The following is a 57,671-nucleotide window of genomic DNA, read 5'->3' as shown; positions in this document are numbered from 1 at the left end:
GAATATGCCACGGTATTTTACTTTTGGCGAATCCTGAATATACCTGCCTTGTTTTACGTAAAGAGCTGCTGCCTTTTTTATCGGAACATCGGCCCAGAAATACCATGGAGACACACCTATTTTTTCTGAAATATCATATATCCCGTAAATAGTCCCCCGCTTATCGCTGCCCGCAACCACCAGCTGTCCGTCTATTGTCTGGATTAAAAAGGATTCCCATTGTCCTTTAATAGATGAAACATCCAATTTTTTAGATGCAATTAATCGATCAAGTATGCGGCTTCTACCTATGGTCCCTATAACAATACTATTCTTTGCCAGCGTAGTATTTTCAAAAACACGGGAAGCTGTTCCCGTTACTTTTCCAATATCGTCAGCAAGATCTTTAGCTGCGCGATTCACTCCTTTCCAATCATACGGGTCTATGTAAATTGAAGCTGAAACGCCATTTGAAGCTATTGTAAAAGCCTTGGGCTGGACTTCGTTTACAACATAGGCTGGTGATATCTTCCACTCTTTTTTTTGATTGGACTGCCCCTTTGTATTTATAGCCATTACTAAAAACAATACTGCTACTTTATAATATTTCAAGTGGAATTGCATCATGAATTAAATATTTTTTACATTAATTTTGATCGTGTTTTTGATTTATAACCTCTATTTGAATCTCAAAAACTATAAGAATAATGCTTATAAATCAACATTAAACCTGAATCAGAAGTAAAAATAAGCCTTAGAACTATAAGTGTGTTTATTACAAATATAAAGAAATAACAATTTTTCCGCAATCGGTTGCTTAATAATTTTTAGTGAATTTCAATTATGGCTATATCAGGCATGCTGATGCACCAATTGAAAATAGAGGGATACCTTTTCTGCCACAAATAGTAAAGGTTGTTTTTAAAGATTTCCCCAGTCCAAGTCTTGTGGCAGGATCGGGACACATTTTAACACATCCATACACAAGATAAGAGGCCGCTTCAAGATAAAAACAGACTGTTTACCGATTATAACGGACTGCGTCTCGACAATTATTTAGCTCTCGTTGTAAATATATCTGAGAGTTTTTATCAGCATGATCACTCTGATGCAAGCACATTGCTTTCAACGTAAGTCTGTTAAAAAACTAAATAATCTCTTGAGATTTTTTTCAGGCAGTTCTCCGAATACTCTCTAAATTTAAAGAGCTTTTTTTCACTGCCTGACGTTCCGCGACAGTTCAGAGATTCCTGCACTGCATTTTGACGACAGAAAAACCTAGTTGCATCCGTCATATTAACCGTTCAAGAATTGCTGACGATTTTTTTTGGAAACCATGGTACAGACTGTAATGTTCATGAACCGGCTTATAAAAGTCCTATTGTAGCTGCACAGCATAAAATAAACACTATTTTTTTTGCTTTTATACACTATTGAAAGTGCAGGTCCCCGCGGTGACGTAATGTTCGCCTGACCGATTGAAAACTTTTAAAACCTAATCCGTTTGTATGCGGCACTTGATAAAACGATGATCCTGTTCAACTATATTCTTGAGATATTTGCACTATCGTATTCTAATCTTTTATTAATGAACTCTTTCATACTTTGCTCGCTGCAATAGTTAGAAGCGCTTTTATCATGTTTATAACTTTTGCTGGCCTGCAGTTATGGCCTGATCCACAATCACTCCCCCTAATCTTCATTATTGCTTCAACTTCATAGTAACAAATTGTAAATCTTAATTTAAAAAACTGCCCAAAGAATAATAGATTTTGGACAACAATGACTTAGTATTCATTTTTATTTAGTTTTGAAAGACCAAAGATGAAAGTATTCCAAATGCAACAGAACCGACTACTTCAAGCTCAGCAGTGAATCAATTAAAAATTATTTTTGAAAAAATAAAATGTAAATAAACATTTTTATAGTCCTGGGATTGTATCAACTCATATCGTTTATTTTGTAAAAGAATTGTTTAATGATTAAAGATTTATATTCATTTGTACGAAGTGAGCTTCCTCGTGTTGCAATCTTTCCAAATTTTTTCGCATACAATCTGTTGAAAATTTTCGAAAACTACCTGGAGCTGATTGTGCTTTTAAACCATACTCAAATTAAGCTAAAAAGACTAAAGGCGAGAACATGTAACACAAAAATAAATCAACAATCGGTTCTTTGTTCGTTTTTAATCTATAAAATATAAAACCTGAGGTTTATATAAATATTTACGGCATTCTATATTGTACGAAAGTTCAGGAAAACCCATAATGAATCATGTCCTTATGATATCAAATATAATTCTGACTGTAGTACCTTTAGCTTCTTTACTTTCAATCTTGATCCTGCAGTTATTTTTTGCTGCCAAGTTAAAAACAAGCTGAAGTCCCACTCCTATCCCTTTTTCATTTTCAGTCCCTCTGCTCGATACATAATCCTGATCGAGTATTTTCTCCAGCCTTGATGCCTGCATGCCAATGCCATTATCACTGATGATAAGTTCCTGTTCTTTGGATGAAATGGAAATCAAACCATTCTTTGGCGTAAACTTAATTGCATTGGCAATAATATTTCTTACAATAACAGTAAAGTCTCTAAATCATTCTGGACACCGCAGAGTTTTTCCAATTCTGTTGTGATGGTTATGTTTTTATTTTCATAAGAAGACCTGCAGCTCTTTAATACTCCCATTAGCAAGGCATTAAAATCAATCTCTACAGGCTTTTGAGCAATAGTATTAAAATTCTGCCTTGCCCAGTTAAAAGTAGTGTCAAGCAGCTCCAAGACTTCAAATGACTCTTCACGGATCATCCTTATCATTGACACATACTCCTGTTTTGATATATCGGTATTTTCCGCCATCGAGGAAACAGCTATTAAGTTGGCAACAGGACTGCGAAGATCATGCCCTACGATCGAAAGCATCATGTCATTTTGAAAGTTTGTTTTTTTTAATTTTTCCTGCAGCATCACATCGCTGTTAATATCAACATACGCTACGATATACAGATCATTTACTATCGAGGCTTTAATTTCAAACCATCTCTTCTCTCCTGATTTGCAGCAGAGATGTACCTTCATTTTTATTGATCCGTTGCCTTTTTTCCTAATCTTTTCTTCCTGGTTTCTCCACTTCAGAAGAATCTCATTTCGATAATTTTCATCAGGGTAAAGCAGTATAAGGAGATCCATTCTGGTACTGCAATTCTTTAAAGTATATCCAATCTGGTTTACAAACCTGTTATTAAAAAAAAGATTCAGATCCGTACCTTGTTTCATTTCCCAGATTACAAGGGGATACGGTAAAAAATTAACCAGTTTCTTTAGCCCTATCTTTGATATTTCAAAGTCTTTACTTCTAAACATATTGTGCGTTTTAAGCGGGATAAACTTAGGCAAAATTTATGGAGATATGTGGAATTTAGAATTATTATTTCATTAAAATACAGCGGTAAATTAAATACTATAAGATCTTTTTTTTGACATTTACTCCTTGTTTAAATTTTGCTTTAGTATTTACCAGCATTAAATTTTGCCTAGGTTGTTTCTTCATTTTCATATCTCTATTGGTATAAGATACAGGTCAGACACATACTGAGTATCAAAGAAGTTTCTAAGAAAGGCCTTAAAGAAGTAAAAGAAGTATATTCTATGTATGACTCTTAATGACAAGGACTGCACGACAGTGAAAATACGTCCTTTACTTAGATGTATGATGGTACAGCAGATGGCTGTTGTTTTTTACAAACATTAAATTAACATACAAACTCTCTGGAAAGTCAGCATATTTTCAGATGAAAATAACGTTCCCAAATAAATGAATGGAGAAATCTTTGAATGACTTAAACCAGCCTGATGTTTATACTAATCTATTTGCAGCTAAAAACGATACCTATATACAGATAAGTTTTAAGGCAAGTATTGTCCAAAGATGTATAATTATGATGGGATTGCACCTTAATTAAAACAATTCTTTAAGCTTCACCGACTAGGGCGTTTTAGTAGCTAAATTAGTAGTGCAATGCCAAACTGTGCAATAAATATATTAAAAATAAAAAGAAACAAAATCAAGAATTTTGACCTCAATAAAGTTATTTAGCACCTTAAAGATTTTTTTAGTTTTGTCGAAGAATCATAGCACACTGAAGTTTAAAAGAAATAGAAATCAATTATTATATAAGCTTGACAAGTTTAGGTTCGAAACTTAATGAGAAATAGCTGCACGCAAGCAATCGTTTTTTTGTCTTTCTTGATAGAGCTTAAACTCTCCAAATAATTTCATATTTAAGACCCTGTAAAATGTTCTAATCCTCATTAAGACTTTATTAGGACTTAAATTTGAATATTAAAACTTTAAATTTAAGTAGCTGAAAGCAATTACATAAAAAAGAAAATAATTTACTAATCCTTACCTTCGATAATGATTGTTTAACTTCTTCAAAAAGAAACTTTGAGGATGTTGCTTAATAGCACCTATTGATTTCTAATGCCAATTCCTATAGCCAAACTTGATTTAAATAACTATTTTTACCAACTTCTATTGGATTTGTGTCGATCCTTTGCTGTCAAAATCAAAGTTGTCAACTTTCTCCGAATTTATATATATCGGCATCTAAATAATGCGAAAAATACGTTAACAATGAAGACATTTCAATTCTTAAAAAATAAATACAATGTTGAGCTCCTAATTGATATAGGAAGTTATAAAGACATTCCATATTATTTTTTTGAAAGTGAGCTTCATCATACAGATTTTTATGAACTTATATTTTTTTCTAAAGGAAACGGCTATTTAGAACTTGATCAGCAAAGAATAGAAATTTCAGATAATACAGTTGTTTTTATTTCTCCATTTCAAAAAAGAAGATGGTTTTTGGACAAGACTGAAGTTGAATGTTATTTCCTGTTTTTCCAGGATAGCTTTCTGTCTAATTTCTTCTCGGATAAACTCTTCTCTTTCAGGCTGCAGTTTTTCTACAACAAAACCAAACCGCTCTATTTAAAGGTTAATGATGATTTCTTTTCACAGTTAGCCAATATAATTCAGGAACTGCTCAATGAGATAAAAACATTTAGATCAGATAGCGAACATATAATAAGAGCACTGTTGTACTTTATATTAATCAAACTCAATCGAGCCTATGCAGAGCATTATCTTTTGTCTTCAGAAACAGAAAATAACAGCATTGCATTTATGTTTAAAGAGATTTTACAAAATGAAGTCCGTAAAATAAGAAACATTGACTATTACGCGCAACAGTTGGGTATTAGCAGAGTAACACTAAATAAATGCATCAAAAAGCAGTTCGGGGTTACCGTTTCTGAAATGGTAAATGAATTTATTCTCTTTGAAATAAAATCTCTGCTATCTTATACGAAGCTGAATATAAATGAAATTTCATATCTATTGCAATTCTCCCATGCAAATCATTTAACACGTTTCTTCAGGGCGCAGACAGGAATCTCACCAAAAGAATTTAGAAATGCTTATCAAAATGGTAGTTCTGTTATCTAACTGGTAATTTATTTTCTTTACATGCAGGGTATATTTGTAGCTGAGAATATTTTTATTAGAAGACAATCATGCTTATCGAAATCACTAGTCAATATGGTCTATTCTCAGCAGGAATCATTTAAACTATTAGATAATTTAAAATAGCCGTTCCATGAAAAAGCAAACCAAATTTAGATATCTCTTTATTTTGATCTTGCTACCCTTCTCCCTATTGGGGCAGAGACAACAAACCATTGAACTGGCTACTTTGTATAAAAAAGGAAAACTGAAATCTGTAAATAGAGAGATCAAAATCGTCTCGAGTGATAGTGGAGCTTATCTAAAAATATTGGAAAGTAAAAAGGAAGGTATTCTATGGCTGCCTGCTCGGGACTTTAAAAATGGCACAATTGAAATTGAAATGCGCGGAAAGGACGTTTTCCAACGAAGTTTTATTGGAATTGCCTTTCATGGTGTAGATGATCTTCATTATGATGCTGTTTATTGTCGCCCTTTCAATTTTTTTGCCAAGGACTTTGTTCGCAGAATTCATGCTGTGCAATATATTTCTCATCCCGATTTTACTTGGGAAAAATTAAGAAAAGAAAAAAATGCGGTTTTTGAAAAAGAAATCATCGATCCACCAGACCCGAATGACTGGTTTACAATGAAATTAGTAATTGAAAAGACAAATGTTAAAACGTACATTAACAATGCACCCCTGCCTTCGCTAATAGTGGAAAAGCTCAACGATCCAAACCCAGGAAAAATAGGTTTATTTACAGCAGATAGCAGCGGAGGAGATTTTAAAATCATTAAGATAAATTACAAAAAATAAAACCATTACTAAATCCTTACCCATAGAATTTCCCACTCTTGTAAAAAATCGGGATTTCTTTTGGCGGATCCATCTGCCAACTTTGTATTCTAATCTATAAATAAAATTTACAGTTATGAGAAAATCAATCATGAACAACGTTTTATTGCTGAGGTCAGCAACTGCTCTAAAAAGTTTAAAAATCTTTCATACTATTCTATTGCCGGCACTGATTGTTTTGAGTTTTTCCGCCTGTTCCAATGACCAAGGGGGTGGCAATACATCTGAGTATTATTTTAAGGCCACCATTGATGGGCGTGAGATCAATTACTACTCCGCAAAATTTCAAGGCGATGGCGGTACTGATAATATATGGGAGCATGTCGTAGTTGGCGCTGATGAAACTTCATATTCGGGCAGTGGACCATTGCCTGCTTCTCTTGATTTTGAGATATGGTATAACGGCGGGAATATTGCACCGGGATCTTATATTAGTCCCACAGATAAGCGTTTGATAGTGCGCTATGCTATACAGACTTCAGAGGGGACCAATGTGTATAATACATCCTGGCATGACTCACCATTTAAAGTAACTATCGAAGCGATCAGCAAGGAAGGTATTAAAGGAACAATGGCCGGAACACTTCAAAACCAGCAAGGAGAAACCAGGACAATCACTAATGGTTCATTTAATCTTCCTTATGATCAGTTGGTAACCCCATAAAAATGCCATACAGGGCAGTCTAATTATTCACAGAAAAAAATGCTAATACCATCTCGATGGAATTGAAGAATTCTTGAAGTAAGGAATTTAACGAGATTTGTTAAGGTAGAATTACACTAATATTAATAATTGTTTAGCTCACAATGTATTTACTAACATCAAACCTATAATTATGCTAAAACATAAATTGATTATAAAACTGCTTATTGTAATTGTTTTATTGACCGGAAGTTCTGCCAGTGCTCAGCTCGATGGCCTGCTGCAAAAAGCAAAGGATAAGGCCGGGGAAGTAATCGAAAAAGAAGCAAATAACAAAAGATCTACAGCAAGTCTTAAAAATCCCGCACGGACTATCTCTGCTCCTTCTAATTTTCACCAAGGAGATACACTGATCTTTGATGAGAATTTCTCCAAATACAACACCGGTGCAACCGCCGGGAGTTTTAAGACAAACGGCGCCGCTATTGTGGCCAGTGTAGAGCAACAGAAAGGGAAATGGATGGTCTTGCAGGACAAGGCAACCTTCAAGTTTTCCAAGGCGCTCAAGTATCCCAAGCGTTTTACAGTAGAATTTGACATACTGGCATTAGGAGATAAGATTACCGATATTTCGCCCCTGTCCTTTGGATTTGCAACAGATAATAGTGCCAGTGAGTATACCAGCAATGCGGGCTCATATGTAGAACTGCATTATTATGACGCCAATATGGTCAATATCGGCAGCAGCAATCCACAGAAATTTGTCAATACCACCTATGATCTTGCTCAGGACCTTAACCAGCCTTTGCATGTTGCATTATTTATTGATAAGGACACCATGACTGTATATCTGAACAACACAAAATTGGCCGATACCGTTTTATTTAGTCCTGGAGCAGCTAAAAACTTCTTTATAACCGCTCCATGGCAATATAAAAATGAGGCTAAGGTCTTGGTTTCTAATTTTAAAATCTCAGCATTCAGAAATTGAGAAAGTAGAATATTACAGTGGCAGAAGCAAGTGAGATCTAGTTTTAGAAGCATTTTTTTGTAAATGTAGTATGCGGCAGAAATGATGGTGCAATAAAATTAAATACTATGTTTTAGTCAAATATATCTGCAAAACATACCTCAAAGTGTAACTAAAATGAAATATAAATGTCTTTGGTAATAAAAACTATGAAAAATTTTATAAAATACTCAAAACGAATAGGCTTAGGCTTAATTACATTGATGGTACTATTACTTTTTGTTGGATTTGTGTTTGAAAGGATATCCCGAAATGATGCTGAAAAAATTAATCCCGATGGCAGCTTTGCAGAAGTTGAAGATCATCACCTCCATTATTTTAAAAAAGGAAATGGGGGCCCAACGGTTGTATTTGAAACTGCATTTGATCCTGCCGGACACCTGCAATGGTACCATATTCAACAAGAATTACCAACCTCTTACACAAGTCTTTCATATGACAGGGCAGGAATTCTATGGAGCGAAAGGGGACGTAACCCAAAATCAGGTGAAGAGATTGCTAAAGAGTTACATCTTTTGCTGGAAAAAACCAACGTTCCAAAACCCTATATTCTTGTGGGGCATTCATTTGGAGGTACACTTGTCCGATTTTTCGTCAACAAATATCCTGAAGATGTAGCTGGTGTAATATTAGTGGATAGTCAATGTCCTAATGACGAAAAATATTTATCTCCCGAACTATTTGAAATGGTCAATCAAGGGCTGCCAGGAGGATTTTTGAAGTTCGCCAATAATTTTGGACTGGCCAGATTAATGTTCAAAAACATGTTTCCAAAAGTTAAACAATACCAACATCAAAATGCAATCATGCCTGCTTTACTTTACAAGAGCGCTGATGGTGTGTTGGAAGAGCAAGATCAGATGCGTTCAATCAAGAAGGAAGCATCAAAAATAAATTCTTTTGGTGATATACCTTTGTACGTATTGACCGCCGCAGATGAAAAACGCTATGATTCCTTTATTAAATACGGTAAATTAAAATATGAAATGATAAATGCTTGGTCTTTGATGCAAAAGGATTTTTTACTCCTTTCCACAAACAGTAAACAAATCCTGATTCCCAAAAGTGGACATTATGTAAACCAGGAACAGCCAAAAGTTATTGAAAACGCCATCAATGATATGATTAAAGCAATAATAGTTCCACAATAATTAAGACCCCTAACAAGGACTGCATCAAGGGATGCGATGCTACAAATTGAAACTTACAAAACTATAAAGTAAAAAGTGTTCGATTCAAATATTTTTATCTTTTTTCCTTAAGATCCAACATTGATCATTTTGAAACTCACAACTTTTTATATTTATGGGATCGCAAAACCAATAATAAAATCGAATTAAAATTTATTGATGATTGGTTTACAATAAAATTATTGATTGCAGCACAAATGTTAAAGCATACATAAACAATGCAACCCATCCTGCACTGATAGCCGAAAAACTCAACAATCGAACACCTGGCAAAATAAGTGCTATTTTACAACGGTTAGCAGTAGGAAAGACTTTTAAATCATTAAGATAATTATAAAAAATAAACCATTACTTAATCTCTAACCATAGAGTTTCGCTCTCTTATAAAAACTCTTTATTAACTGTTTTAATCCCTATGATATTATGATAAAAAGAATACTTTTAATTATCTTTCTTTCTATGCCTCTTTTTGCTGCTCAACCACTGAAGGAAACTTTTACCATCTGGGGAAGGATTGTAGATAGTGGATTTAGCCCTATTGAATCATTTTCGATTAAGGTTTTCGAACTTAATACTTTTACAAATCAAAAAAAAATAATCCAAGATTTTAAAGTCAGAGATGATAATGGAGAATTTTTAATAAAAAACCTTAACTCAGAAACTTATCTTATTGAAATCACAGTTGAAAATTATACGAGGTACAGCATCATAAAAAAAATTGGAAATAAAAACGAATCAGTTGGAGAAATCGTTTTACAAAATACTTGGTAAATATTATGAAAAATAGATTCTCTAAGGGCGATGTAATGATTCGAAATTTAAATATAAAAAGAAGAACCATCAGTATGAGCTTCATGCTTTTCTTATTAATATTTTTTTATGTGCATGTAGTGAGAATTAGGATTGTAATTTGTTTTTTTATTAAGGTTTAGACAGATACAAGTCGGGCAATACGCCATTCATGATTGATTATCCAGATATCCATTACGGAATTCGAACTATATTTTCAACAATCCATACTCTCAGTAAATGCAGTTTGAGAAAGATATTGCCAAAATTATTATTCTGATTATAAACAGAATATTGTATTCCATAAATCGATCCGCTGTACAAGGCGCTGAAGTTTTATATACTAAGGATTACCACATGTATCACATTTCACTTATAAACAATTTCCGATTTTCCCATAAATTCCAGAACCCTCAATTAAAAAAAACTTTATTCCTTTAAAAAACGTAGTAAAATCAACATTCCAAAAGTTTTTATATTCATTTACAATAATCAAATATACAAATTTCTAATACCTGGTAAACTTTTCAAATACAAGACTAAACCTAGGTCCGAATGAGCTATATTCCATTTTATTGATTCTTTAAAGCATTTAAAACCCTAAAAAAGGGATGAGTACAACACTCATCCCTTTAAAGAAAATTTCACTTAATAAATAATGATTATCAATGTGTTTAAATTTTAAAAAATCGCATGATTGATACATTATTCTAATAAATCGCGGCTAACATATCTAAGTAACCGATGACTAATATGATACCAAAGTAGTTACACTGGAAGCCTCTAGGTTAATTCCAAAGCTTCCGCCTGAAACGGTAAAACTGCTCGACCCCAGATTTGTAGAACTAGTCGTAAAATACCTATTAAAGCCACTAACAGTTATGCCGGTATAGCCAAAAGTTTGATAAGTTACTGAGGTATTTTGGTTTATAATAACCAGGACTAATTTATTTCCACTTTTGTATGCGGTCACATATACTCCTGCTGCTGGATTAGCGGTACAGGATATTTTAGTATATCCTGGACGAACATATCGGGCGTATTGTGCCATAACATATCCTACCTTTTGGATATTTCCACTTTCACTAATGGGACCGTAGCTCCTCCTTATGTACCACCATACATATGCGCTCCATCCAGCATTCATACAATCATGAATTTCCTTTGCTGCAATCATTGCATTTGCCCAGTTATCACCACTTATAGTGGAATTGGTGTAATGCTCGGTCATCCAAACAGGTTTGCCGATATTCCCAAGATTATAGGGAGTCCGGCCATAAATATGGCCGCAAACAAAGCTGGTCTTTGATTTTGCAGTTGCATTACTCAGGTAAGTATTAATATATGCCTGATTCATCTGGAAGGGCTCTGGCGCCATAATAGGGGCTCCGCAATTGCTGCCTTGCGCTGCGACGAACTCAGCTACTTCTGATGCCGTTAGCTCCATAGACTCATATGGTACCTGATAATCTGGCTCGTTAGTAGGACTAATGGCTGCAAGTCCTCCAACCGCACTATTAAACGCACTTAAATGAGCTGCATATGCCGAATATGATGCAGTACTAATTTTACCTCCGACTATACTTCCATTAGTTTTCATGGAAGCAGGTGCAGACCATGACGTTGCGATTGCGGAGCCCCCGTAAGATTTACAGGCATCAATAGTAGGTTTTTCAGCTGCAAATTCAGAACTAGAATTAGGTACACGAACGCGGACAATGCTCATTCCTATACCATTTGTAGGAGAAAATGCTGTGTTCCGTTGAGAACTTGTCAGATCTCCTGTCCAGGCAACGATATTGGCTCCGCCGTAACCTTTAATGGTTTGCTGTAACGTCGAAGCATCAATTGTGGCGGTTCCTTGTACCGCTAAAACGGACTTTTGGCTGTTAGTTTTAGTCAACTCCTGGTCAACATTGTCAAGCTCGCTTGTTGAACATCCTGCAGTCAGCATTCCTACAGCGAAAAGACGAAATAGATTTTTTTTCATGGGGCAATTATTTATATTTAGTTATTAATATTTATTAACTAAGCTGCCATAAATTTCTATCATCATAGCTATATTATGATATGAAAAGATGAATAATTTGTAAACTCATTTAAAGCGGCAGTAGAATTGGTTTCTTCTTTATAAGGTGCCAGTAATTTATATCTCTATAGAAAACAACCTCACAATGTTAATTCACACATTTTTAAAAAGACCATTTATCCGCCAACATTCTCCATGGTGATTCATTAGTGCACAGTTTCCTGAATAAATACTTCCACCAAAAACAAGTACTATCACGAGTTTGGTGATGTATTTTTAACATGCCTGTTCTTATTTTGTGCTTGTTAATTATTGCCTAAACAAATATAACAGAACTTTTTATACAATCGGTTGCGTGATTTCATTTTCATTTACGATTTACGAATTGTAAGCTAAATACCCGTATTATTTATTTATCAGATAATTAATAATAAAAAATGTTTTTTTTTATTATTAAACATAAACTTACAGTTGATAAAAGCGTATGTTTTATTACTTACAGGCTAAATCTTATAGGGCCTACAGCAACAATAATTATTGATAAATAATATCTCAAAGAGATTTACAGTTAACCTTCTTAAATTTACACAGACAGCAGTGGAGGAGACTTTAAAATTATTGATAAATAAAACTAAATCGTCACCGATAAAGTTTCTTACTTTTGTGAATTATTCTTATTACTTACCTTAGTGTATGCTTTCTACATTATAATAGAAGTTACTCAACAATTAAAAAGAGCTGCCCGAAAGGCAGCTCTTTAGGGTTCTCTGCAGCTACAAGTAATATTTCTTTTTTACTAATTCAAAAAATTTAAAACAATGAAAACCCAAAAAATTATATCTTTTTTTAGTTGATATTTTCCTCTTCAATGGAAGCTATCTGGAGTAAAATATCATTATAATGATATCTGGTCGCCTGATCTTTAATCTTTGGTAATATTGCTTTTATTCTATTTTTCAATGAAAACATATGTTCTCTGATAACTCCGCTGAGTGTTATAGTAGCTACTGAAGGTTGTGATAGGTTTTTTAATAAAATCGACACATACTGTTGCTGTAGACCGATATGAAAATTACTTACAATTGTACCAGACGACAATTCGTTCCATACACCTTTGTCCAAATCGGTAAACAAATCCTCGACAGAATAGGTTTTCTCACCATATACCAAAGCCGCTTTTTCTAGGTTCATCAATTTTTGAATTGCTAATACATTATTCAACATTTCATCAGCAACAAACTTTTTTAACTGCCCATTTATCGGTATCCAAACCTGATCCATAATTGCAGTTGGCTCAATCCATTCGGCTTCTGGAGAAAAGACCTGTTTGTTTAAGTAAAGTACAGCTTCATGCTGCTTGCTTTTCGGAACAAGACTAAATACTTTTGTCGTATCATTTACAGATACATATGTTGAATATCCCTTGCCAATTGTGTTAACAACATGCATGTGATAGATAGACAGCTGATTTAGAAAAGCAGAATAATTTCTTCTTAGACCGTTACCAGATCTGTCACCAAATTGATCTGTAGGCATTTCTGACCATTTTGGCAGATTATCCAATATCCTCTTAAGGTTTTTTATGCCGTAAGTATTGGCCACCATTACATTATCACTTAAATCTTCACTTTGACGGCGAGGATCTGTCAGGCCTAAGAATAATTCTTGTGCCCCAAAATATAATCTCGGATTTGATTTTAATGTTGCTGTAATTTTATTAAAAAGCAATTTTTCCTCTTCTTCTCTATTTTCAATTTCTGGATAAAGGCGATAACCATATTCTATTGCCCATTTATCATAATCTCCTATTCTAGGAAAAATTCCAGCTTCGGAGATATTATCTTCGGGCTGTGCCACATAATTAAATCGTGCATAGTCCATGATAGAAGGAGTATGACCGTTTTCTTCTACCCATTTTTTATCACGAAGTTTTTCTACCGGAACTGTTGATGAAGAACCAAAATTATGTGATAGACCTAATGTATGTCCAATTTCATGCGAGGATACAAATCGGATTAATTGTCCCATTAATTCTGTGCTAAACTCTTGATGTTGTGCCTTTTCATCAATGGCACCAGCCTGCATAAGATACCAATCGTGCAAAAGGGTCATTACATTATGATACCAGCTTACATGGGATGCTAATATTTCTCCGCTTCTCTTATCAAAAGTAGAGGGTCCCGCAGCATTAGCCATAAGAGATGGTTTGTAAACAATAACACTGTAACGGGCATCATTCATATCCCAGGTAGTGTCATTTTCTGGCACTTCAACCGCTTTGATTGCATTTTTAAAGCCTGCTTGTTCAAAAGCTACCTGCCAGTCATTTACTCCAGCAATTAAAAAGGGAACCCATTGTTTTGGTGTAGCGGGATCAATATAAAATATAATGGGCTTGATTGGTTCTACCAGTTCACCTCGTTTGTATTTTTCTATATCCTCTGGTTTAGGTTCCATTCTCCAACGTGAAATCTTAAGCTGCATGGATGCAAAGGCAGAATTTTTATCATAATCAAAATTAAAAGGGGTAAAATATCCCACTCTTGGATCAAAATTACGTTCTCTCATAACCTGTTTTGGAAGTAGTAAAAATGACGTATTTAAAATAACCGACATGGTACTGTCTTTTGTTCCCACACCATAGGTTTTATATGCTTGTATTTCCGTATTAAGGGGAAAAGACTGAATTTTAGCAACATATGATTTATCAGCCTGAAAAGGCTTTTCGCTAAAGCTAAATCCCGAAATCAAACGGCTGTTCCCTGATATAAAATCGGTAACATCAATAATTGCTGATTTATTTTCAGCTCCGTAAGCCTTCACATCAAAAGACAATAAAATAGCTGGCGTATTATTTTGATCCAGTTGTCTTTTTAATCCATTTTTTGTTGAATCGATGGATCGGTCATTGCCTCTATATTCTGTTAGATAAATCTTTTTTCCATGTCCTTTTTTAAAAATGATTGTATTGTCCCCAAGTTCCTCACCACCATAACCTTCTTTAATTTTATCTATGGCAGCAGATGATTTTACAATACGATTTATCATCATTACGGGACGTTCCAAAATGGAATCTTTAATTTCGAAATAATAACGATCCTTGAGCGTATAAATATTTATCATCCCTGGAATACTTTTTGCCTCAGCAGTAATCAGTTTATCAAAAGGGACAGGCTCAGCCACAATATTATTAGGCAAATTGGAAGCTGGAGGCGGAATTAACTGTGCCTTTGATAAAAATGGCAACAGTAATAAAAGCGCATATAAAATATTTTTGTGCAGCATAATGTTTTTTTTTCAAAATTTACTTAATATTCAAAAGACTTACCACTCCAGCAGTCTAAACCTAACTGGATGTTCTTTTTGTCATTTGGATTAGCTGGTATAAGCGGTAGAGGAATAGCTCTTTTAGGATTTAACATTGTATTAATTTGAGATAAAATATCCAAATAATGGCTTTTTGATTTTTTATCTGTGGCAAGCTTTAAAGAATGCATTACTTTTTGCTTTAAATCGATAATATGCCCTCGTGCAATACCAATAACAACCGTGTTTGAAATATCACGAGGAGTATCAATAATTGTATTTACAGTTGTCAAATACATTTTTTGCAGCACCATGTGATAACTGCTTACTTTTTGAGCCGTATTAAGTTCTGTCCAGATTCCTGAATCAAGATCATTAAAATAAGAAACTAAACTATAGGTGTTTTCTGCTCCAAAACGCTCTGCAATAGCATTTATTCTCTTTAATTTTTTTATTTCCAGCATATTTTGAGCCAATACATTTGTCCCAATTGTATACACATCATTAGTGTAAGGCATGTCTGTAGCTAAATTAGTTACCGCTTTTGGAGCAAGCCATTTTGGCTCATTGCTAAATAACTCTTCTTTTAAAAATGCCATCGCTTTCTTTTGCAATGCTAATGACACACAGCTATACACTCTTTGAGTTGATTCTGCATCATGAGGATTATAATAGTAGGTTCCAAGAATATTAGATGCATTTTCTAGATAAACATTATATTGACTGAAAATATAACCAAGATTAACATTAATCTGACCGCTGTTAGGTAAGTATAATTCGTTCTCTTTTAAGGTCCATTTTGGCAGATTAGGAAGTATGATTTTCAAGTTTTTAATACCTAATTTGCTTGACTCAACAACATCATCTCCTAAGCTGTTTGGCAGGTTTCGGGGATCTGTTGGGGTTTCCTCTGGTTTAAGTTGAATACCGTAGTACAATTGAGGATTTGACTTCAAACTGTCAGTAATCATCCTGCGAAGGTAGGTTCGTTCTTGAATTAAATCATTTATTTCGGGATGTATTTTATATCCCCAGGCAATAGCAAATTTATCGTAGGCACCAATTCGTGAAAACAGTCCCTTTTGTGAAATATTATCTTCTGGTTGAGCTACATAATTAAATAATGTATTTTGCATAATCGAAGGGCTAATTCCATATTTTTCAGTCCATTGTTTATCCCTAAGTTTTGCTGTGGGAATTGTTGATGCAGCACCTGCATTTTTCAAAAGACCTAGACAGTTTCCTACATGCGAAGTAAGCTCAATGCGCAAAAGTTCTCCCATCAAATCATCACTGTATTCGCTTTTCTGGGCTCTTTTATCAACGGATGCTGCCATTACAAAATAGGTATTATACAAAGCATATAACACATTGTGGTTGATTTGAATGTTTGCCTGCAAAATCTCACCACTTCGTGGATCTGATACTAAACTATGTAGTATGTCGTTTGACATGTTAGCAGCATAATTGATGGTATTTAAACCTCCATTTTTGGCATTCCAGAGGCTGTCGGCAATGGTTGTTTCTTTTGCATAAATTGCATTTTTAAAACCTGCTTTTTCAAATGCAGGCTGCCAATCGTTTACAGCTCTTATAATATAAGGAACCCATTTTTTTGGTGTTGTAGGGTTAATGTAAAAAACAATAGGTTTTTGGGGTTCTACAAGTTCGCCTTTTGCATATCGCTCTCTATCCTCAGGTTTTGGTTCTAAACGCCATCTGTTAATTATTTCTACTTTTTTAATCCTTTGAGGATCCTGATCTAAATCTGTTCTCAAAAAGGCAGTGTACCCCACTCTTTCATCAGAATAGCGAAAGCGCATGGTTTCCTTAGGAAGTATTAAAAAGGAAGTATTTACCTCTGTAGTTAAATTTAACTTGCCTTGACCTTCATAGGTTTTTATACTGTGTACTTCTACACTTGCTGGAAGTGCCTCTATAGTAGTTACATAAGAATTATCTGCGATAAATGATGTCGCCTGAAAAATTTCTTTTAGGTTTCCTGTAAAAATGGCTAAATCACTATTAATATAATCGGTTACATCAATAACTATTGAGTTTTTGCCGTAAGCTTTGATATTAAAAGCAGACATAACGGGCTGCAGGTTATTTAATGTCAGGGCTTTATAAAGTCCGTTATCTGTACTGTCTGTCGCTATTTCATCATAAACAAAACGTTTTACAAAAATTTTATCATTGGGAGCTTTTGTAAATCGAATCTGTGTACTTTCTAACAGTCGTCCGGAATTTCCTGCAGCTGTTTTCATAAATATGGCAGGTCCTTTTCCAATGCGGCTGGTTACCTGAAAATCACGGTCTAAAATTTCATTTGGAATTTCAAAAAAGTACTTATCTTTAACTTTAGCCACAACAAATACACCTTTAAAAAACTTGGCATCTGATGTTATAACCTTACCATAAGGCTGTGGTTTATTAAAATCTTGTATTGAATCAGACTTTATTTCATTTTTTCCTTTTTTGTTTTTTTTACTTTTCTCTACATCATTTTGCGAAAAAGAAATATTAATTCCTACAAAACACAGCAGTATCACCAGAAATGTCTGGTAAATTTTATTTTTTTTCATATTAATTTATTTTGAGCAGTTAAGTCATAAGATAACAATACCAGAATATTGGTTTTATTTGAAGTTAGTAAACTGCCTGCAGGGATATTTTTGATAACCATTATATAGAACTAATGAAAATGCTATATAATGGTTTAAAACTTATTAAGTCTATTGTTTTTTAAAATAAATTCGGGATTGAACTTTTAATTATAACCATCATTCTGCGTAAGTTGAGGTGCTTTTTTAATTTCCTCAATAGGAATTGGATACAACTCATCTGTAGACTGCCATGAGCCTGGTTTCAAAGCCCCCAAAACCGCATCTGCGTGTCCTGTTCTTTTTAGATCAAACCATCTGTTGCCAAATTCCAGAAATAATTCAACACGTCTTTCCTGCATAATCGCATCTAGGGCTTCTGACTGTGAATCAAACTCAATATCAGTTAGCTCTGCTCTTTCTCGGATTTTATTTACATCATTTACTGCAGCTGCAAAATTACTTTGCATAGCTCTAGCTTCTGCTCTGATAAGGTAAATTTCGGATAATCTTAATAATACGGCATTTTCGGGAGATGAATCATTTCCATTAACCCCTTTATACTTTGCGCTAAATAAATAGTCAGTACCGTCATAATTAAAAGAAGCTGTCCAAGCTGCTTTTCTTGCATCTCCTGGTTCAAAAGAATTGGCAAGAGAAAAAGTAAGTACATACACCGGACCTGAATCACTATACTGAGTTCCATACAGATAATAATAATCTTCAAAAGTTAGATAATGTCCTGTTTGTGTTTCGGTATTGAGTCCAAAAATACTTTCTCTGCTGTCTTTTAAAAATACGCTGCCTATTTGCCCTTTCGGAAGCAATTCGTATAAAGCCGAGTTACTAATTACTTCCGAGGCTTTATTTTCTGCATTCGCATAATCTTTTGTATACAGGTACACTTTTGCTAGTAATGCAGTGGCAGCACTTTTAACGGGCCTGTCTCTTTTTCCTCCATAGCTGCTGTAATCTGAAGGCAGATTTGTTTCAGCATCTTTCAAATCAGACACAATTTGTAAGTAAACATCTGCAACTGCTGCTCTAGGTAGGTTTTTATTAATACTTACACTGGAACTTACTGCCAGTGGTACAGCACCAAACTGATTGACAAGATAAAAATAATAAAGTGCTCTGGTAAACTTTGCTTCCGCTATAATATTTGTTTTCCCTTCAGCAGTCATACCAGTAGATTTAGTACTGTTATCAATAATACTATTAGCTTGGTATATTATTTTATAAAAACCGGTCCAGTAAGTTAAAGCTCCATAATCAGCGGAAGTTAAATTATTACTTCCAAAGCTGCTATAGCGATAATCAAAAATATTAGTGGCATCAGCCTCATCTGCAGAAAGACTGCTTCCAAAACCAACATTTAAAATATTATTATCGGTAATCATACTACTGTACATACCCATCAATGCGGAAGAGGCATTTGCATCAGATTTAAATACATCCGTATCCAACACCTCTGTCTTCGGGGGATCTATTTCTACCAAATCATCACATGCTGTATATAAAAGAGCCGTTATCAGAAGCACTAAGATAGTCCCTGTTTTTTTATATGAAGTGAAATTATAATTTCTCATACTACGATTAATTTATTAATTAAAATGAAAACTGTAATCCTGCAACAATTCCTATCATTGGAGGGACTGAACGTATACCCGTTTCTGGATCTATACCTGTATAGGTTTTACCAGAAAGATTTATAAGTAACAGATTTTGTCCTTGCGCATAAGCGCGTACTCCTGAAAGTTTCATACGTTTTGCTAATTCTTCAGGAAAATTATAAGAAAAGGCTACATTGGTTAATCTGGCATAAGAGTTACGCTGCAGTAATGCATCAGAATCTTTCAACAGATCAAAATCTGATGAAAATGATTGGGTGGTAAACATTTTTTCTAAACCTAAATTTCTCATTTCCTCAACCACTGCCTTTGGGGCATTGGCAAGGTTACCAATTGGTCCGCTTAGTTCCGATAATATTCCTCTAGTCTTTGCTCCAATTGTAAATGAGAAAGAAAAATCCAATTGGAAATTAGCATATTTTAACCCATTAACAAGCCCTCCGTAAAAATCAGGAGTTGATTTTCCTCTATAGGAAAGATCACCCTTACCATTAACTAATGGCAGGGTTCTGGTAATTTCCCCGTCATTATCCGCATCTTCAAATGTAGGTCTTCCGTTGGCGTCAGGTCCTGTATAATGAAGAAGTGCTAAAGAACTCGTTGGTCTTCCAATCATATAACTGTAAGCATAAGGAGAGGACGCCAATCCATCAAACGCAATCAATTTATTTTTGACAAAACTAATATTAGCTGAAGTAGTCCATTTGAATTTATCGGTTTGTATATTTGTACTAGTTAGCACAAATTCATAACCTGAATTTTCGACCGTGGCATCAAGGTTGGCCGTATAATTTTGAAAACCTGTTTGGATTGGAAGCGCATAATTTAATAATTGATTACTTGTTCTATTATTATAATAAGAAACGTTTAACAATAATCTGTCTTTAAAAAAGCCAAAATCTGCTGCTAATTCAAACTTTTTGGACAACTCCCATTTATAATCAGGATTTGCCAGTCTTGCTGGAACTAAACCTTTATTTCCAGAGTAGTATATATCAGATGAGTTATTAACATAGGTAGAAAGGAATGAATAATTCTCAACATTATCACTACCAACTATACCATAACTGCTTCTCAGTTTACCAAAGCTAAACCATTCGGGTTTGTTGTCTAAAAACTTTTCACTTGTAAAAATCCATGCTGCACCTACAGATCCAAAATTACTGTATAGATTGTTTGATCCAAACTTTGAAGAACCATCACGTCTAAAATTTCCATTAATTATATAACGCTCTTTATAAATATAGTTTAAACTTGCAAAAAGCGATGCATACTTATAGGAATTATTACCGTTTCGTACAATGTAACTAGAAGCCATAGAAAGATTAGATAAATACAAATCAGAAGGAAATCCTGATGCTGAAATATAAAACGGCTGTTCATTCGAAGTTTTCTGATAAGTTGCACCTACTAATCCACTAAACGAACCATTACCTATTAATCTGTTATAATTGATTTGCGGTTCAACCACTATATTTTGATTATTAGATTCTGAAAAACTAGCACTGGGTATTGAATAAGGATTCTTAGGATCGTTAGCCGTAGTTGGACTTATAGAACTTTGATTGGATTGTGATTTATTAAATCCTGCATTTACTGAAAAACGCAGATAGGGATTAATAGTATAGCTCAAATTAAGACTATTATTATTTACGTTCATTTTATTCTCATATGCTTTATTGAGTTCCGATAAGGGATTAGCAATAGAAGGAATTGATTGAGAATACCAGTACAACGATCCATCTTCGTTATACAAGGGGAAATTAGCCGGTAATGAATATACATTCTCATAGAAATTTGCGCCTGTCAGGTTACTGGTACTAGTACCGTTGGTGATAGATATTGTGGCAACAAACTTTTCATCTGGACTGGTATAGCTGGAACTGAAATGATACCCATAATTATTTGATGCACGATTGTCATCAAAAACAGAACCTGTACGAGAGTAGTTGCCTGAAAGCATGAAAGTCATCCCGTTATTACCGCCAGAAACAGACAAATTAGCAGCATAAGTTTTGGCTGGATCACCAATAAGCAATTTTTTAAAATCTTTTGAATCAGTCTGGCTCCAAACCGTTAAATCAGGTGCATTAGCAGCAGTCGGGGTTCTTTGATCATTAGCAAATGCTTCTTTACGAAGAGCAAGGTAGTCATTAATGTTTAATGCCTCCATGCGTGTTTTCATAATTGACATACCGCTATTAAGATCCACAGAAATTGTTGGTTTGCCCTCCTTACCTTTTTTAGTAGTAATTAAAATAACGCCATTTGCACCGCGTGAACCATAAAGAGCTGTTGCGTTGGCATCTTTTAAAATTTCAATACTCTCAATATCCTTTGGATTAAGAGCAGCCAATGGGTTTCCGTTTCCATTTGGACCTTGGATAAAAGAAAACTGTCCGTATTGATCCTTACTTGCTGCCTGCTGGTTGATTCCCGCTCCCGGATATGCAATCCCATCTACGATATACAATGGTGTGTTTTTCAAAGTATTTGTATTGGTATTATTTGAAGCATCTATTGAATTACTGCCACGAATCTCTACATTTATATCAGCACCATGTAGACCACTTGACTGATTGATTACTAATCCGGCAACCCTTCCCTGCAACGCCTGCATTACGTTTCCTACTGGTTGTTTTTCAATATCTTTGCTTGTAATTTTAACTGAAGAACCAGTTGTGTAACGCTCACTTGTCTTAATTCCATAAGCTAATACCTTGACCTCATCAAGCTTGCTTACTTTCTCTTCTAAGATGACAGAAGGGATATTTGACCTGCCATTTACATCTATTTCCTTATCGCTAAAACCTATAAAAGAAATTACAAGTTTCGCTGAACCAGGAACATCTCTCATGAAAAAATTTCCATTCTCATCTGTCACAACTCCTGTAAACGTATCTTTAATGGAAACTGTAGCACCCTGAAATGTAGAACCATCTGTTCTTATTACCTGTCCGATCACAGTGGGAATAATAGCAGAATTACCGTTTGTTTTAACTTCTTTGTTTTCAGGTTTGGTAACCACTACCGTTTTATTGACAAATTTATAGTTAAGTCCTTGATTCACTAAAACAACATTCAAGGCCTCCTCTATGGTAACGTTTTGCAGTTTTACCGTAATATAGTATTTATTTAAATCTACATCACCACTGATAAAAACATAACCAGACTGGGACTTAATCGATTTAAGCACTGCCGGCAGCGGCTTATTTTTATAATTTAGATTGATATTACTGATACTCTGGGCGTTCAAGTTTTGGAAAGATAAAAAAAACAACAGTAGGAATAAAATTATCTTTCCTAACAAAACTTCTAAAGGTTTACTTCTTGTTTCAACGCCTAAAATAGACTGATAATTTATAGTTTGATAAATAAATTTCATTAATTTTGGTTTAGATTATTATTGGTTATTTTTTTTTCCTCTTGCAGGAAATCAATTAATCCTATTTTGAAAACCGTGATAGTGGTTGCAACACTATTGCGGTTCTTTTTTATAAATAGTATTAATCTATAAATAAAAGTTTCTATATCATAAATATTTGTTTTTGGTTAATTTTTGTTTTATACTTCATTTCTATTGAGAATCAAGACTGTTGTGAAAAAACAATAAGGCTTCTTATTTTTTTATGATTAGTCTGCTACCCTGCAGTTTATAATTCACGCCTAAACTTTTTAATATGGAAAGCACCTCAACCCCGTCCATATTCCGGTAGATTTCTCCATTAATTGTCTTTGAAGGAATTGGCCCCTCGTATTCAATTTCAAGATCATACCAGCGTGCGATTTGTTTAAGAACCACCTCCAACTGTTGATCTTTAAAATGAAACAAACCGTTTTTCCAAGCCAGAGCCGAATCAAAATCAGCAGTTCGCACTGAAATTAAATCGTTTCCCTTAAAACTTATTGACTGCTGTTCGGGCTTTAAAATAACCTCATGCTCTTTCTTTTTTACTTTTACACTGCCCTCAACAAGAGTTACAGTAGTGAATTTTTCGTCATTATAAGCATTTACGTTAAATGATGTCCCAATGTCTTCTATTAACTGTTCACCAGCTTGGATTCTAAAAGGAATTTTACTATTGTGAACAACTTCAAAATAAGCTTCTCCAGTAAGCTTTACCAAACGTTCGTTCCCTTGAAAAGCGACAGGATACTCAAGCGTTGAACCAGCATTCATATAAACCTTCGTCCCATCAGACAACACTAACGAGAACTGACGTCCATTTGGTGTCGTCAAAGAATTATAAGCTATCTCTTTGTAAGCCTGATTTTTTACATCTTCATATTTCAGAATACTGTCGCTGTAACTGTTTATTCCAGATATTTTATTAGGATTGATATTTTTTAAAGAGTTTGAACTTAATTGCACTTTATCACCATTAGCTAATGTTAAGACAGCACCATTTGTACCTGCAGGCAGCTCTATAGAAGCACTAGATGTATTAAATTCTACCGTATTTAAAGTATGAAGAAAAAAAGCGGTTGAGCCAGCCAACAAAATTATTGATGCCGCCGCAACATATTTATACAGAGGACGAATTTTGAAGGTTTTAGCCGGTAAGATTACTGCATTAATCTTAGAAAGCATTTCATCCTTAATAAGAGCTTCCTCATCTAAAGAATCGGCAATCCATTTCTGAGATTTCGTTTGCTGATTTTTATACCAAGAATCTAGTTCTTCTTGCTCTTTAATATTAGCAGTGCCGGTAAGATATTTATGAATTAAATCTTCTATATTTTCAGGGCTCATAATAATTTTATAGATTGTATTAGAATAAATCTTATACTTGTTTCTATAAGTAAGTCCCGTGAAAAGATATTTTACCCTTGCTCGGGTAAAAAAAAAGTTATTTTTTATTTAAATAATCACAAACAAAGAATAGTAATAATCTGATTGTATTAAATATACGTTATGATTTAGTGCCTAAATTTATTGCGAATAATTTTAAGCCCCTTGGTCAGATGCCCTTCAACTGTTTTCTCGGAGATATCCATTGCTTTTGCAATTTCGGAGTTTTTCATATCCTCCAGCCTGCTGTATTGAATTACCAATCTGCATTTTTCCGGAAGATGTTCAATGAGATTCATAAAATAGTCATTTGTAAACATAGATTCGATCTGCTCGTCTAAAACGGCCTCCTGTTTGATTTCAAGTTTTTCTTCTCGGATCAGACGTCTTCTGCGTTCTTTCTCAAAATGGGAGAATACAGCCAACTTTAAGGATGCTGCCAGATAAGAATCGAAATTGTTTATTTGCAGTGTTTTTCTGCGGTTCCAAAAACTGATGAATGTTTCCTGAACAATATCTTTAGAGATCGATTTGTCCCTGGTCAAATTAAAGGCAATAGCCAGAGATTTATTCCAATAACGATCATAAAGCACGGTAAATGAAGCATGGTCATTATGCAGATTGATCTGTTTCAGTAAGAAATCATCGGAAACCATATTTGAATGATCTTTGCTCATTGATTAAAAAATCGCTCTCTTATTACTTGTTATTAAATGACGATGTTACAAAAAGGAGTTTTTTTTAGTCTTTTTCAATTTTATGCTTGTCTGCTTTTAATTAAGTTTCTTAATCGGGATTACTATATAGAAATCTTTGTTCTCAAATCAATTTAAGCGTCTTAAATAAGTAAATTTTATAGAAGCAAAAAGTGTTAATTCCATTTTCTGCCCGCTAATGTAATTAAATTTTTGATTGCACAAAACCCTATAAAATAAAGACTTCAATATTCACAGGAAAAACCATATAAATATGAGATATAAATAGGAAAACATAAAGATATGATAGATTTAAAATACTTTTTCTCAGAATTCACTTAAAGATCTTTAGTAACAAAGTATATATGCAAACGAAAATTAGATTAAAATATGGCATTTTCTCTAAGCCATCATTTTCTCAGTAAGAGAAAAAAACTAAACAATTTTACCTTTTTAAGTAGAAAACAAAAAGGAACTTTTCAGACGATTACTTATCTCACACAATTAAACCACAAAGTATTTAAAAAAACAACACTTTATACCAAAAAAAATCCGACCAAAACGTATCATTACGTATCTTCTTATCTCAGAAAATTAGAGACCTATCAATAAATTTCGTATATCTGATTGGTCATGAAATCAATTACCTATCAATATAAATTAAAAGCCAAAAGAAGTTTTTGGAGAACATACTTAGTCCTGAATTAGTCCTGGCAGAAATCAGCGGTTCTTTCAAAAATAAAGTTGATGGGAAGATTATATATAAAAAATTTCAGCATTCTTTAGAGGTCGCAGTCTTACCAAAATATTTTGGAAAACTTAGAGAAAAAAGAGGTGTTTGGAATTTTGTTTACGATCCATCAATTGTCCCAAAAAAAAAATGAAAAATTCAATAAATTATTTCGAAATAAAATATCTCATTTTGAATCGAATATAGAAACGACCGCAACCCATTTTAGAAACCAAGAACCAACTAGCGAAGAGGTTAAAAATATTTGTTATTTATTAGCAGCCGAGAGAATAGAAAACCGGAAGAAACTTTTCTAATATTATCTTTTCTTATATCACTATTTATTACAATGTAAATAATTCCATATTAGAAAGAATAAAACAAAACAGCAAAAATACTTGCATGTACACGCATTTTTATTATCTTTGCATCATGAAAGATATTAAGGAACTTTTAGAAAACTGCTTATATTTCTCCTCAGGGCAGTTGTTCAGGGAAATCAATACGCTTGCAGAAATCAGTTTTGCGCCGTTGGGTCTGACACCATCCTATGCATTTTTGTTGATGATTATTCATGATAAGAAGGAAGTTGCAACAGGAGATGCCGCTAAAATAATTGGTCTAAATGCATCAACAATAACACGTTTAGCAGATAAATTAATAAGCCGAAAACTCATTAATAGAAGGCAAGAAGGCAGAAATATATATTTAACCGCTACAGATCAATTAACGGCTTTTATTCCTAAAGTTTACGCATGCTGGGAGCAGCTCGGTGTTGATTACACTAATGTTTTAGGCGAGGCTTCTGTAAATGACCTTAAATTAAAAATAAATTTAGCAAATAAAAAATTTTAGTTTTTTTTTAAACCACAATATATGTATGTACAAGCAATTAATTAGATCAAATTAAAAAATGAAAACACTTATCGTATTATCCCACCCTGATCTGGAGCAATCCATAGCGAATAAAAATATTATAAGGCACCTTCAGGAAGATGTTAAAAATATTGAAATCAGGCATTTAGAAAAATTGTACCCAGACTTTACTATTGACGTACAAGCAGAGAAAAATGCATTGTTGTCTGCAGATATTATTATTTTTCAATATCCCTTTTATTGGTATAGTTCCCCCGCAGCCCTAAAACAATGGATTGACAAAGTATTGACTTTTGGTTTTGCTTATGGAGCTGGTGGGGACAAACTAAAAGGAAAACACTTCCTTCTGTCAGTTACCTTAGGTGGTCCAACAGAATCGTATACTCCTTTAGGATATAATAAATTTACTCTTGATGAATTTATAAAGCCGATTCAACAAACAGCCTATCTGACGGAAATGATCTATCATGGATTGATTCATTCCAACCGAAATGTATACGTAGAGGGGATGCTTAATTCTAAAAGCGAGATTAAAGAAAACGCAAAAAATCATGCTGGCCAAATAGGTGTTTTTATTGAAACGCTACGAAAAGGAAATACCCACAAAATAGAACCCTTTATGGAAAAATGGTTTGAGCATTTTGATCAATTAGAAGAAAATGGTTTTTTCTTACAATACTTATCGAGCGATTTGAAAATGAAAATTCCTGACCATAATGAATTTATCGGACACGATGGATTTAATAAATGGTATACGGAAGCTAAAAACAATTTTATCGGATTGACAGCGCACCATCTTTCTAATATTGAAATTACAGAAACTTCAAAGAACTTTTTTGAAATCACTTTCAACGTAAGATATGTTGCTCAAACTAAAGACGGTAATATCGATATTTTCCTGAAAGAAAATTGGCAATTAGTATGGAATACCACAAGCGACCGACCATTAATTTCAGAATATTTAGTAACCCAAATAAAATAATTAATAATATGGACACAAAAATGACAATCATTCCGCAAAAATTTTATGCAATGGATTTTGCTTTTTACAACAGCATGGGACTATATAGCTTTGAAGACCGTTGTGAAATTATTAAAGAAGTTGGCTATGATGCTATGCATTGGGTGGCTTGGGACGGTAGAAATTGGGAGGAAGCTTTTGGTTTAGCTAATGTAAAAGAAAAATTCGACCTTGAAGTCGCTGGGGTTTATATTGTTTTAGACTTGTCCCTGGGAGAACATGACATTCGAAATAGCGGTATTGTGAAGATGTTAGAAATTATGCCGGAAGGTTTTACTGTTGAGTTGGCAATAAAGTCAGCGGGCCGAGGAATTAGACCTTCTGAGGAAACTGGAGATGTTCCTGTAATGGCTTGGCTAAAAAAGGCACTTCTGATTGCGGAACGCCGTGGAATCAGAATTTTGTTGTACACACATATTCAACACTGGATTGATAAACATAGTGATGCACTTCGTGTTTGTGAGAAAATGAATCATCCGAATTTAGGAATGATTTTCAGCAGTGGCAATTGGTATATGGGAGAAGGAAATAACTTATCACAATTGCTAAAAAAAGCGATGCCTTATATCAAACAAGTCAACCTGGCAGGAGCAAGACGTAGTCCTCTTGGTTTTTTTAAAGTAGCTACAATTGAACCTTTGGATATGGGAGAGTTAGATAATTTTGCAGTAGTTGCGCTATTGAAACGGATGGGGTATACTGGATATATAGGCTATACGGGTTGGGATGAAGGTGGTGATGTGTACAATAAATTGGAACGTTCGCTTAAAATGTTAAAAAATATTGAACGTCGCATAAATGCACATCCACATTGGGGCAGTTACCTCAATTTTTAATTAACAATTAATAAACCAATTTATATATGTTGTCATTATCAAAACAGCCTTTTACTGAACAACCTGGGTTTAAGAGGACGTATCAGCCCAATAAATTAACTTTGGGATTATTTTATCCTATTGAGGCTTATCAGGGAGAAGCCCCAACAATGGAAAACCACATTGAAATAGCACAGCAGGCTGAGGATGCTGGTTTTGCGGCATTGTGGCTAAGGGATGTGCCGCTTAGGGATCCCAATTTTGGTGATTTGGGACAAATTTTTGATCCGTTTGTTTATTTAGGGTTTCTTGCTGCCAAAACAAAAAACATTGCACTGGCCACTGGAGCGATTGTTTTACCTATTCGAAATCCATTACACCTTGCAAAAGCGGCTACCAGCATTGACCAGTTAAGCGGAGGCAGGCTATTGCTGGGACTGGCTTCGGGAGACAGGCCAGTCGAGTTTCCTGCCTTTGGGGTCGATATGGATGAGAGGGGGGAAATTTTCCGTGAGTATTTTGAAGTATTCCGGAAATTTCAAAAAACCAGTTTTGAAACTATTGAGTGGAGCGGTGGATTACTCTCCAGAGCAGATATGGTTCCAAAACCCGTAACACAGGAAGTTCCATTACTAATTACCGGACATAGTCAGCAATCATTAGATTGGATTGCAAAAAACGGACATGGTTGGGTCAGCTATCCAAGATCACCAGAACAACAGAAAAATATAATACAAGAATATAGAGCTGCTGTTCAAAGAAATTGCGGAACCCTGTTCAAACCATTTTCCCAATCATTATATATTGACTTATCGGTTCAGCCTGATGATCCGCTACAACCTATTCATCTTGGTTACAAGCTGGGAAGAAATGTGCTTTTGGAATTGCTGGAATTGTTAGAAAGCATTGGTGTAAACCATGTAATTCTTAGTTTAAAATACAGTCAGAGACCAGCAGGTGAAGTTATTGAAGAATTGAGGAAATATGTAGTTCCACGATTCCCAAGCATTATGAAATGATACCTCAAAAATAGTACAATACCTACTTCAACGGAAGCAACTATACCTGTTATAAAGGGGATGGATACAGGCCATTACTAATAAAATTAAATATATGAAAAAGTTAGAAAACAAAGTAGCCGTTATTACCGGAGGAAACAGCGGTATGGGATTATCCACCGCAATTTTATTTGCAGAGCATGGAGCAAAAGTGGCGATTACCGGCCGTAACGCTATGTCATTAAATGAAGCTGCGAAACTAATTGGAGATGATACAGTAGCTATTGTCAGCAATGTTACCGATTTAGATAGTATCGGGAAAACCTATAAAAAAGTGGCTGACGAGTTAGGTAAAATAGATGTACTAGTTGTTAATGCCGGGGTGTTTATAGCAGCTCCCCTTAGCAGCTTTACTGAAGAACAGTTTGACCAAACAAGTGACATCAATTTTAAAGGCGCGTTCTTTTCTGTACAGCGGGCACTACCTTATTTAAATGAAGGCGCTTCCATTATTTTAACCTCAAGCGCTATGAATGCCAAAGGCGTGGTTACAGGCGCAGCATATGCTGCTTCTAAAGCTGCAGTACGTTCCCTTGCAAGAAGTTTTTCTGCAGAATTAATAGATCGTAAAATTAGAGTGAATGTAGTTTCTCCTGGTCCTACTGATACACCGCTCTTTGGCAGGGGTGGAGGTTCTGATGAGGAAATTAATGGATCTAAAAATTACTTTGCCGGATTAAATCCTTCAAAACGGATAGCTACTGCCAAGGAGGTTGCCCAGGCCTTTCTATATCTGGCATCAGATGATTCTAAATTTATATTAGGTTCAGAAATAGTTATCGATGGCGGGGTTAAGGAATTATAATAACCGCGAAGATTTGTGAATGAAGTACTAAAACGCACTGCAAACTTAAAAATTCTTTTGATCAATCCTCTTTACCTTACTGTAAAGAGGATTTTTAGATGCTGCCAATCCATTGTCTTTTCATACTGGCTGTATATGTCAATTCTCGAGCTGTATTCTTTGTGAAGCGGATACCTTTTTTGCCGCAAAACCTTAAGACGGTTTTGTTAAATGCTGGAGAATATTTTGAGTTAGATAACTTAGGAGGGCGTCAATTATGAAATAATTCAGCACTTAATAAATTTGAAAAAATGCCAAAAAACAGAAAAAAGTGGCCTCTGGAATTTAAAATTTGTGCGGTCACAATCAATAATCTCAGCGTAAGCCAAGGACTACTCATATAATTCTACTTTGAAATTGGCTTGTATATTGTTTGTTATCATAAAATTAGGCATACATTAAAAAAATCACAGACATGTAAAATTTAACATATTACATATATTATTGTATGAATAATATTACTATATTTGGTCTGTTTATTATTTAAAAAATAAAAAATACGATACATAAATTAAGAGTGTAATTCTGTTTTGGCAGAAGCATCATTGTCCTTCCAATCTATTATTATAAAAATTTCAGCGATAAATTCAGCCTATTATCTTGTTATCCTCCCCCCTTCTTTTTATGCCTGCTATCAATCGAAATACATTATATATTTTATCGAAAACCTGTTGCAATAAACCTAGATAAAACAAATACCTAGTTCTATAAATCATATTTTGACTCTGCAGTTATATCTTTTTTAAGGATTGTTTAATCACTATTTAAAATAAATATTATGAATGCATCAAACCCAAATCATGAAGTGTATGGATCGCAACAAAGCAGTGCTCCTATTGATCTTACAGAACAAGAAAAAAAACATCTGCTTTACACCTTTAATGATACCGGCACCTTAAATGCTGACTATTTTACATTGCTTGATCTATTTAGAGAAACGGTACATAAGTACCAGAATAATACAGCAATTGTGTGCGGCAACGACAGTATCACTTATCAACAACTGGATGAAGAAAGTAATAAAGTGGCCAATTATCTGCTGTCTATTGGCATAAGTAGAGGATCTCTTGTTCCTTTTCAACTAAACCGTTCTATTGAACTGATCATTTCCATCCTGGGTATTTTAAAATCCGGCGCTGCATATATCCCGATAGACTATTCACTACCACTCAAAAGAGTTTCTTATATCATTGCAGACTCTAATGCTAAAATCATTATAACAGACAATGCCAATAAGAGTTTAATAGCTAATGAAGTAAGTTGTATTTCTTTATCAGACGCTGTGGTACAAGAAAAATCTATCGAACCTTTATCTGTCACCATCTCACAAGATGATCTTGCTTATGTTATTTATACATCCGGCTCTACAGGAAACCCAAAAGGTGTGATGGTAGCTCATCAGTCTATTCAGCATTTGATAATCTGGCATAATAAACATTTTAATGTAACCTCCAATAGCAGTCTTAGCCTTGTGGCAGGATCTGGTTTTGATATTGCTGTTTGGGAAATATGGTCTTCACTCGCTGCAGGTTCAGTATTGTATATTGCCGATAATGATGAACGTATCAATGCCTCTCAGTTATTGGACTATTATGGTCGCAATAAAATAACGCATGGATTTGCTCCCACTGTTTTAGTACCGGACATTGTAAAAGAGTCCCAACAAAAAAAACTTTCATTAATCTATTTGTTTACAGCAGGCGAGAAATTAAAACCAGTAAATACTCAGGGACTTCCCTACACATTAGTAGATTATTATGGTCCTACAGAATGTACCGTTTATGCCACTTTTTATATGGTGAACCGCGCTGATGGTCTGTATGTTTCTTCTATTGGCAAGCCAATTGCCAATACACAGGCTTATGTACTCAGCCCCCAACTAGATCTCTTGCCAATAGGCGCGGTAGGTGAATTATGTATCAGTGGCGCATGTTTGTCTAAAGGTTACTGGGGACAAACGGAATTAACCAATCAGAAATTTATAGCACATCCTTTTAAACCTGGAGAAAAATTATATAAAACAGGCGATCTTGTACGCTGGCTGGATGATGGTAATATTGAATATATTGGAAGAATTGATAATCAGGTAAAAATACGCGGCTACAGGATCGAAATGGGTGAAATAGAAAATGTGCTTGCAGGCATTCCTAATGTCAGTAAAGCAGTGGTGATTGCTAAAGAGAACAACAAGCTATATAAAACATTGGTGGCATTTATTGTGCTGGATAAAAAAATAAATAAATTGCACGGGCCAACTTCTACCAATGCCATTCGGCAACATCTTAAACAAGAATTACCTGGATATATGATCCCTGCACATTTCATTTTGACAGAAGAAATACCGATGAATGCAAATGGTAAAACTGATCTCAATCGACTACATGAGCTTCCCTTACAACATGATGCAAACGGTGGAATAATTACAGCCCCGGAAACAGAAGCAGAAGAAATTATTACCAGTGTATGGGTAGATTTACTGGAGAGGACAGAAATTGACATGACTGATAATTTCTTTGATATCGGCGGAGATTCTTTACTAGTAGCAGTGGCTGCAACAGACATTACCAGTAAGATGAATGTCAAAACATACATGAGAGATTTGTATCAGTATCCAACAATACAATCGCTTGCAGCTGTATTAACACAGCGAAAAATCGCTGTTGCGGATATTCCCGAAGAAGATGTAGAACCGGTAATTGAATTACAGAAAGATGTTTATTTATCACCCGGTACTCTAATCACTGGCAGCTTTGATACCAGTAAACTTATCAACCCTGCACATATCTTTCTTACAGGAGTTACAGGTTTTATCGGGATTAATTTGATAGAAGAATTACTAACAAAAACCGACGCTGCTATTTATTGCCTGATACGCGCCAAAAATGAATATGATGCACTGCTTAAAATTAATGAGCTGCTGGATAAATTTCATATTTCAATTAGTGAAGAGTTAAAAAAGAGGATTGTACCTATAATTGGGGATCTAACGAAAAAAAACTTAGGCTTGCCAGATAAACAATTCGATATGCTCGCAAATAGCGTAGATGTTATTTATCATTCTGCCAGTTCTGTAAATTTTATTCAGCCTTATTCGTACATGAAAGCCACAAATGTTGATGGTCTTCGGGAACTTATCCACTTTGCAGCACATAGTAAACTCAAATGTCTAGTGCTATTATCTACCATATCTGTTTATAGTTGGGGACATGTCTTTACAAATAAAACTGTTATGACGGAGCGGGATGACATTAAACAAAATATCCTCGCCATCAGTAAAGACATTGGTTATGTTCGAAGCAAATATGTAATGGAAGAAATTGCAGATCTCGCCGCATCAAAAGGACTACCTGTCATTACTTACCGTTTGGGATATGCCATGTGTCATGGAACAAGTGGTGCCAGTGCGCCCTACCAATGGTGGGCAGGACTGGTAAAGCTTTGCCTGAAGCACAATACATATCCTGCTCTTAAAGAGTTACGTGAAGGCTTGATTACGGTAGACTATATGGTGAAATCAATGGTGCATATTTCAAAAAATCCGGATGCTATTGGACTTAAATTTAACCTGATCGCATCGCCGGAAACGAATCTAACACTTGATCAATTCTTTCAGTTGTTTCATAAATATTACCCCTTGCAATTAAATAAATTACCCTATAAAGAATGGCGAAAACTTTGGGAAGATAACAGTAGTTGTGAGCTATACCCGCTTACTAGTTTGTTTAAAGACAATATGCATGAAGGACTCTCTACTGTAGAACTATATCAGGATACTTATATATGGGACAATACGCAAGTGAAAACATTTTTGAAAGGAAGTGATATTAAAGAGCCCGCATTCGATAAGAAATTATTAGATGCTTATCTCCTTTATCTGGGCATAAGTGTTTTGTCGCATCTGTCAGAATCAAATATAAGAATTTAAATGATTTAAAAGTTAACCCGCCAATTGATTTAAACATACTTGTCTCTGACTTAACAATGTGATGCTTTCTCAAAAATAGAAAACTCTACCCATATAATTAATCAATTTAAAGTAAGAATTACTAACTTAGGCAGGAGTTGTATATTTATGCAAAACTTTATCTAAAAAAATAACATAACAATGAATATAATGGAAGATAAAAGCTCAAACAGTCCAAATGAAAAACATCAGCCTTTGCAAAGAATGCAATGTTTTTCAATTTTGATTTTATAAAAATGTAATTCATAATTAATAACTATACCGTCACATCCTTCATTTCGAATTACTTGTCTCTTCTTTTACTGATCAAGCCAATTCTTAAATTCTGCTTGAAAGCGATGCCTTTGAAACGATTGAACCGGATCAGGATAATCGCGTCAAGAGGGAATTCAAAATTGGGCAGCTTGGCAATGATGAGCTTAAAAAAGATGAACAAACCAGAAATGAGACTGATCAGGGTGGGAATTTTATTTTCTGCGACATTACCACAAGATCCATGCAAAGGATCCTGGCATCAATTCAGCTGCTCAAAAGAACTGGGTTGTACACCATACACTATAGTGCCCAATTCTGATACGTTTTGATGCAAAGATTCTCTTTATCACTCATGATAAAGTTTAAGGGGCTTTGACATTAAGCTTTGTCAGAAATTTACCCGAAAGCTAATATTCGGTGTTAAACCAAGTGATTTGTTGTCTACCTGAAGAGCATCATTGGAATCCTTCGGATTAACCCTGTAATAACGGTTAATAAGATTCTTCCGATCGACAGGATTAATGACACCAACAGTAACCGAAGCTGTAGTGGATGGTGAGAAGTTGAAATTATAATTTAAAGAAGCATCCAAACGCATGAAATTATCCAGATTTTCACTATTTGGAGCATCATAATTGACCAGGGTCTTATTTCCGTTTTGTACTGTTTCATCACCATCAACTGGTTTGGTGTAAGGCTGACCGTTTCTCCACATACCGCCCACAGCAATTTTTACATTTTTTATAAACTCATAATAAAAGCCAATCGATACAGAATGTCTGATATCGACATTATTAGGAAAAACAGACGGGGTAAGTGTTTCAAACTCATAATTGTTTTTGCTGAAGGTATAACTCATCCAGACACTATATTGACGGGCTGTTTTATTGGCTAAAAATTCAAAACCTCTAACCGTATAACTTCCGCTGGCATTAGTAAACTGAAAATTGTTATAGAAACCCTGGCTCGAGGCGGTTATGCCATCAACAAATTTATAAAATCCTGTAGCCTCAATATTTAATTTGTTTTTATTGAATTCTACACCAAAAGAACCTTGTTTACTTGTGGCAATAGGCAAATCTTTATTGGTCACTAAAACCCAATGTCTTTTTTCAACACCTAAAAAATCATCTTCAAAATCTACAATTTGGGCAGTAGACTGATTTTTAAATTCACCCTCTAATTTTAAAGCAAACTGCTCTGATACTTTTTGCCGGACATTTACCCTGGGCTCTAATAAAAACGTATCAAATTTTTGAAAGTAGTTAGCACGTAATCCCACTCTCAAATAGGTGTTCTTTCGATTATACTGGGTCTCAAAAAATAGAGCATGATTGAGTAAGACATCTTTTTTAGTGTTTATATAAGATGGATTAGTAACAGCGGTTTGGTTCAGCATGCCTGTCTCATTAAATTGATAACCTATCAAAAAATTCAGGTCATCGCTCGTTTTGTAATAGGTGTTGAGTTTAGTTCCCGTTTCCAGCACTTCATTGGCTTCAGTTAAACGCTGATTTGTCTCTACCCTGTAATCAGCAGCATCAATATTATATCGGGAAAAGTACGTTATTAAGTTTGTGCTTAGTTTAGAATTCCACTGTGCTTTCCAATTCCCTCCATAACCTATATTTTTTTGGGATAAACTGCTGATTTTAGATTGGGTCCGATCTGCATTTGTCAATCGTTCCGAATAATCAAGGGCGTTATTAATTCCGATAATGTTTGCCCTGAACTGATGTTTTTCGTTCAAATCGAAAAGCAATTTTGCTGTATAATCATAAAAGTAGAAATCAGAAGAAGTGTCATACTGGTCGCTATCGGCATTAATTTCCGTGTCCTGAAAACTACGGTCAAAATATTGGGTATAGGTAGGAGATTCAAGCACATCGGTAATAGAACGACGACCTGAGATGTGAAACTCTAATTTTTTAGTGATTGGAATCTCTAAAAAAACATCAGCGCTAATGCAATTAATACCTGCACCACCCGAAAAGGTATTCGAAACCAAATCTTTGGTATACATATTGATCGTGCTGGAAACCCCATCACTGTACTCGGCACTTGTTCCGTTTTTGCTCACAATCACTTTACTGGTAAGATTGGGATTATAAGCGGATATCAAGCCAAAAAAATGGCCTGAATGATACATTTTAATATTGTCCCACAGCACTAAATTCTGATCATTACTCCCGCCGCGTACATTAATATTGGCGATACTTTCATTCGTGCTTTCCACTCCGGGCAGCACCTGAATGGACTGCAGGATATCAGGTTCTGTCAATCCGGGCAGGATACCAAATTTTTTAGTATTTAAAACCGTACTTCCATCCACATATTTTTGCAAACCGGGAGTCAGATACACCTTGATCAAAACCTGATTCAACTGTTCGTTTTTAGCAGTTAGAATGATCTCCCTGCAATTGTTTTGTGAAGCAAACAATTCTTTAGCCGTAAAGCGTCTGGATTCAAAACCCATATAGGAAACAGTTACTGAGGCATTTATTGGAATATCCTGCAGACTAAATTTACCGTTTTGGTCTGTTATGCAGTGCCTGCGTATATTATCCACAAACACCGAAGCACCTGGCAGACCAGATTTAGTCTCACCCGATAAAACGGTTCCACAAATGGCTATTGTTTTGTTTAGTACTGAAACGGTAACATACCGGTCGTCTAAAGCCTTAAAACTTAAAAGGGTTTTCTGATTGAGGTAGTCAATGGTCTGTTCTAAGGTAAATGAGGGATTGGGTTTCTCAATGGTCACCGCTGCCACATCTTCGACAGCATAGGAGAACTTTACGTTAAACTGTTTTTCTATTGCAATAATAACCTCAGTCAAAGGCCTTTTTGGGGCTGTATTTTGTCCATAACAAAAACTGCCCATACAAACCAATAGATAAATCAGCCCTTTATTGGAGACCATAATTATAAAATATAATGGTTTTTCCCTCGATCCTGTAACTTAATTTAAGCGGGATGGTAACGGCTTGAAGTGCTATTTGTTCATTGGAATGGGTAAAACTTCCCGTAAAGAGTTTTGAAGTGTCCACACCTTCTGTTTTTATTTTTATATCGTATTGTCGCTCCAGCTCTGCAATAACCTGATCCAGAGGTATTCTGTCAAAACTAGATTCCTTTTCAATCCAGGAAGGTTTTTTGGCATTTAAATCTTCAACAGCTTCAATGATCCCATTTATAACCCTAAAGGTTTTTCCAGGTGGCAGTTTAACCGCTGTCTGCTCATAGGCAACACTTACCAGACCGTGATAACAGGTAACCTCAAAATAGTTTTTGCGCTCTTTGACGTTAAATTGGGTTCCTAAAACAGTAACAACCCCCGCATTGGTATTTACAGTAAAAGTCTGCCCTTTTTGAACTTTGAAAAAAGCTTCTCCCTCTAAGGTTAAATCTCTTTTATCAGCCCATTTTTTTTCGTTAAAACTTAATTTTGAGCCCGCATTCAATATTGCCTGAGAATGATCTGGCAATGTAACCGATTTTGTTTGCGCTATTGAAGTTTCAAATGATGTAATGTTATTGGAAAGCAAGAAATAGGCAGAAGCAAGCGCAATAGCCAGCACAGCTGCTACGCGGTAAAAAACTTTGTAGTTTAAAGTTCTTACTTTTGGTTTCTTTTTAGAATGGTTTTTGGCCTGGAAAGCTTCCAGAGCAGCATGGATATCTACTTTTGGAGTCTCGAACTGCGATGCATAATGATTAATCTTTTCAAGTGTTTGTAAATCTTCAGACTGCTTTAAATCTTCAATTTCCTTACCTGAAAGCTCATTATTGAACCATTTTAATATTTGTTTTTCATTTTTCATTTTATACCTCTGTGTTTATAAGACAACTAACTTTTAAATTACCCTATAGCTAAACCATTATATTATATATTTTCGATCTGGGATTTTAATATTTGCAGCGCCCCGGACATTCTTTTTTCTACTGTTTTTTGAGAAATATCGAGCAGCTCCGCAATTTCCCTGTATTTTTTTCCCTCTATCCTATTGAGTAAAAAAACTTCCCTTTGCAATTCACTCAATGATGCAATTGCACTAGTGAGTTTTAGTCTGAATTCTTCTTCTTCAAGCAAATACTCAGGGCTTTGGTTATGAATATCCAGATTAGGTGCATCTTTAGCGTACCTTAATACCACTTTTTGATGTTTTACTGTATTTAGAAACAAATTATTAATGCTGGTAAACAAATACGTTTTGACTTTGCTAAAATCTATTTTAGAACAATTTTCCCAAATTTTTGTAAATGCATCCTGCACCAGATCTAATGCTTCCTGGTCATCTCCACATTTGAAATAAGCAAAATTAGTTGCTGACTGCACATGTGTTACATAAAAGTCCCTAAAGTGATTTTCCTGGCAAAGTTTATTTTTTTTGTCGCTCATTGAGGTATTTATTCTTTTTTTGTAGTTTGTAAAAGTATATTAATTTTTTAAAAGTAACTCAGATGATCCTAATTGCTTTTTTATGAAAAATTATTAAATTAATAAAACCCTAGATATCAATGTATTACAATTTTATTTGCAAAAAACTATATTTTTTTCAAATTTTTCATAGGGTAAAAATAATCCTGGTTGTCTTACCATTAGAAAGGCGCTTATAGATCGCTGGTTACTATAAAAATATTAAATTTAAAAATTATGAAAAAATTAAAAATTGTTACCGCAGCTGCATTGATGTCTATTGTAGGTTTTACATCATGTCAAAGTGAAATTGATAATGAACAGGGAGAAAACCCAGATACAAATTCAGCCAATTCAACTACAACAACAAACCTTAAACGTACTTCTATGTATGATGGTTCCTTTGATGATTTCCTGGATGGAGCGTCATGTTCTTCAATTTTGCTGCCCGTTACCGCTAAAGTAAATGGAGTTCAGGTTTCTGTCCTAACTCAGGCAGATTACCAGCAGGTTATTTCTATTTTGGGACAATATAACGATGATCAGGATACTGTTGTATTACAATTTCCATTAAAAGTTAAATTAAGCAATTACACTGAGGTTACTGTCAATAGCCAGACAGAGTACAATGCGATTCTTACTGCTTGTACAGCGGCGGAAGCAGCGGGTCAGAACGCCATATCTTCTGTAAATATCAGTTTCCCTATTACAATTTTGACATTTGATGTAAGTTTTAAACAAACGGGAAACGTTGTTATTACATCAGAGGAGCAATTATATACGTATATGTCTAATTTAAGCAGTACAGAATTATATGCCGTTAATTACCCAATTTCAGCAACAATTGCAGATGGAACCAAAGTAACAATTTCCAGCGATGCAGAGTTGCAGACCACTATAAATGCAGCTGTAAAAACACAGGAAGCATTAGCTCTGGCTGCTGAAAATGTTAAAAAGATTGGGCCTATTTTGGTTAATGGAAAATTTAAAATAGAGTCCTTTGTAAAGGCAGGCGTAAACTCAGCGGTAAATTATAAAGATTTCACCATCGATTTTACAAACAATTTACTTGTAAAAGCTGCGGATTTATTAAATACAACTGTAAGTGGAACCTATGGGGTAAGTTCGGAATTAAGCGTGCTGCTGCAACTGAATTTTTCAGGTAATGCTTCATTTGCCTTGCTGAATAATACCTGGAAAGTAACCAGTTTTACCGCAACAACAATCACCTTACAAAGCACAACTGATGCCGGGGCAACACTTGTACTGAAACAAATATAACTGGATTTTGACTGGTAGTTTATTGCGGACAGCTCACCTAATTTAGCTGTCCGTGATAAAACACTAATTAATAAAAACAATAATGAAAAAAACATTTTCTCTATTAACCATTATTTTGCTCTTCTCTGTTGGGGCTTGCTCTAAGGATGACAGCACAGAGAATTCAGCGGCGTTAAATACTATTGCAAACAGACAGCAGACCGGAAGTTCGGCTAATGATCTACTATCGGATAAAAAGTTTAAGAGTATGGTTATTGAAGTGGTGTATGTAACCGGTTTTGAACCAAGTAATACAGCAATCAATAATTTTGTAAAATTTCTTACCGCACGAACATACAAACCAGACGGTATCAGTGTTATAAAACGCTCTATACCATCTCCGGGAAATTCACCTTACACCGATCAGGAAATTGTAAATATTGAAAATGCTAATCGCACCAAATACAACAATTCAGACCAAATAGCAGTCTGGGCCTTTTTTGCAGACGGCAAATCTTCAAAGGACACTGAAACTTCGCTTATTCTTGGAACGGCCTACAGAAATACTTCTTTTGTTATTTTCCAGCAGACTATTGAGAATCTAAGCGACAGTCCGTTTGAACCAAACAGAAGTTTGCTGGAAACCACTATAATTACCCATGAATTTGGGCATATACTAGGGCTCACAAACCTTGGAACGCCGCTGCAAAGCAATCATGAAGATACAGCACATCCAAAACACTGCATTGAAAAAACATGTTTAATGTATTGGTCAGCAGAAACAGGTGCCGGTATTTCTAATATGGTTTCAACTGGTAATACGCCTGGGCTGGATGCACAATGCATTGCGGACCTTCGTGCCAATGGAGGAAGATAAAAATTTAATCAACAAACAATTTTAAAACCAAAAAGATGAAAATAAATTTTTCAATAATAGCACTATTCTTTGGTGCCATAGCAACAATTAATGCGCAGGACAACACTATTCCAAAATCGAACGCAGGGATAAAAGGAGGTTATAATTTGGCAGCGGTAAGTTTTGACGGAGATGGAGAAACCGGACAGCGACATGGTTTTCATATAGGAGTTTATGGAGAGTCTTTTATCAGCGAAAGCTTTTCCATTCAGCCTGAATTGCTATATTCTCAACAAGGATATAAAATAACAAACAGCAGCGGCACTTTTACTCAAAAGCTGGATTACATTAACCTGCCCGTAATGCTTAAAGCCTACCCTTCTAAAAATTTCTTTTTGGAAGCCGGACCGCAAATAGGATTGGCGATTTCACATAAAGAAGAATATGAAGGGCTTTTCAGCAGTTCGCAAGAATATGATCCCAATAGCTTTGATTGGGGATTAAACTTTGGTGCAGGATTTAAAACAAATTCCGGTATAAGTTTATCCGCACGCTACCATTTAGGCTTAGGGGATTTATATGATCAAGGGAAAGCACAAAACAGGGTTTGGCAGTTTTCAATAGGTTTTGATTTATAAACTTTAACTCTGCATTTTTTAAAATTTAGATTTTTTGCATTTAATACCCAAGTATTATAGATGCCTTATATTAGTAAGGCATCTATATATGAGATTTGTTATTTTGGAAAATAAACGATTTGTCTAAATTTGAACCACTTTAGCTGCAAAAGACAGCATTTTCAAAGAAGTCAAACCAAATTTAGGTGACGCTTTCCCATACAATACAATAAACATCATAATTTTATGTTTTTTTTCTTACATTAAAGCATTATCTTTAATTAATATTTGCTGTACACCGATAGTTCACCTTTTTACCGAATTTAAAGATGTTTATTTTATATAATCATTTTTCAGATTTCTAGTTACTATCCTACTATTTACAATACAAAATTATACAGCTATGACTTTACAGAATCCCATCCTTCAAAGAAATATTTATTTAGCAGATGATGATGATGATGATCGGGTAATGTTTGCCGAAGCATTGTTTGAAATAGATAATACCGTAAATCTAATACAAGCTCAAGACGGTCAACAATTGATGGATATCCTTTATAAACAGCCAGATCCTTTGCCTGAAATTATTTTCATGGACATTAATATGCCCAAACGGGATGGTCTAAAATGTCTAGAAGAAATAAGAAATCAAAAGAGGCTAAAAAAATTACGTATCATCATGCTTTCTACTTCTAGTGATCCTCTTGTCATAGATAAAGCATTTAACCTTGGAGCAACATTTTATGCTGTAAAACCCAGTACATTTAATGAATTGAAATCATTTATTAAAGAGGTCCTGCAAATAGATTGGTTTTCACCCCAAAAAAATAATTTAACCTTTAGGTTAATTTGATACCTTACCACTCAAAATCTGCTGTGGAGGTAAAGCAACAAAGCCAATATTTTTATAAAGTATTAGAGAAAAATGAGTATCAATTTTCCTCCATCTTTTGTTTACATATCCGAAAATTGCGATAATAATTGCGATATTGATGAACAATAAATTAAGGCTCCGACCATAATAATTAATCACTTTATTACAGTCTGGAGGGCATGTCCATAAACATAATCTTCCAATTTTATGTTTACTATCCGCACTATGGCGTATGCTTTTAAACGGCTATCTAAATTATTAAATTCCTGAAATATGCCTAATTTTAAAAGTCTTTTTTTATCTGATTTTTATTTGTTTTTCCTAAAGCAATAAAAAAAGAACCCAAAATTATCACGGACTTTCCCTTTCTGGCAAAAGACTTAGACATAGTGCCTTGCTCGTACCACGAGGTAACAATTAGCATATTAAATTATTTATAGTAATTAATACCTAACATAAATTGGGTATATCGACTAGATTTTACTTAAGTGTATTTATGCGATCTTTTTTTTAAATCATTCTGTAAAGTCTCATTGGCCTACAAGTTATTGACTTTATTTATATATCAATCTTAAGTCCTCAATCAAAATCTTTCTGCCTAAATTCATCAGGAACAAGTTCTAAATTTGATTATTTTTTTAAAGTTTTAACAACCTACAGCTTAAAAATTATCTTTATTTGCTATATCCCTCTTTAAAATAATCACAATATCCTAATTTACATTTCTGTAATAATAAATTCACTTCTTCTATTACGCTGATGTTCTTCCTCAGTGCAAGGTACACCATCGCTGCATTTATTGACCAATTGTGTTTCACCATAGCCCCTTCCGGTAAGCCTGTCTGCAGCTATACCATTTTTAATCATATAATTAATGGTTGATTCTGCCCTCAAACCAGACAGCTTTCTATTGTATTTGTCCGATGCACGGCTGTCCGTATGGGAGCGTACATCAATCTTTATCTGAGGATATTGCTGCATAACTGCAATAATTTTTTGAAGATCAATAGCAGCATCTTTCCTTATATTATGTTTATCCAGATCAAAGTGAATTATTTCTATGTTAAATACTTTGGCCAGATCAGATCCTGTTGTTACTTTTTTAATATTTTTTTCAAGGCTGATAGGCGATTTTGTCTCCTGATTCAGAGGGTGTGCTGACTTTCTGCTCCTTGGTAAGGTAGTCTTCTTTTGCTGCTTTAATATAATACAAGGTACCGCATTCTGCTTCAAAGGAATAGCTGCCATCAACCCCTGTTATAATTTGTTTAATTGTATTTAAGTTAGAATCAGATAAAGTAACTAAAGCTCAACCCTTATGACTCGGAGAACCTTGATAATGAATCGGACAGCCATTCCAAAAATCACTGAGCAGGACATCGAAGAGGACCTTATCGAAAATGCACCCCCGTAGGCTTTGAAACTGATATTGATACTCAAAATAACATTGAAACTGAAAGCGATGCCTTTGAAACGATTGAACCCGATCCGAATAATCCCGTCAAGAAGGGAATTCGAAATTGGGAACTTGGCAATGAGGAGCTAAAAGAAGATGAAATTACCAGAAACGAGACTGCTCACAGTGCACCGGGCAATTATAAACCTTCCCAGCGAAAATTTTAATGTACCCAGATTAGATGCCTATAAAAAAACAGTTATCATTGACGCTTTTTATAGCCTCTTGGTACCAATCTGTCGCATGCATGTAGATTTATCAGCAAGACCTGAAAGGCCATAGCTTGCTTTGGCTTATGAAACACGACTACCTTTTCTGGTGAAATTAAACAAAAGCATACAGGGTCTTGTATAAAAAGAAAAGGGAAGCAATAGGGCTATTATGGATAAATAGCAATAGGTAGAAAAAGCAGAAAGCTTTGGGGGTTGAACTCCAAAAGATAGACAATGTACCTGCTAAGTATTACAGAAGCCTCAGGCTAAAATTACCTAATCACAGCTATTGCTTCACAGCTAAAAAGATTTCGTATATTATTCTTATATTCGCTTAAAAAATCTTACTAATAGCACAAAGCCAACTTTAAAAAGTCGTATTGGCCATCTTTTGGGCGGTATAGACTAGTTAGCCGTAATGCTACCAGAGATCCTGCAAGAAATCATCAGACTACTAAATGACAGATAAAATAATTGAATATATAGAAAAGTTTGTAAAGCTGACTAACGAAGAAAGACAGCAGATTGGTTGTTGCTTTAAAGAAGTAAAAATCAAAAAGCGACAATTCCTTGTTCAACCAAATTTTACAGCAAAACACAGAAACTATGTTTACAAAGGTGCATTTAGAGCTTATGTTGTTGGAGACGAGGGACAAGACCACACTATTAATTTTGCCATCGACGATTGGTGGATTACAGACTACAACAGTTACGTTTTTCAACAGCCAGCGACAATGTTTGTAATTGCACTTGAAGACAGTGTCATTTTGCAAATTGACTACGAAGCAGAACAAGAACTTAAAAGACAAAATCACAAGTTTGAAACCTTTTTTAGGATAATTGCAGAACGCGGGCTTGCTTTTCAGCAACGCAGAATTATCTCAAATCTTATTCATACAGCAGAAGAACGATACGAAAATTATGTTTCAAAATATCCTCAAATCGTTCAGAGAGTTCCTCAATATGCGTTGGCTTCCTTTTTAGGAATGACAACCGAATTCTTGTCCAGAATACGAAACAAAAGGGTTGCCAAAAAAAGTTGAACTACATCAACCGAATTTCCTAAACTACTTCATTTTAAATCGTCCTAAGTAGGCTCATTTTTGCATCGTCAATAATGACAAACAACAATTTAAAATAAAGTAAAATGTCAACATCAGAAAAAAGAACTTTTTCAGTTCCAACAAGAGCAGAAGTATCTGCAAACAATCAAGGTATTTTTGATAACCTACAAAAGGTTTTGGGTTTCATACCAAATCTTTATGCCTATTATGCAAAAAATGAAACAGCATTAGGCGACTATCTGACTTTGCAAAATCGCAAAAGCACTTTGAATACAAATGAAAGAGAAGTGATTAACTTGGTAACCAGTCAAGTTAACGGTTGCCGTTATTGCCAATCTGCACATACAGAATTAGGCAAAATGAATGGATTCACAGAGGAACAAATCATAGCAATTCGCAAAGGCTCGGCATCGTTTGACAGCAAGTTAGACGCATTGGCAAAATTCACAGCATCGACAGTTGAAAACCGTGGTAGGGCAACCGAAGAAATCAAATTGGCATTTTTTACAGCAGGATATGATGAAGCTAATATGATTGATGTGGTAGTATTAATTGGAGACAAAATAATAAGCAACTACCTACACAACTTGACAGGTTTTGAAATTGATTTTCCTTTGGCTCAACAACTTTAATTTTAAAAGACAATAAATGAAAAATTGGTTTATAACAGGAATTTCAAGCGGTTTGGGCAAGTGCTTTGCCCAAACCGTTATTGGCAAAGGCGATTTTGTCACTGGCACATTTCGCAATCAACCACAAACAAACACTTTTAATATCCAACACAAAGACAAGGCATTTGCCTTGACTTTGGATATTAGTAAAACCAACGAAATTGAAAAAGCAGTTAAACTTGTCATTGACAAATTTGGACAAATTGATGTGCTTGTAAACAATGCAGGTTATGGAATTGCGGATGCTATTGAAGAAACAAGCATCGAGGAAACAAAAGCAATTTTTAAAGCCAACTTTTTTGGGACTTTGAATTTAACACAATCTTTTTTGCCAATTTTTAGACGACAAAAAAGCGGACACATTATTAATTTTTATTTTATAAAACTTTTATAATCAGTACACTGCATCCGATTAGCTCTCAGGCACAGCATTGATATGGTCCCAGCGCTATTGCACACTGAAAATCGGCCGTTATCTTTCCCAAAAAGATAGAAGTCGGTCCAAGAGCCGCAGCGAAGACGAAATGAAAGACCCAGTGCGGAGATAAATTGATTTTTAAAAGCCATAAACAGACCCTATGCGAAAGATTACGCATTGATGCGGCACGGCAGTAAGCCTGATTATTTCAACAGGAGACCACTCTTTGCTTCCAAATCGGCGGCAAGGTCCATACCCAGCACATCTTCAAGCAGGGATTTGAGCCTGTTATATGAACTGGGCTTCACGGCATAAAATGTTGCCCCCATTTGCAATGCTTTTTGTATCGTATCGGAGTTGCTGCAGGTGGAGAACATAATCACATTCAATCCTTTTAAACTTTCATGATTTCTTATTTCTTGAAGACATTCAAAACCTGATTTACGCGGCATGTTGATGTCCAGAAAAATAAACTCCGGAAGTTCCCCGCTGCAGAGTGTAAGGAGACTCTCCATCAGATCCATCCCGTCCTTAGCCTGCATGAGCAAGACAGCCGGATCAACTTCCCTTAGCGCTTCAGCAAAGAGATCCCTGTCATCGCTGTCGTCATCGGCCAAATAAATATATCTCTGAGTATTGTGGTTTTCAAAAGCCATAATAAAAAAATTATATTAATCAAACAAGAGGACCGGCAGCAGCAAAATGCTATTTTTAATTTACAAAAAGAAATTTAACAGTACAGGATAATTTGCCCCAGCCTGATCAAAAGATCGTAAAGATAATTCATAATTAGGAAAAAACATACTAAAAAAGTTTTTTTTACATTTTCTTACTCCGGCCCTGGGCCAGTTTTGCTAAAAATCGATAGCTGCAGAAGTGACAGCGGAAAATTCCATTGATGCAGATTCTTCGCTGCTTTAACCCTGTGCTGTCCTTTTAGAATTAAGGATATTTTTGCTGCCTTTTTTTACGTCTTGCCTTCATGTAACAGTAACGCTATCGGCAAGACCGGCAGAGCTGATAAATGTTTTTATAAAATCCTGCACTTCCTCGATACGCTCGCCCTCCGTCTTAAAAGAATTAATATGAAACTGGTCATCCTTATCCAGAATATGAATAATTTCAGTATATCCCTTAGAAATTAAGCTGCCTTTTAATTTAATTATTTCCTGCTGCTGGCGTGCATCCAGCTCCTTGCGGACCTGCAGCCTAAGAGCTTTTTCCATTTTAAAGATTTTAATTTACAAGAAAAGAAATCCATGTTAAAATTATAAAATAATCAGGGGCAAAAAAATAATTTAACACTGGTTAATTGTTTTTTTTTACTGGCTCCAAATATGAAACTGCATTCAAGGCCCGATATAGAATGCCTTGTAATTACTATTATTGTGGATCATGTTTATATTGGGCATTCCAATTTAACGGTAAAAAATGATCTGCTCTACAACTAAAAGTTTTGCCAAATTGGCAATTGACGCCACATCAGCCAACAAAATAACGCAGTAAATGGCAGGTTCTATATATCAATAATAAGCTTTAAGTTCAGGGCAAACCCTGATGATACTAATTTCTTTTGGGATGTCAGGGAAATTATTAGAAATTATTTAAATAATAATCAAATCTTTGTACCTTTATTTAAAGCTATTATTTATTATTTAAACTATTACATCGTGGAAAGAGCATCTGTTCATTTTGAGAGCATACTGAGAAGACTTGCCCGGATTTATCCCGGTGCCTGCCCATTAGAGGAGCTGGCACTACTTGTAATCCCCCCTTATAATGTTCTGAAAACACTTACCGAGAATATTGCCGCTCAAAAAGAAAACCATGCAAAAATACTAGATACCCTGATACTGCTGGATGATCAGGGGTATATTGCTTTGAATCCAGTAACAGATGAAAGTTCTATAACCATAAAGGGCCTGATCAAAATAAATAACGACGCCTTGTGCAATTAAATTCTTTTAAAAACAGCTGATAAAACGGGAAGTGAATCAGAAAATTACAATTATCTGAGAGCGTGAAGTGAGATGATCAAAAAAAAACAGAAGTTTAAAAATTCAATAAAGCCCATCAGGACAAATGGACCGTACTATCCAACAGCTTGGTGAATTCACCTGACAGTTTGAAAACAAAAAATTTAATTTCGAGAGGACCATAGCGGGGCTTTCCAATTCACCGCGTACCTGAATTGCTTTTTATTTTCCCAGGAAATTCAAAGCCGCCGGCAAAGAGGCATCTTCAGGGGTAAAAAAACAGCATCTGGAGCAGGTGCAGGTATCAACAAGGCTCAGCAGCGCCTTTAGGAAATCAAAGACTACTTCAAAGATAGAAGTATTTAACCCGAGAGTTTATCTACGGCAGTACTTTGCAGATACGAAGTTTGGCCGTAATCCCAGATGTGATGAACCGGAAAATAACTGCGTATTGCCGGGTGGTCTTATATTTTGGTTGTAATGGCTGTGTTTTCATAATCCCTGTTCTTATATTTACACTATCTTAGCAAAGATTCAAGTACCTAATAATCCTTAACTGCAATAAAATGATCAAACATATCTTTCATATTGACGACGATGAGGAAGACTGCCTATTCTTTAATGCCGCTTTATCCAAAATCGGCTTCGCCGGTAAGTATACCGCGGCTGAGAACTGGCAGAAAGCCTTAGTCAAACTCTCACAAGACCCTGCTGCTGACCTGATTATCCTTGATTACAATATGCCGTTGAAAAACGGCTATGAAATTCTTCAAACCCTAAAGGCAGAAGCCAAGTGGAGTCAGATTCCCGTAGTTATGCTCTCTACCTCAAATTCCGGCGAGTTAAAGCAAAAATGCCTGTCTGGCGGGGCATGCTCTTATTATGTCAAGCCAACCGATTTCAATTCCCTGTGTGATCTTGCCCTGGTATTGACATCACTATAGTGGAGAAATAACGGTCGATTAAAAGCCTATCTGCCCTTCTCTAAAGCAAACACTCTTGGCAGGTCAATCCTAAAGGTTGTTCCCTTTCCCATGGTGCTTTGAAAAGAGATAGTGCCTCTGTGATTCTCCACTATCCTTTTGCACAATGCAAGTCCTATGCCTGTACCGGGAACATTTTTATTGACTCTTTGAAACATGGTGAACATTTTTTTTGAGAATTCGTCACTGAAACCGATTCCGTTATCACTGATGCAGATCCGTGCCATATTATCATCGGGACTGCTCTGCGGCTGACAGGATATGACGATTTCAGGGGCGCGTTTATTAAACTTAAGAGCATTGCTTATAAGGTTGAAAAAAAGCTGCTGTATCTGTATGGGAACTGCCTCTATGGTCGGGAGTTCAGCAATGGAAAATTTTGCATGTTTTTCAGCTGCCAGAAGGTCTAAGTCTTCCATTGCATTTCTTAGCACTTCGTTAAGGTCAGTGGGATGATAATCCTCCTGCTGGGCAGTGAGTTTGGAATAATCCAGGATGCTTGTAATAAGGCTGGAGAGCCTAGCTGCTGCGGCCCTTATCTTCTCATTATGGGTTTTTACCAGATTTTGATCCCCAAGATTCTCGCTGAGTATGCTGGAATACAGCTGTATTTTGCGTAGTGGTTCCTGAAGATCATGGGAGGCAATATAAGCAAATTCTTCCAATTGGCGATTTTGCTGTAGTATCTGCTCTTCATATTCCTTTTTATGAGTCAGGTCACGGGTTACCTTCGAAAACCCAATTAGCTTATTGTCCTTATCGTGCAGTGCTGTTATGATGATACTGCCCCAAAACAGGGTCCGGTCTTTTCGTACCCGCCATCCTTCAAGTGCAGCCTTGTTATTTTGGGCAGCCTGCCTTAGCAATAATTCGGGAAGATTCGATACCTGGTCCTGATCGGTGTAAAACACCCTGAAATTTAGCCCCACGGCTTCTGCTTCAGTATAGCCTTTTATCTTCTCAGCGCCTTTGTTCCAGTTGCGTATTGTGCCGTCTGTTCCCAAAAGTATAATGGCATAATCTTCCACCTCGGCGATCATTTTGTAATAGCGCTCCTCGCTTTCACGCAAATGCTCATTGGCCTGCCGGAGTTCCAATGTCTGTCTTTCCCTCATCTCATCAAATTCCCGCCTCTGTGTTAAATCGCGCGTTACCTTTGAGAACCCTATCACGCCGCCTGCTTGATCATGCAGTGCCGTCAGGACAATAAGCCCCCAGAATGTGCTTCCGTCTTTCTTAACGCGCCATCCTTCATGTGTGGCTTTTCCCCGAAGAGCCGCTTTTTCTAGCAGTTTCCAGGGAAGCCTGCTGCCGATATCGTCGCTTTGATAAAAAATGCTGAAATGCTTCCCTATAATTTCCTGTGACCGATAGCCTTTAATTTTTTCGGCGCCCAGGTTCCAATTTTTAATATTCCCATCAATATCCAGCAAAAGTATTGCATAGTCTTCTACTTCGGATATCATGCGATGGTAGAGATCCTCGCTGCGTATCAGCTCATCATTTTTGCGTTCAAGAGACAGAGCATTTCGCCGAAGCTTTTCTTCAGCCATCCGTTTCTCTGTCAGATCAAAGGTGACCATCGTATATCCGGTGACCACGCCATTTTGGTCTTGCACAGCTGAAAGTGTTACTGAAGCCCAAAAATTGCCCCCGCCCTTCTTGATTAAATATCCCTCGTAATGTGCCCTGAAACTCCGTTCTGCCGTTTCCAGCATCTGTTCGGGGAATCCGGCACCGCGGTCCATATGGAAGTAGAAGATACTGAAGTTTTTTCCAATAATTTCATCTGGTTCATAACCTTTTACAGCTTTAGCCCCTGCATTCCATGAGAGTACGGTTCCGTCAAGGCCCAGAAAAACTATGCCATAGTCGAGAATCTGGCCAACCATGGAAGCATAGATAGCGTCGTTCGGAAACTTATCTCGATGCGATGGCACCATGCCAGCGGGTTTATTTTTATTGTTCATGCCTAAATATAGGAAAAAAAATGAAAACTGCAAATTAACATAAGTATTTAGCTACTTTTTCTTATAGTATATAATGAAGTTATTAAAATTGGGATACCTCCAGACTTCTGCAGTTTAATACCTGGCTGCCCGAGTGTACAGTAAAGGGAGGTAAAGCACAACGTTCTGAGACGCACGCATCCGGCCCGGGATTTGATTTTCTTGCCTTCCATCGTGATCGGCAAAAAGGAGCCAGCAAGGGCAGCAGCACTATAAATATTGTTCAAAAGCTATAAGTTCTGTAGTGAAGAATCCAGAAATTTGGCGGATTGTATGCCCCAATACTTACTCGTGTTTAAAATAATCTCTTTTGCAATAGCCTTTACAAATGGTCCATTTTTAGAAATTAGTGTTGTCAAGGCAGTAATACTCGGGATTTTTAGGGTTTCAATAATTTTATTATACTTTGCACGTTTTCGATAAAAACATCTGTATCCTTACTTTTCTCTATAATTTCCACATCATATGCAGCCAAATGAAATACAATAATCATATCTCTTTTTAGATAACGTATCAGCGAGTCAAAAGCGCGGACATCTGCATCTCGTCGCTTATATCTTTTTAAATCACGCTGTTTGCTTTCTAAAAAACGCAAAGAATCCTGTAATTTTTGCAGATCTTTTTTATCCATATCTAAAGCATATTAATAAAGCGAAATAAAATACCTGTAGCTCAGAAAATGTTCTTACACTACATTAAAGGTATTATAATTCAATTCAGTAATTCATTTTTAATATTTACAAAATAAAAAAAATAACTCGCCGATTTTGAAAGGTTCTATAAATTGACAAATATGCGTGATAGATCTCCCGTTCTTTAGAGCAGATAAACTTTTGATCTGTAAAAAGCAGTTATACCCTATAGAGATCACTTATTACTTGTCGTTTTTTATATAAGCCACATTACTATTAATTTGCCAGATATAAAGAGTAATTACCTTGTCATATTCTTTGCAATATAATGCTAGCCACATGAAAAAACTCGTCTCATTAATACTATTCTATATCCCCTTAACAGCCCTTTCGTCAAATCCTCCTCCTCCCGGTTTGCCTGACGAGCCTGTTGCGGTTCCCATTGACTCAATGGTATTTATCTTAATGGCAGCAGGCCTAGTATTTGGATGCTGCATTATTAGTAAAACAAAAATATCACATAATAGCGACAACGAAGATTCCTTAACTAATAAATAAGCCCATCATGAAAAAAACTTTACTTTTTTTGGCTGTTTTTAACTTCTCCCATGGCTTTTCCCAACTATCAATTGGCGCCGCCTCGCCGCTTTACGTAAAGGGTCAGGTGCTGTATGTGGGGCAGAATATAAATTTAGCAGCCAATTCAAATCTATATCTCAGAAACAATTCTCAATTACTGCAGGGCACAACGGGGCTTTCTGCCAATACAGGAACAGGAGAAATATCAATTTACCAGGAAGGGACTTCTGACAATTTTGATTATGATTACTGGTGTTCACCTGTGGGAAATAATGCATTCTCGGCCGTTAATAATAATTTTGGAATCACACAGCTTTATCAGCCTGCGACTTCAACAATATCATCCAGTGCAGCCGTTCTTCCCCTGGGAAGTTATAATGGTTCAGCCAATCCTTTAACCATTGCCTCGCATTGGATCTATAAACTTACAAATGCAGATAACTATTCGCAGTGGACACAAGTGGGAAGTGCCACTGCACTTGCACCGGGAGAAGGATTTACAATGAAGGGAACCAGCGGATCTGACAGTACAGACCCCGAGGGAACCGGAATTGTAAACAACCCGGGCACAGGTATTCAGCGTTATGACTTCAGGGGAAAACCAAACGACGGCAATATCACTGTTGCCGTCGGCCCTGATAATGCAGCTACATTAACAGGAAATCCTTACCCATCGGCATTACATTTGAATGCTTTTCTGCTGGATCCTGACAACACTGCCTCTACAGCTATTGCCTATTTCTGGCAGCAGGACAAAACGGTCAACTCCCACTACCTTTCCGCCTACAAAGGAGGCTACGCAGCCTACTCACCGATCAGCCTGGAATCCAGCGGGATCTATACGGCGGCGGCATTTAGATCCTACAACAGCGACGGAACCCTGAACAACAACCCTCCCACAGGCACAAGTGCTGCCCTGCCAAGGAAATATCTTCCAATCGGCCAGGGTTTTATAATTAATGGCAATACAAGCGGAACTGTCACCTTTAGAAATTCCCACCGGATTTTTTATATGGAAGACAACAGCGGCTCCCAATTCGGCAAACCGTCAAAAAAACAAAACGCTAAAAATGAGTATATTCCCTATGAGGGCCCGCCGGTTCCTCCTTCGCCAATTCCTTATTTTAAGCTCAACACCATAATAAACAATGAATTTACAAGACAGCTTGCCTTTGCATTTGTGTCGGGGGCCACTGAGGGTGCAGACAGAGGAATTGATGCCAAAAATATGGATGAAGATCTTCCCAATGATGTGTCTTTCTGGATTGAAAATGAAAATTATGTAATTCAGGGCGTTAATTTTGATTTATCTAAAAAAATACCGCTTTCAGTAAAAGCCGCAACCCCAACCACCTTTAATTTTCGTATATCTGAAATTGTAGATTTTGATGATGAGCAGGCCATTTATATATATGACGCCCTTGATGATTCTTATCATAATATAAAAAACATCCCCTATGAGGTAACCCTTGCCCCTGGAAGCTATACAGAGCGTTTTAAATTAAGCTTTATGGGCCAGACTTTGGAAACAGACGAGCAAATAAAAGCTGGTTTTTATATTTTTCAAGACAACACAAATGCAGTCGTAAAAGCTGTCAATGCAAATAATGAAATAATGGAATCTTTTGCGCTTTATGACATTTTGGGAAGAGCCGTGATTTTCAAAGAAAATTTAGGTGCCCAGCCAGCCTACAGCTTTTCAACATCTGCATTGAGTTCGGGAGTCTATATTGCTGTATTTCTGAGAGATGGAAATACAGTAATTACTCAAAAAGTAATCATAACGAATTCTGGAAAATAGCCGTTAATCTTTACTTTAAAGCACACCAAAGTTCAATTTTCAAAATATTAAAATTAATTAATTAATTCCAAAAATTATGCTTATTACCTCTGCCCTTCAAAGCAATAAAACCATCTGGCTGCTGTTTTTCTTTTTCCTGACATTTATCGCCAGTGCACAAATTGGTATCGGGACTGTTACTCCCAATGCCAGTTCGATCCTAGAGATATCATCCACTACACAAGGTATGCTTGCCCCGCGTATGACAACTGCCCAACGAATTGCTATAAGTGCACCAGCTGATGGTTTGCTTGTCTATGATACGGATTTAAAGTCATTTTATTATTACAGTGCAACCGCCTGGATTGCTATTAATAACAGTGCAAGTGGAAGGTTAAATTTTAAACGAATAAAATCCACTGATAACCTGGCTGTCGTTCTGGCCACAGAGCTGGCTGCCGGCGGAGGTGCCAAATATGTGCTTACTCACAATACATTATATGAAATAAACGGTACGGTGACTTTTAATCTTCCTATCGATATCAATGATGCGTACATACAAGGTTTGGATGCCAATGAAGATATCATTTATAAAACATCAGGAACTCTCTTTGACGGAACCCGAGGTGGCAGCATCAGGAGCGTTACCATTTTAGCGCCGGGTGCAACGGTTTTTAATTTAAGTGCAGCGGCATCGAGCTCCACATTTTTACTTCGGGATACTATAATTGCCAATGCATCAAATATTGGAACTATCTCTGGTTATGGGCTGGTTTTTATGAGCATTGTAAATTTTTCAGGAAACACAAATGGTATTACCTACAGCAATATAGGCCAACTGCTCTTAAGCAATCAGGCATGGTTTTCCAATAATTCAGGGACCTATGAAAAATTTACAGGGACATTTAATCTGATAGAAAAGCAGGGTGGTTTCTCAAATGTAAATACAGGGGCAATAGGTCTGGATGTTTCTACCACAGGACTTAGCATCACAGGTGATGCTGTTCTGGAGTCCGTTGTTTTTACTGGACCGACTCCTGCAAATTATGTTAAAGGGTACACTACGGGAAGTTATACAGGCTATAATTTCAATAACAGCTGGAGTGTTAGATCTGCTGGAATTCCTAATGAGACCGACGCAAATGCTACTGCCGATTTTGCCATGGATTATGCTGTGGGAAGCGGTCTGGGAGTAGCTTTCAACAATTCAAATCCCAGTGATATTGTAAAAGTAGGCTCAGGGACACCCTCCACAACCTATTCTAATTTATTCAGATTTTCAACTGATTCCCCAAATAGGTTACGTTACATAGGAAAAAAGAAAAGAATTTTTCAAATATCGGGTTCTATCTCTTTTCAGGTCCCGGCTGCAGGGACTTACATTGTTTATTTAGCAAAAAATGGTACATTTTTAAGCCAGTATAAAATTTATGGTAAAGGTGCATCTACAAATGACATTGTGGTCTTGCCGCTTAATGCCTCAACTGAAATGTCAACTAATGATTATATAGAGGTTTATGCGCAGCGCTATACAGGTAGTAATGGAAGTATTGTAGTTCCTAATATGACCATTACAATCAAGTAGATTTACAAGCCGCATACATATTCATTGATAACGGTGAACCCTCACACCCTAATCTCTTTACCAATTGATAAACATAAATGGAAGATTATGTTTATGGACATGCCGCCACTTTTAAAAAGGTGGCGGTTATTGTAAAAAACTTATCCTATAGTTAAGGAAAGAGGATCATCTGGCTCTCTGGAGAAGAAACGTATTAAATATACCGTTAAAAGTTTCAATTCAAATTCTGATACTGTGATAATTTAAAGACACATTTACTGTAGTTCACTGCCAAGATGAATTATAAAGGATAAATGAGACGGATTGTTTTGTTTAAGAGCATGCATCTGTTTTATTTGATGTCTTATTTAGCATCTTTTCTTATATGACCCTGCTGAATTTATCCAATCTTGCTGAGCTGACCATTGCGCAGTGATTTTTTTATCGTGATTTACCTTAAAATATTATCGTTAAAAAATAGAAAAAGTAATTAATCCCTTTATCCTTTGCTGTTAATCTTATAAATAAAATTTAAAAATTATATAACATGATTACGTTTTTTATAATTAACTTTAATTTGAAGGTCGGCGGTGAATCGGACATTAAATCAATAGCTTAAATTCAGATACTGGTAATGATCGAATAAAAGCACTTTAACCGTTTGAAAGTATGCTTAAAATTAGATGCCCTGTCTTTCAGTTACCTGATGACAAAATTTTTACACAACCAAAGCCGCAATTGATGCTTTTTGCTTTATATACCCAAAGTATTTACTCCGTTAATCTGCTCATTACGCATTGCATTTACGTAAAGATTAGTTTCTGGATTTTCTCAAAAAAAAATTAAAATGAAAGCTATTAATGCCATAATTGTATCCGATGAAAAAGAAACTGCACTGACTTTAAAAAAATTTGAAGAAGACAATTCTGTAATTATGCAAATTATAGGTGATACCCGTTGCATAAGTGAGGCGGAACTACTGATCAAATCGAAAAAGCCTGACGTTATTTTTCTCGATATTATTTTTAAAAACAATGTCTTTTTTGAAATGCTTGAAGAATTGAATTTTACTATCCCTAAACTCGTGTTCATATCATCTGAAAGCCAATACGCCGTAAAAGCATTTAAGTATAATGCTGTTGATTTCTTGCTCAAACCAATTGATTTTAATTCAATAATTATAGCTGTCTATAAAGTGATAAAAAGAAAAGAAATGGAGCGCAGCTATCAGTATCAAAAAATTGAAAAAATCAATATATTAAACGAAATTAACCCAAAAAATGATTACATCGCTATTGCATCGCTGGAAAAAATAGAATTAATACCCATGTCAGAAATTATTTTTTGCAAAGCAGATGGGAAATACACTATTTTTATCCTTTCAAATGGCAGCAGAATTACCTCCAGCAGAAATCTGGGCGAATATATGTCGATTTTGGACAGCAGTCATTTTTTTAGAATCCATCATTCCTTTGTTATCAATCTTCGCCATATCACTAAAATTTCAAAAAAAGACGGCTATTATTGTGAACTTTCAAACGGGGTAGTTTTGCCCGTTGCCCAGAGACGTCAAGATGACTTTAATAAATTTATAAAATTAAAACAATAAATACACCCGCATTAAGTTACTTTCAGCTTATGCAGCTTCAATAATCCACATCTCAAACCAATAGGTTTTACAA

42 protein-coding genes and 1 pseudogene (1 of these 43 cut by a window edge) are annotated in these 57,671 nt (G+C 35.6%); 24 read left to right on the top strand and 19 right to left on the bottom strand.

Annotation, left to right across the window (positions count from 1 at the left end):
* The 4 genes and pseudogenes from NLJ00_RS14495 to NLJ00_RS14485 form a co-directional block, all read right to left on the bottom strand.
* Positions 1–606 carry the beginning of a glycosyl hydrolase 115 family protein gene (locus NLJ00_RS14495; protein WP_256634276.1) on the bottom strand. Its footprint begins 1,836 nt before the window's first position, so only the first 606 of its 2,442 coding nucleotides appear in the window; it begins with the start codon at positions 604–606; its stop codon lies off the left edge, out of view.
* 848 nt (positions 607–1,454) lie between these two features.
* Positions 1,455–1,540, bottom strand: a pseudogene (locus NLJ00_RS25110) (IS6-like element ISPmar1 family transposase); the annotation flags it as partial.
* Positions 1,541–2,251: 711 nt separating this feature from the next.
* Entirely contained in the window at positions 2,252–2,506 is a 255-nt protein-coding gene (locus NLJ00_RS14490) for an ATP-binding protein (RefSeq protein ID WP_256634275.1), read from the bottom strand.
* 44 nt (positions 2,507–2,550) lie between these two features.
* Positions 2,551–3,342: a histidine kinase gene (locus NLJ00_RS14485; RefSeq protein ID WP_256634274.1), complete on the bottom strand. Its 792-nt coding sequence runs from the start codon at positions 3,340–3,342 to the stop codon at positions 2,551–2,553.
* Between the two features lie 1,273 nt (positions 3,343–4,615).
* Between NLJ00_RS14485 and NLJ00_RS14480 the strand changes: the two genes are divergently transcribed.
* The 6 genes from NLJ00_RS14480 to NLJ00_RS14455 all read left to right on the top strand — a co-directional run bounded on the left by NLJ00_RS14480 (position 4,616) and on the right by NLJ00_RS14455 (position 9,981).
* Positions 4,616–5,491: a helix-turn-helix domain-containing protein gene (locus NLJ00_RS14480; protein ID WP_256634273.1), complete on the top strand. Its 876-nt coding sequence runs from the start codon at positions 4,616–4,618 to the stop codon at positions 5,489–5,491.
* Between the two features lie 151 nt (positions 5,492–5,642).
* Complete coding sequence (locus NLJ00_RS14475; protein WP_256634272.1) at positions 5,643–6,308, top strand: hypothetical protein; 666 nt, start codon at positions 5,643–5,645, stop codon at positions 6,306–6,308.
* 115 nt (positions 6,309–6,423) lie between these two features.
* Positions 6,424–7,011, top strand: a complete 588-nt coding sequence (locus NLJ00_RS14470) for a hypothetical protein (RefSeq protein ID WP_256634271.1) — start codon at positions 6,424–6,426, stop codon at positions 7,009–7,011.
* 172 nt (positions 7,012–7,183) lie between these two features.
* Positions 7,184–7,981 carry a hypothetical protein gene (locus tag NLJ00_RS14465; protein WP_256634270.1) on the top strand — a complete coding sequence of 266 codons (798 nt, stop codon included), beginning with the start codon at positions 7,184–7,186 and terminating at the stop codon, positions 7,979–7,981.
* A gap of 188 nt (positions 7,982–8,169) precedes the next feature.
* Entirely contained in the window at positions 8,170–9,171 is a 1,002-nt protein-coding gene (locus NLJ00_RS14460) for an alpha/beta fold hydrolase (RefSeq protein ID WP_256634269.1), read from the top strand.
* A gap of 462 nt (positions 9,172–9,633) precedes the next feature.
* Positions 9,634–9,981: a hypothetical protein gene (locus tag NLJ00_RS14455; RefSeq protein WP_256634268.1), complete on the top strand. Its 348-nt coding sequence runs from the start codon at positions 9,634–9,636 to the stop codon at positions 9,979–9,981.
* A gap of 766 nt (positions 9,982–10,747) precedes the next feature.
* Here the strand turns inward: NLJ00_RS14455 and NLJ00_RS14450 are convergent.
* The 7 genes from NLJ00_RS14450 to NLJ00_RS14420 form a co-directional block, all read right to left on the bottom strand.
* A complete protein-coding gene (locus NLJ00_RS14450) occupies positions 10,748–11,989 on the bottom strand; it encodes a glycoside hydrolase (RefSeq protein WP_256634267.1) in 1,242 nt (413 codons plus the stop codon).
* A gap of 885 nt (positions 11,990–12,874) precedes the next feature.
* Positions 12,875–15,313 carry a zinc-dependent metalloprotease gene (locus NLJ00_RS14445; protein WP_256634266.1) on the bottom strand — a complete coding sequence of 813 codons (2,439 nt, stop codon included), beginning with the start codon at positions 15,311–15,313 and terminating at the stop codon, positions 12,875–12,877.
* Between the two features lie 23 nt (positions 15,314–15,336).
* Positions 15,337–17,919 carry a zinc-dependent metalloprotease gene (locus NLJ00_RS14440; RefSeq protein ID WP_256634265.1) on the bottom strand — a complete coding sequence of 861 codons (2,583 nt, stop codon included), beginning with the start codon at positions 17,917–17,919 and terminating at the stop codon, positions 15,337–15,339.
* Positions 17,920–18,104: 185 nt separating this feature from the next.
* Positions 18,105–19,526 carry a RagB/SusD family nutrient uptake outer membrane protein gene (locus NLJ00_RS14435; RefSeq protein ID WP_256634264.1) on the bottom strand — a complete coding sequence of 474 codons (1,422 nt, stop codon included), beginning with the start codon at positions 19,524–19,526 and terminating at the stop codon, positions 18,105–18,107.
* 19 nt (positions 19,527–19,545) lie between these two features.
* Positions 19,546–22,824 carry a SusC/RagA family TonB-linked outer membrane protein gene (locus NLJ00_RS14430; RefSeq protein ID WP_256634263.1) on the bottom strand — a complete coding sequence of 1,093 codons (3,279 nt, stop codon included), beginning with the start codon at positions 22,822–22,824 and terminating at the stop codon, positions 19,546–19,548.
* 363 nt (positions 22,825–23,187) lie between these two features.
* Complete coding sequence (locus tag NLJ00_RS14425; RefSeq protein ID WP_256634262.1) at positions 23,188–24,321, bottom strand: FecR family protein; 1,134 nt, start codon at positions 24,319–24,321, stop codon at positions 23,188–23,190.
* A 167-nt stretch (positions 24,322–24,488) separates the two neighbouring features.
* On the bottom strand, positions 24,489–25,037 hold the full coding sequence (locus tag NLJ00_RS14420; protein WP_256634261.1) for an RNA polymerase sigma-70 factor: 549 nt from the start codon (positions 25,035–25,037) through the stop codon (positions 24,489–24,491).
* Between the two features lie 1,180 nt (positions 25,038–26,217).
* On the opposite strand from NLJ00_RS14420, the gene NLJ00_RS14415 reads away from it, so the two are divergent.
* From NLJ00_RS14415 to NLJ00_RS14390, 6 genes are all read left to right on the top strand, one after another.
* Positions 26,218–26,640, top strand: coding sequence for a MarR family winged helix-turn-helix transcriptional regulator (locus tag NLJ00_RS14415; RefSeq protein ID WP_256634260.1), 423 nt, complete (start codon positions 26,218–26,220; stop codon positions 26,638–26,640).
* Between the two features lie 58 nt (positions 26,641–26,698).
* On the top strand, positions 26,699–27,643 hold the full coding sequence (locus NLJ00_RS14410) for an NAD(P)H-dependent oxidoreductase (RefSeq protein WP_256634259.1): 945 nt from the start codon (positions 26,699–26,701) through the stop codon (positions 27,641–27,643).
* An 8-nt stretch (positions 27,644–27,651) separates the two neighbouring features.
* Positions 27,652–28,518, top strand: coding sequence for a sugar phosphate isomerase/epimerase family protein (locus tag NLJ00_RS14405; protein ID WP_256634258.1), 867 nt, complete (start codon positions 27,652–27,654; stop codon positions 28,516–28,518).
* 26 nt (positions 28,519–28,544) lie between these two features.
* Entirely contained in the window at positions 28,545–29,516 is a 972-nt protein-coding gene (locus NLJ00_RS14400) for an LLM class oxidoreductase (RefSeq protein WP_256634257.1), read from the top strand.
* 94 nt (positions 29,517–29,610) lie between these two features.
* Positions 29,611–30,360 (top strand): SDR family oxidoreductase, encoded by a 750-nt coding sequence (locus NLJ00_RS14395; RefSeq protein ID WP_256634256.1) that lies wholly within the window; start codon positions 29,611–29,613, stop codon positions 30,358–30,360.
* A gap of 817 nt (positions 30,361–31,177) precedes the next feature.
* Positions 31,178–34,324, top strand: coding sequence for a non-ribosomal peptide synthetase family protein (locus NLJ00_RS14390; protein ID WP_256634255.1), 3,147 nt, complete (start codon positions 31,178–31,180; stop codon positions 34,322–34,324).
* Positions 34,325–35,006: 682 nt separating this feature from the next.
* Here NLJ00_RS14390 and NLJ00_RS14385 read toward each other — a convergent pair.
* The 3 genes from NLJ00_RS14385 to NLJ00_RS14375 all read right to left on the bottom strand — a co-directional run bounded on the left by NLJ00_RS14385 (position 35,007) and on the right by NLJ00_RS14375 (position 39,020).
* Positions 35,007–37,502 (bottom strand): TonB-dependent receptor, encoded by a 2,496-nt coding sequence (locus NLJ00_RS14385; protein ID WP_256634254.1) that lies wholly within the window; start codon positions 37,500–37,502, stop codon positions 35,007–35,009.
* 25 nt (positions 37,503–37,527) lie between these two features.
* The gene (locus NLJ00_RS14380) at positions 37,528–38,442 is read right to left on the bottom strand and encodes a FecR family protein (protein WP_256634253.1); all 915 of its coding nucleotides are present in this window, start codon (positions 38,440–38,442) and stop codon (positions 37,528–37,530) included.
* Between the two features lie 62 nt (positions 38,443–38,504).
* Positions 38,505–39,020 (bottom strand): RNA polymerase sigma factor, encoded by a 516-nt coding sequence (locus NLJ00_RS14375; RefSeq protein WP_256634252.1) that lies wholly within the window; start codon positions 39,018–39,020, stop codon positions 38,505–38,507.
* A gap of 255 nt (positions 39,021–39,275) precedes the next feature.
* Here NLJ00_RS14375 and NLJ00_RS14370 point away from each other — a divergent pair, with 255 nt between their 5' ends.
* The 4 genes from NLJ00_RS14370 to NLJ00_RS14355 all read left to right on the top strand — a co-directional run bounded on the left by NLJ00_RS14370 (position 39,276) and on the right by NLJ00_RS14355 (position 42,624).
* Positions 39,276–40,319: a hypothetical protein gene (locus NLJ00_RS14370; protein WP_256634251.1), complete on the top strand. Its 1,044-nt coding sequence runs from the start codon at positions 39,276–39,278 to the stop codon at positions 40,317–40,319.
* An 82-nt stretch (positions 40,320–40,401) separates the two neighbouring features.
* On the top strand, positions 40,402–41,175 hold the full coding sequence (locus NLJ00_RS14365) for a membrane metalloprotease (RefSeq protein WP_256634250.1): 774 nt from the start codon (positions 40,402–40,404) through the stop codon (positions 41,173–41,175).
* Between the two features lie 35 nt (positions 41,176–41,210).
* Positions 41,211–41,792: a porin family protein gene (locus NLJ00_RS14360; RefSeq protein ID WP_256634249.1), complete on the top strand. Its 582-nt coding sequence runs from the start codon at positions 41,211–41,213 to the stop codon at positions 41,790–41,792.
* Between the two features lie 382 nt (positions 41,793–42,174).
* The gene (locus tag NLJ00_RS14355) at positions 42,175–42,624 is read left to right on the top strand and encodes a response regulator (protein WP_256634248.1); all 450 of its coding nucleotides are present in this window, start codon (positions 42,175–42,177) and stop codon (positions 42,622–42,624) included.
* Positions 42,625–43,362: 738 nt separating this feature from the next.
* Here the strand turns inward: NLJ00_RS14355 and NLJ00_RS14350 are convergent.
* Positions 43,363–43,893, bottom strand: a complete 531-nt coding sequence (locus tag NLJ00_RS14350; RefSeq protein WP_256634247.1) for an OmpA family protein — start codon at positions 43,891–43,893, stop codon at positions 43,363–43,365.
* An 878-nt stretch (positions 43,894–44,771) separates the two neighbouring features.
* On the opposite strand from NLJ00_RS14350, the gene NLJ00_RS14345 reads away from it, so the two are divergent.
* The 3 genes from NLJ00_RS14345 (at position 44,772) to NLJ00_RS14335 (ending at position 46,442) form a co-directional block, all read left to right on the top strand.
* Positions 44,772–45,356, top strand: a complete 585-nt coding sequence (locus NLJ00_RS14345; RefSeq protein ID WP_256634246.1) for a Crp/Fnr family transcriptional regulator — start codon at positions 44,772–44,774, stop codon at positions 45,354–45,356.
* Between the two features lie 104 nt (positions 45,357–45,460).
* Entirely contained in the window at positions 45,461–46,009 is a 549-nt protein-coding gene (locus NLJ00_RS14340) for a carboxymuconolactone decarboxylase family protein (protein WP_256634245.1), read from the top strand.
* 16 nt (positions 46,010–46,025) lie between these two features.
* Positions 46,026–46,442, top strand: a complete 417-nt coding sequence (locus NLJ00_RS14335) for an SDR family NAD(P)-dependent oxidoreductase (RefSeq protein ID WP_256634244.1) — start codon at positions 46,026–46,028, stop codon at positions 46,440–46,442.
* 227 nt (positions 46,443–46,669) lie between these two features.
* On the opposite strand, the gene NLJ00_RS14330 is transcribed toward NLJ00_RS14335, so the two are convergent.
* Both NLJ00_RS14330 and NLJ00_RS14325 read right to left on the bottom strand, forming a co-directional pair.
* Entirely contained in the window at positions 46,670–47,122 is a 453-nt protein-coding gene (locus NLJ00_RS14330; RefSeq protein ID WP_256634243.1) for a response regulator, read from the bottom strand.
* Positions 47,123–47,446: 324 nt separating this feature from the next.
* Positions 47,447–47,692 carry a hypothetical protein gene (locus NLJ00_RS14325; protein ID WP_256634242.1) on the bottom strand — a complete coding sequence of 82 codons (246 nt, stop codon included), beginning with the start codon at positions 47,690–47,692 and terminating at the stop codon, positions 47,447–47,449.
* 444 nt (positions 47,693–48,136) lie between these two features.
* Here NLJ00_RS14325 and NLJ00_RS14320 point away from each other — a divergent pair, with 444 nt between their 5' ends.
* Together NLJ00_RS14320 and NLJ00_RS14315 are read left to right on the top strand one after the other, a co-directional pair.
* Positions 48,137–48,424, top strand: a complete 288-nt coding sequence (locus NLJ00_RS14320; protein WP_256634241.1) for a hypothetical protein — start codon at positions 48,137–48,139, stop codon at positions 48,422–48,424.
* A gap of 584 nt (positions 48,425–49,008) precedes the next feature.
* On the top strand, positions 49,009–49,386 hold the full coding sequence (locus NLJ00_RS14315; RefSeq protein ID WP_256634240.1) for a response regulator: 378 nt from the start codon (positions 49,009–49,011) through the stop codon (positions 49,384–49,386).
* 26 nt (positions 49,387–49,412) lie between these two features.
* Here the strand turns inward: NLJ00_RS14315 and NLJ00_RS14310 are convergent, their stop codons facing one another.
* Positions 49,413–51,395, bottom strand: coding sequence for a PAS domain-containing sensor histidine kinase (locus NLJ00_RS14310; RefSeq protein WP_256634239.1), 1,983 nt, complete (start codon positions 51,393–51,395; stop codon positions 49,413–49,415).
* Positions 51,396–51,813: 418 nt separating this feature from the next.
* Positions 51,814–52,065: a hypothetical protein gene (locus NLJ00_RS14305; RefSeq protein ID WP_256634238.1), complete on the bottom strand. Its 252-nt coding sequence runs from the start codon at positions 52,063–52,065 to the stop codon at positions 51,814–51,816.
* 566 nt (positions 52,066–52,631) lie between these two features.
* Between NLJ00_RS14305 and NLJ00_RS14300 the strand changes: the two genes are divergently transcribed.
* From NLJ00_RS14300 to NLJ00_RS14290, 3 genes are all read left to right on the top strand, one after another.
* Positions 52,632–54,446, top strand: coding sequence for a T9SS type A sorting domain-containing protein (locus NLJ00_RS14300; protein ID WP_256634237.1), 1,815 nt, complete (start codon positions 52,632–52,634; stop codon positions 54,444–54,446).
* Positions 54,447–54,687: 241 nt separating this feature from the next.
* Positions 54,688–56,010: a hypothetical protein gene (locus tag NLJ00_RS14295; protein WP_256634236.1), complete on the top strand. Its 1,323-nt coding sequence runs from the start codon at positions 54,688–54,690 to the stop codon at positions 56,008–56,010.
* 826 nt (positions 56,011–56,836) lie between these two features.
* Complete coding sequence (locus tag NLJ00_RS14290; RefSeq protein WP_256634235.1) at positions 56,837–57,598, top strand: LytR/AlgR family response regulator transcription factor; 762 nt, start codon at positions 56,837–56,839, stop codon at positions 57,596–57,598.
* The last annotated feature ends 73 nt before the right edge of the window (positions 57,599–57,671 follow it).

The sequence above is a fragment of the Flavobacterium panici genome (genome assembly GCF_024499525.1).
GTDB lineage: Bacteria > Bacteroidota > Bacteroidia > Flavobacteriales > Flavobacteriaceae > Flavobacterium > Flavobacterium panici.
Note: the sequence above shows the minus strand (reverse complement) of the source record. Positions and strands in the feature narration are given on the sequence as shown.

Excerpts from the sequence above, each read along its gene's own strand:
- NLJ00_RS14485 (WP_256634274.1), bottom strand. The coding sequence starts at position 3,342 with ATGTTTAGAAGTAAAGACTTTGAAATATCAAAGATAGGGCTAAAGAAA.
- NLJ00_RS14480 (WP_256634273.1), top strand. The coding sequence starts at position 4,616 with ATGAAGACATTTCAATTCTTAAAAAATAAATACAATGTTGAGCTCCTA.
- NLJ00_RS14475 (WP_256634272.1), top strand. The coding sequence starts at position 5,643 with ATGAAAAAGCAAACCAAATTTAGATATCTCTTTATTTTGATCTTGCTA.
- NLJ00_RS14470 (WP_256634271.1), top strand. The coding sequence starts at position 6,424 with ATGAGAAAATCAATCATGAACAACGTTTTATTGCTGAGGTCAGCAACT.
- NLJ00_RS14465 (WP_256634270.1), top strand. The coding sequence starts at position 7,184 with ATGCTAAAACATAAATTGATTATAAAACTGCTTATTGTAATTGTTTTA.
- NLJ00_RS14460 (WP_256634269.1), top strand. The coding sequence starts at position 8,170 with ATGAAAAATTTTATAAAATACTCAAAACGAATAGGCTTAGGCTTAATT.
- NLJ00_RS14455 (WP_256634268.1), top strand. The coding sequence starts at position 9,634 with ATGATAAAAAGAATACTTTTAATTATCTTTCTTTCTATGCCTCTTTTT.
- NLJ00_RS14450 (WP_256634267.1), bottom strand. The coding sequence starts at position 11,989 with ATGAAAAAAAATCTATTTCGTCTTTTCGCTGTAGGAATGCTGACTGCA.
- NLJ00_RS14445 (WP_256634266.1), bottom strand. The coding sequence starts at position 15,313 with ATGCTGCACAAAAATATTTTATATGCGCTTTTATTACTGTTGCCATTT.
- NLJ00_RS14440 (WP_256634265.1), bottom strand. The coding sequence starts at position 17,919 with ATGAAAAAAAATAAAATTTACCAGACATTTCTGGTGATACTGCTGTGT.
- NLJ00_RS14435 (WP_256634264.1), bottom strand. The coding sequence starts at position 19,526 with ATGAGAAATTATAATTTCACTTCATATAAAAAAACAGGGACTATCTTA.
- NLJ00_RS14425 (WP_256634262.1), bottom strand. The coding sequence starts at position 24,321 with ATGAGCCCTGAAAATATAGAAGATTTAATTCATAAATATCTTACCGGC.
- NLJ00_RS14420 (WP_256634261.1), bottom strand. The coding sequence starts at position 25,037 with ATGAGCAAAGATCATTCAAATATGGTTTCCGATGATTTCTTACTGAAA.
- NLJ00_RS14415 (WP_256634260.1), top strand. The coding sequence starts at position 26,218 with ATGAAAGATATTAAGGAACTTTTAGAAAACTGCTTATATTTCTCCTCA.
- NLJ00_RS14410 (WP_256634259.1), top strand. The coding sequence starts at position 26,699 with ATGAAAACACTTATCGTATTATCCCACCCTGATCTGGAGCAATCCATA.
- NLJ00_RS14405 (WP_256634258.1), top strand. The coding sequence starts at position 27,652 with ATGGACACAAAAATGACAATCATTCCGCAAAAATTTTATGCAATGGAT.
- NLJ00_RS14400 (WP_256634257.1), top strand. The coding sequence starts at position 28,545 with ATGTTGTCATTATCAAAACAGCCTTTTACTGAACAACCTGGGTTTAAG.
- NLJ00_RS14395 (WP_256634256.1), top strand. The coding sequence starts at position 29,611 with ATGAAAAAGTTAGAAAACAAAGTAGCCGTTATTACCGGAGGAAACAGC.
- NLJ00_RS14390 (WP_256634255.1), top strand. The coding sequence starts at position 31,178 with ATGAATGCATCAAACCCAAATCATGAAGTGTATGGATCGCAACAAAGC.
- NLJ00_RS14385 (WP_256634254.1), bottom strand. The coding sequence starts at position 37,502 with ATGGGCAGTTTTTGTTATGGACAAAATACAGCCCCAAAAAGGCCTTTG.
- NLJ00_RS14380 (WP_256634253.1), bottom strand. The coding sequence starts at position 38,442 with ATGAAAAATGAAAAACAAATATTAAAATGGTTCAATAATGAGCTTTCA.
- NLJ00_RS14375 (WP_256634252.1), bottom strand. The coding sequence starts at position 39,020 with ATGAGCGACAAAAAAAATAAACTTTGCCAGGAAAATCACTTTAGGGAC.
- NLJ00_RS14370 (WP_256634251.1), top strand. The coding sequence starts at position 39,276 with ATGAAAAAATTAAAAATTGTTACCGCAGCTGCATTGATGTCTATTGTA.
- NLJ00_RS14365 (WP_256634250.1), top strand. The coding sequence starts at position 40,402 with ATGAAAAAAACATTTTCTCTATTAACCATTATTTTGCTCTTCTCTGTT.
- NLJ00_RS14360 (WP_256634249.1), top strand. The coding sequence starts at position 41,211 with ATGAAAATAAATTTTTCAATAATAGCACTATTCTTTGGTGCCATAGCA.
- NLJ00_RS14355 (WP_256634248.1), top strand. The coding sequence starts at position 42,175 with ATGACTTTACAGAATCCCATCCTTCAAAGAAATATTTATTTAGCAGAT.
- NLJ00_RS14350 (WP_256634247.1), bottom strand. The coding sequence starts at position 43,893 with ATGGCAGCTATTCCTTTGAAGCAGAATGCGGTACCTTGTATTATATTA.
- NLJ00_RS14345 (WP_256634246.1), top strand. The coding sequence starts at position 44,772 with ATGACAGATAAAATAATTGAATATATAGAAAAGTTTGTAAAGCTGACT.
- NLJ00_RS14340 (WP_256634245.1), top strand. The coding sequence starts at position 45,461 with ATGTCAACATCAGAAAAAAGAACTTTTTCAGTTCCAACAAGAGCAGAA.
- NLJ00_RS14335 (WP_256634244.1), top strand. The coding sequence starts at position 46,026 with ATGAAAAATTGGTTTATAACAGGAATTTCAAGCGGTTTGGGCAAGTGC.
- NLJ00_RS14330 (WP_256634243.1), bottom strand. The coding sequence starts at position 47,122 with ATGGCTTTTGAAAACCACAATACTCAGAGATATATTTATTTGGCCGAT.
- NLJ00_RS14325 (WP_256634242.1), bottom strand. The coding sequence starts at position 47,692 with ATGGAAAAAGCTCTTAGGCTGCAGGTCCGCAAGGAGCTGGATGCACGC.
- NLJ00_RS14315 (WP_256634240.1), top strand. The coding sequence starts at position 49,009 with ATGATCAAACATATCTTTCATATTGACGACGATGAGGAAGACTGCCTA.
- NLJ00_RS14310 (WP_256634239.1), bottom strand. The coding sequence starts at position 51,395 with ATGAACAATAAAAATAAACCCGCTGGCATGGTGCCATCGCATCGAGAT.
- NLJ00_RS14305 (WP_256634238.1), bottom strand. The coding sequence starts at position 52,065 with ATGGATAAAAAAGATCTGCAAAAATTACAGGATTCTTTGCGTTTTTTA.
- NLJ00_RS14300 (WP_256634237.1), top strand. The coding sequence starts at position 52,632 with ATGAAAAAAACTTTACTTTTTTTGGCTGTTTTTAACTTCTCCCATGGC.
- NLJ00_RS14295 (WP_256634236.1), top strand. The coding sequence starts at position 54,688 with ATGACAACTGCCCAACGAATTGCTATAAGTGCACCAGCTGATGGTTTG.
- NLJ00_RS14290 (WP_256634235.1), top strand. The coding sequence starts at position 56,837 with ATGAAAGCTATTAATGCCATAATTGTATCCGATGAAAAAGAAACTGCA.